General features: G+C 37.6%; 58 protein-coding genes and 3 tRNA genes (1 of these 61 running past the window's edge). 33 read left to right on the forward strand and 28 right to left on the reverse strand.

The features are described from left to right. Positions 1-377: 377 nt before the first annotated feature. The 7 genes from IW22_RS20640 to IW22_RS20670 are packed head-to-tail and all read right to left on the reverse strand — an operon-like array spanning position 378 to position 8,667. The gene (locus IW22_RS20640) at positions 378-1,397 is read right to left on the reverse strand and encodes a tetratricopeptide repeat protein (protein WP_034730582.1); all 1,020 of its coding nucleotides are present in this window, start codon (positions 1,395-1,397) and stop codon (positions 378-380) included. After that, positions 1,390-3,096, reverse strand: a complete 1,707-nt coding sequence (locus tag IW22_RS20645) for a hypothetical protein (RefSeq protein ID WP_034730584.1) — start codon at positions 3,094-3,096, stop codon at positions 1,390-1,392. Before IW22_RS20645 ends, IW22_RS20640 begins: the two co-directional genes overlap by 8 nt. After that, positions 3,086-5,467, reverse strand: a complete 2,382-nt coding sequence (locus IW22_RS20650; RefSeq protein WP_034730587.1) for a hypothetical protein — start codon at positions 5,465-5,467, stop codon at positions 3,086-3,088. The genes IW22_RS20645 and IW22_RS20650 overlap by 11 nt, the downstream gene beginning before the upstream one ends. Beyond that, positions 5,458-6,201, reverse strand: a complete 744-nt coding sequence (locus tag IW22_RS20655) for a hypothetical protein (RefSeq protein WP_034730589.1) — start codon at positions 6,199-6,201, stop codon at positions 5,458-5,460. Before IW22_RS20655 ends, IW22_RS20650 begins: the two co-directional genes overlap by 10 nt. Beyond that, a complete protein-coding gene (locus tag IW22_RS20660; protein ID WP_034730592.1) occupies positions 6,174-7,307 on the reverse strand; it encodes an AAA family ATPase in 1,134 nt (377 codons plus the stop codon). Before IW22_RS20660 ends, IW22_RS20655 begins: the two co-directional genes overlap by 28 nt. Before the next feature lie 6 nt (positions 7,308-7,313). After that, positions 7,314-8,030 carry a hypothetical protein gene (locus IW22_RS20665; protein ID WP_034730595.1) on the reverse strand — a complete coding sequence of 239 codons (717 nt, stop codon included), beginning with the start codon at positions 8,028-8,030 and terminating at the stop codon, positions 7,314-7,316. Further along, on the reverse strand, positions 8,020-8,667 hold the full coding sequence (locus IW22_RS20670) for a hypothetical protein (RefSeq protein ID WP_228384082.1): 648 nt from the start codon (positions 8,665-8,667) through the stop codon (positions 8,020-8,022). Before IW22_RS20670 ends, IW22_RS20665 begins: the two co-directional genes overlap by 11 nt. A 359-nt stretch (positions 8,668-9,026) precedes the next feature. Here IW22_RS20670 and deoD point away from each other — a divergent pair, with 359 nt between their 5' ends. After that, positions 9,027-9,737 carry a purine-nucleoside phosphorylase gene (deoD, locus tag IW22_RS20675; protein WP_034730597.1) on the forward strand — a complete coding sequence of 237 codons (711 nt, stop codon included), beginning with the start codon at positions 9,027-9,029 and terminating at the stop codon, positions 9,735-9,737. Between the two features lie 76 nt (positions 9,738-9,813). Here deoD and IW22_RS20680 read toward each other — a convergent pair whose 3' ends face one another. The 9 genes from IW22_RS20680 to IW22_RS20725 all read right to left on the reverse strand — a co-directional run bounded on the left by IW22_RS20680 (position 9,814) and on the right by IW22_RS20725 (position 16,456). After that, positions 9,814-10,599 carry a TatD family hydrolase gene (locus IW22_RS20680; RefSeq protein WP_034730601.1) on the reverse strand — a complete coding sequence of 262 codons (786 nt, stop codon included), beginning with the start codon at positions 10,597-10,599 and terminating at the stop codon, positions 9,814-9,816. After that, positions 10,583-10,915 (reverse strand): hypothetical protein, encoded by a 333-nt coding sequence (locus IW22_RS20685; protein WP_034730604.1) that lies wholly within the window; start codon positions 10,913-10,915, stop codon positions 10,583-10,585. The genes IW22_RS20680 and IW22_RS20685 overlap by 17 nt, the downstream gene beginning before the upstream one ends. Positions 10,916-10,934: 19 nt before the next feature. Then, a tRNA-Ser gene (locus tag IW22_RS20690) sits at positions 10,935-11,005 on the reverse strand. Between the two features lie 131 nt (positions 11,006-11,136). Next, complete coding sequence (locus tag IW22_RS20700; protein ID WP_034730607.1) at positions 11,137-13,053, reverse strand: hypothetical protein; 1,917 nt, start codon at positions 13,051-13,053, stop codon at positions 11,137-11,139. Then, on the reverse strand, positions 13,040-13,465 hold the full coding sequence (locus IW22_RS23860; RefSeq protein WP_051891337.1) for a hypothetical protein: 426 nt from the start codon (positions 13,463-13,465) through the stop codon (positions 13,040-13,042). The genes IW22_RS20700 and IW22_RS23860 overlap by 14 nt, the downstream gene beginning before the upstream one ends. A 115-nt stretch (positions 13,466-13,580) precedes the next feature. Next, a tRNA-Ala gene (locus tag IW22_RS20710) sits at positions 13,581-13,650 on the reverse strand. A gap of 5 nt (positions 13,651-13,655) precedes the next feature. Beyond that, the gene (locus IW22_RS20715) at positions 13,656-15,020 is read right to left on the reverse strand and encodes an SDR family NAD(P)-dependent oxidoreductase (protein ID WP_034730610.1); all 1,365 of its coding nucleotides are present in this window, start codon (positions 15,018-15,020) and stop codon (positions 13,656-13,658) included. A 69-nt stretch (positions 15,021-15,089) separates the two neighbouring features. Then, on the reverse strand, positions 15,090-15,740 hold the full coding sequence (locus IW22_RS20720; RefSeq protein ID WP_034730612.1) for a hypothetical protein: 651 nt from the start codon (positions 15,738-15,740) through the stop codon (positions 15,090-15,092). Between the two features lie 2 nt (positions 15,741-15,742). Further along, the gene (locus IW22_RS20725; protein ID WP_034730622.1) at positions 15,743-16,456 is read right to left on the reverse strand and encodes a DUF434 domain-containing protein; all 714 of its coding nucleotides are present in this window, start codon (positions 16,454-16,456) and stop codon (positions 15,743-15,745) included. 389 nt (positions 16,457-16,845) lie between these two features. Between IW22_RS20725 and IW22_RS24665 the strand changes: the two genes are divergently transcribed. Then, positions 16,846-17,697, forward strand: coding sequence for a DUF4822 domain-containing protein (locus IW22_RS24665; RefSeq protein ID WP_228384083.1), 852 nt, complete (start codon positions 16,846-16,848; stop codon positions 17,695-17,697). A gap of 127 nt (positions 17,698-17,824) precedes the next feature. Here the strand turns inward: IW22_RS24665 and IW22_RS20735 are convergent, their stop codons facing one another. Then, positions 17,825-18,871 carry an MBL fold metallo-hydrolase gene (locus IW22_RS20735; protein ID WP_034730777.1) on the reverse strand — a complete coding sequence of 349 codons (1,047 nt, stop codon included), beginning with the start codon at positions 18,869-18,871 and terminating at the stop codon, positions 17,825-17,827. A gap of 265 nt (positions 18,872-19,136) precedes the next feature. On the opposite strand from IW22_RS20735, the gene IW22_RS20740 reads away from it, so the two are divergent. The 6 genes from IW22_RS20740 to IW22_RS20760 all read left to right on the forward strand — a co-directional run bounded on the left by IW22_RS20740 (position 19,137) and on the right by IW22_RS20760 (position 27,576). After that, positions 19,137-21,278, forward strand: coding sequence for an outer membrane beta-barrel protein (locus IW22_RS20740; RefSeq protein ID WP_034730624.1), 2,142 nt, complete (start codon positions 19,137-19,139; stop codon positions 21,276-21,278). 246 nt (positions 21,279-21,524) lie between these two features. Continuing rightward, complete coding sequence (locus tag IW22_RS20745) at positions 21,525-23,018, forward strand: catalase (RefSeq protein WP_034730627.1); 1,494 nt, start codon at positions 21,525-21,527, stop codon at positions 23,016-23,018. 85 nt (positions 23,019-23,103) lie between these two features. Then, complete coding sequence (gene ccoN / locus IW22_RS20750) at positions 23,104-25,371, forward strand: cytochrome-c oxidase, cbb3-type subunit I (RefSeq protein ID WP_034730630.1); 2,268 nt, start codon at positions 23,104-23,106, stop codon at positions 25,369-25,371. A gap of 81 nt (positions 25,372-25,452) precedes the next feature. Continuing rightward, complete coding sequence (locus IW22_RS24505; protein WP_165571916.1) at positions 25,453-25,599, forward strand: bacteriocin-like protein; 147 nt, start codon at positions 25,453-25,455, stop codon at positions 25,597-25,599. 128 nt (positions 25,600-25,727) lie between these two features. Next, positions 25,728-27,194, forward strand: a complete 1,467-nt coding sequence (locus tag IW22_RS20755) for a T9SS type A sorting domain-containing protein (protein WP_034730636.1) — start codon at positions 25,728-25,730, stop codon at positions 27,192-27,194. A 187-nt stretch (positions 27,195-27,381) separates the two neighbouring features. Next, positions 27,382-27,576: a hypothetical protein gene (locus IW22_RS20760; RefSeq protein WP_034730637.1), complete on the forward strand. Its 195-nt coding sequence runs from the start codon at positions 27,382-27,384 to the stop codon at positions 27,574-27,576. Between the two features lie 115 nt (positions 27,577-27,691). Here the strand turns inward: IW22_RS20760 and IW22_RS20765 are convergent, their stop codons facing one another. The 10 genes from IW22_RS20765 to mce all read right to left on the reverse strand — a co-directional run bounded on the left by IW22_RS20765 (position 27,692) and on the right by mce (position 35,359). Further along, positions 27,692-28,279 (reverse strand): hypothetical protein, encoded by a 588-nt coding sequence (locus IW22_RS20765; RefSeq protein ID WP_034730638.1) that lies wholly within the window; start codon positions 28,277-28,279, stop codon positions 27,692-27,694. 228 nt (positions 28,280-28,507) lie between these two features. After that, positions 28,508-28,723: a hypothetical protein gene (locus IW22_RS20770; protein ID WP_034730639.1), complete on the reverse strand. Its 216-nt coding sequence runs from the start codon at positions 28,721-28,723 to the stop codon at positions 28,508-28,510. Between the two features lie 57 nt (positions 28,724-28,780). Further along, positions 28,781-29,389 carry a hypothetical protein gene (locus IW22_RS20775; RefSeq protein WP_034730641.1) on the reverse strand — a complete coding sequence of 203 codons (609 nt, stop codon included), beginning with the start codon at positions 29,387-29,389 and terminating at the stop codon, positions 28,781-28,783. Then, positions 29,386-30,009: a hypothetical protein gene (locus tag IW22_RS20780; protein WP_034730644.1), complete on the reverse strand. Its 624-nt coding sequence runs from the start codon at positions 30,007-30,009 to the stop codon at positions 29,386-29,388. The genes IW22_RS20775 and IW22_RS20780 overlap by 4 nt, the downstream gene beginning before the upstream one ends. Before the next feature lie 2 nt (positions 30,010-30,011). Continuing rightward, the gene (locus IW22_RS20785; RefSeq protein ID WP_034730647.1) at positions 30,012-32,153 is read right to left on the reverse strand and encodes a sensor histidine kinase; all 2,142 of its coding nucleotides are present in this window, start codon (positions 32,151-32,153) and stop codon (positions 30,012-30,014) included. 3 nt (positions 32,154-32,156) lie between these two features. After that, positions 32,157-33,257: a DNA cytosine methyltransferase gene (locus IW22_RS20790; protein WP_051891338.1), complete on the reverse strand. Its 1,101-nt coding sequence runs from the start codon at positions 33,255-33,257 to the stop codon at positions 32,157-32,159. 107 nt (positions 33,258-33,364) lie between these two features. Further along, a complete protein-coding gene (locus tag IW22_RS20795; protein ID WP_034730663.1) occupies positions 33,365-33,691 on the reverse strand; it encodes a hypothetical protein in 327 nt (108 codons plus the stop codon). Between the two features lie 226 nt (positions 33,692-33,917). Further along, the gene (locus IW22_RS20800; protein ID WP_034730666.1) at positions 33,918-34,169 is read right to left on the reverse strand and encodes a hypothetical protein; all 252 of its coding nucleotides are present in this window, start codon (positions 34,167-34,169) and stop codon (positions 33,918-33,920) included. Positions 34,170-34,824: 655 nt separating this feature from the next. Further along, a tRNA-Ile gene (locus IW22_RS20805) sits at positions 34,825-34,898 on the reverse strand. A gap of 62 nt (positions 34,899-34,960) precedes the next feature. Continuing rightward, on the reverse strand, positions 34,961-35,359 hold the full coding sequence (gene mce, locus IW22_RS20810; RefSeq protein WP_034730671.1) for a methylmalonyl-CoA epimerase: 399 nt from the start codon (positions 35,357-35,359) through the stop codon (positions 34,961-34,963). 95 nt (positions 35,360-35,454) lie between these two features. On the opposite strand from mce, the gene rbfA reads away from it, so the two are divergent. From rbfA to IW22_RS20845, 8 genes are all read left to right on the forward strand, one after another. Further along, a complete protein-coding gene (gene rbfA / locus IW22_RS20815; RefSeq protein WP_034730673.1) occupies positions 35,455-35,814 on the forward strand; it encodes a 30S ribosome-binding factor RbfA in 360 nt (119 codons plus the stop codon). A 4-nt stretch (positions 35,815-35,818) separates the two neighbouring features. Further along, a complete protein-coding gene (locus IW22_RS20820; RefSeq protein WP_034730675.1) occupies positions 35,819-37,024 on the forward strand; it encodes an ABC transporter permease in 1,206 nt (401 codons plus the stop codon). A gap of 70 nt (positions 37,025-37,094) precedes the next feature. Next, positions 37,095-38,915, forward strand: coding sequence for an endonuclease (locus IW22_RS20825; RefSeq protein ID WP_034730679.1), 1,821 nt, complete (start codon positions 37,095-37,097; stop codon positions 38,913-38,915). Positions 38,916-38,975: 60 nt separating this feature from the next. Next, entirely contained in the window at positions 38,976-39,713 is a 738-nt protein-coding gene (locus IW22_RS20830) for a shikimate dehydrogenase family protein (RefSeq protein ID WP_034730681.1), read from the forward strand. Between the two features lie 76 nt (positions 39,714-39,789). Continuing rightward, a complete protein-coding gene (locus tag IW22_RS20835; protein ID WP_034730685.1) occupies positions 39,790-41,595 on the forward strand; it encodes a DUF349 domain-containing protein in 1,806 nt (601 codons plus the stop codon). A 63-nt stretch (positions 41,596-41,658) separates the two neighbouring features. Continuing rightward, a complete protein-coding gene (gene ribD, locus IW22_RS20840) occupies positions 41,659-42,693 on the forward strand; it encodes a bifunctional diaminohydroxyphosphoribosylaminopyrimidine deaminase/5-amino-6-(5-phosphoribosylamino)uracil reductase RibD (protein ID WP_034730687.1) in 1,035 nt (344 codons plus the stop codon). 167 nt (positions 42,694-42,860) lie between these two features. Next, on the forward strand, positions 42,861-43,043 hold the full coding sequence (locus IW22_RS24830; protein WP_410492869.1) for a bacteriocin-like protein: 183 nt from the start codon (positions 42,861-42,863) through the stop codon (positions 43,041-43,043). A gap of 121 nt (positions 43,044-43,164) precedes the next feature. Then, complete coding sequence (locus IW22_RS20845) at positions 43,165-43,770, forward strand: IMPACT family protein (RefSeq protein WP_034730690.1); 606 nt, start codon at positions 43,165-43,167, stop codon at positions 43,768-43,770. Here IW22_RS20845 and IW22_RS20850 read toward each other — a convergent pair. Further along, the gene (locus IW22_RS20850) at positions 43,767-44,477 is read right to left on the reverse strand and encodes a zinc metallopeptidase (RefSeq protein WP_034730692.1); all 711 of its coding nucleotides are present in this window, start codon (positions 44,475-44,477) and stop codon (positions 43,767-43,769) included. The genes IW22_RS20845 and IW22_RS20850 overlap by 4 nt on opposite strands. 104 nt (positions 44,478-44,581) lie before the next feature. Between IW22_RS20850 and IW22_RS20855 the strand changes: the two genes are divergently transcribed. From IW22_RS20855 to nuoL, 17 genes are all read left to right on the forward strand, one after another. After that, positions 44,582-45,715 carry a GNAT family N-acetyltransferase gene (locus IW22_RS20855; protein WP_034730694.1) on the forward strand — a complete coding sequence of 378 codons (1,134 nt, stop codon included), beginning with the start codon at positions 44,582-44,584 and terminating at the stop codon, positions 45,713-45,715. A gap of 119 nt (positions 45,716-45,834) precedes the next feature. After that, complete coding sequence (locus IW22_RS24510; protein WP_165571917.1) at positions 45,835-46,011, forward strand: hypothetical protein; 177 nt, start codon at positions 45,835-45,837, stop codon at positions 46,009-46,011. 121 nt (positions 46,012-46,132) lie between these two features. Next, on the forward strand, positions 46,133-46,504 hold the full coding sequence (locus tag IW22_RS20860; RefSeq protein WP_034730696.1) for an NADH-quinone oxidoreductase subunit A: 372 nt from the start codon (positions 46,133-46,135) through the stop codon (positions 46,502-46,504). A 95-nt stretch (positions 46,505-46,599) separates the two neighbouring features. Further along, a complete protein-coding gene (locus tag IW22_RS20865; protein WP_034730699.1) occupies positions 46,600-47,160 on the forward strand; it encodes an NADH-quinone oxidoreductase subunit B in 561 nt (186 codons plus the stop codon). Between the two features lie 5 nt (positions 47,161-47,165). Then, a complete protein-coding gene (locus IW22_RS20870; RefSeq protein ID WP_034730701.1) occupies positions 47,166-47,660 on the forward strand; it encodes an NADH-quinone oxidoreductase subunit C in 495 nt (164 codons plus the stop codon). Between the two features lie 60 nt (positions 47,661-47,720). Beyond that, on the forward strand, positions 47,721-48,944 hold the full coding sequence (gene nuoD, locus IW22_RS20875; RefSeq protein WP_034730704.1) for an NADH dehydrogenase (quinone) subunit D: 1,224 nt from the start codon (positions 47,721-47,723) through the stop codon (positions 48,942-48,944). A 103-nt stretch (positions 48,945-49,047) separates the two neighbouring features. After that, the gene (gene nuoE / locus IW22_RS20880) at positions 49,048-49,557 is read left to right on the forward strand and encodes a complex I 24 kDa subunit family protein (RefSeq protein ID WP_034703555.1); all 510 of its coding nucleotides are present in this window, start codon (positions 49,048-49,050) and stop codon (positions 49,555-49,557) included. 100 nt (positions 49,558-49,657) lie between these two features. After that, positions 49,658-51,016, forward strand: a complete 1,359-nt coding sequence (nuoF, locus tag IW22_RS20885; protein ID WP_034730706.1) for an NADH-quinone oxidoreductase subunit NuoF — start codon at positions 49,658-49,660, stop codon at positions 51,014-51,016. A 5-nt stretch (positions 51,017-51,021) separates the two neighbouring features. Further along, positions 51,022-51,903 (forward strand): hypothetical protein, encoded by an 882-nt coding sequence (locus IW22_RS20890; protein ID WP_034730709.1) that lies wholly within the window; start codon positions 51,022-51,024, stop codon positions 51,901-51,903. A gap of 2 nt (positions 51,904-51,905) precedes the next feature. Next, positions 51,906-52,931, forward strand: a complete 1,026-nt coding sequence (locus IW22_RS20895) for an AAA family ATPase (protein WP_034730712.1) — start codon at positions 51,906-51,908, stop codon at positions 52,929-52,931. A 2-nt stretch (positions 52,932-52,933) separates the two neighbouring features. Next, entirely contained in the window at positions 52,934-53,464 is a 531-nt protein-coding gene (locus IW22_RS20900) for a hypothetical protein (protein ID WP_034730716.1), read from the forward strand. Between the two features lie 29 nt (positions 53,465-53,493). Beyond that, a complete protein-coding gene (locus IW22_RS20905) occupies positions 53,494-54,492 on the forward strand; it encodes a 2Fe-2S iron-sulfur cluster-binding protein (protein ID WP_034730719.1) in 999 nt (332 codons plus the stop codon). Between the two features lie 84 nt (positions 54,493-54,576). After that, positions 54,577-55,641, forward strand: coding sequence for an NADH-quinone oxidoreductase subunit NuoH (gene nuoH, locus IW22_RS20910; RefSeq protein ID WP_034730721.1), 1,065 nt, complete (start codon positions 54,577-54,579; stop codon positions 55,639-55,641). A 112-nt stretch (positions 55,642-55,753) separates the two neighbouring features. Continuing rightward, entirely contained in the window at positions 55,754-56,311 is a 558-nt protein-coding gene (locus IW22_RS20915) for a NuoI/complex I 23 kDa subunit family protein (protein ID WP_034703566.1), read from the forward strand. Beyond that, a complete protein-coding gene (locus IW22_RS20920) occupies positions 56,311-56,808 on the forward strand; it encodes an NADH-quinone oxidoreductase subunit J (protein WP_034703568.1) in 498 nt (165 codons plus the stop codon). Before IW22_RS20915 ends, IW22_RS20920 begins: the two co-directional genes overlap by 1 nt. Positions 56,809-56,812: 4 nt before the next feature. Further along, positions 56,813-57,142, forward strand: a complete 330-nt coding sequence (gene nuoK, locus IW22_RS20925; protein ID WP_034730724.1) for an NADH-quinone oxidoreductase subunit NuoK — start codon at positions 56,813-56,815, stop codon at positions 57,140-57,142. A 3-nt stretch (positions 57,143-57,145) separates the two neighbouring features. Further along, on the forward strand, positions 57,146-57,671 hold the beginning of the coding sequence (gene nuoL, locus IW22_RS20930; RefSeq protein ID WP_034730729.1) for an NADH-quinone oxidoreductase subunit L. It continues 1,388 nt past the right edge of the window; the window shows 526 of its 1,914 coding nt (coding positions 1-526); its start codon is at positions 57,146-57,148; the stop codon falls past the right edge of the window.

A 57,671-nucleotide genomic window follows, 5' to 3' on the forward strand; every position in this document is an offset into this window, starting at 1 on the left:
ATCTTAGAGAATATTATTTAAGAAAGGTAGCTGAGGGAAAAAATAAAATGCTGGTACTGAATAATGTGAGAAATAAAATTATCCATAGGGCTTTTGCCGTTATCAATAAACAAAAGCCCTATGAAAAAAATTATATAAATAATTTGGTAACGTCATAGAAATCAGCCACCTTGTATTTACCGGTATATGAAATTTCTTCTAATCGTTTTAATGCCTGAATTTTTAAATCTTTTAATTTTAAAATAACTATCTCCTTCATTCATACAGAAAATATGTCATTAAAACTAAGGCTACAGTTCTGGGTGGCTGAGGGCCTCGAAGCCACCTTCCATTTTTTAAATTTTTAAATGCTTGAATCTTTAAATTCTTTAAATTCTTTAATTCCTCAACATCTTATTCCTCCCCGTCTTAAACCTCGAAATATCCTTCAGGATAACATTGTCATCAGGGTTAAAATATTTCAGTTCATTGATGATCTCAGAACGGGTACCTACTTTTTCTGCAATAATTTCATAGGCGATACTCCGTATTACAGGCTGTAGTTTCGGATCCTTTTTAAGCTCATGCTTCATTGCTTCAAGGTAGATTGTCTTTTTATAGGACGGTGTTTTATGATAAAGCTTCTGAATTTCCGTTTCCAGTTTTCTGACATCAAAAACATTGGCGAAATAATTATTCAGACAGTTGAAGGCATCTTTATCTTCCTCCCAACCTTTCAGCAAAATTTTCTGGGCTTCCTCAGGCTGCTCCATTTTTTTACTGTACACCAAAGAAGCTTTTACCATTTGATTATTGCCTGTATAGTCATCTGCAACCATCTGATAATAGATGTGGGCATTTTTTATATCACTAATTTCCCGGTAAAGATCCCCTACTTTTTCTTTCTGCTGCAGTTCTTTGTACAGGTCGATTGCCTTTTTGTACTGTTTTGCTTTTTCATAACAGGAGGCAGCTTCTGATTTATTGTTTAATTTTTTAAGATACACGGCCGCCGCTTCATTGTAGAAACCACCGTCCTCCAGTGTTTTTGCTCCGCGGAAATTATCCTGAAGGAGGCTCATATATACTTTTGCTGCTTTTTTGTAGTCTTTTTCAGCGATATATTTTTCGGCAAGTTCTTCATACCTGCTTCGGATTCTGTCGAATAAAGAGGCTTCGAGATAGAAACTTCCGCCTCCGGAACCCCGTCTTCCTGAGTTTTTTCTGTTCTGTTCTTTATCTTTTAAAGCCGTGATAACAATCATGATAATAAAGGCTACCACAAGGAAAATAGCCAACGTTCCTACAACACTCCAAAAGCTTTCGTGGAACAGCTGTGCTCCTATCCCAATGATTTTAAACACCGCCAGGATCATAAATGCGATCAGGAATTTGTCTATAAATTTCTGTTTATTCATCGTTGTCAGGGTTTAAAATGGTTTTGTCTTCGCTGAACAGTCGGTAAAGGAGAAGAATGACGCAGATCACCAGAATCCATACAAACCAGTTGTAACCAAACATTTTTATCAGTGGATAAAACAGATACACCAGCATGGACACAAGGAACACCGACAAAATAATCTTCACCCAAAGCGGAACACTGTCTCCGCCAAGGTTTAAAGATTTTCTTTTGAAGATAAAAGAATAGATTCCCACCGCTCCAAACATAAAAATCACAAGATAGAGGATATCTGAAACTTTTGTATTTTCAGGTGAACTGCTTTTGCCGGACTCGAGCTTTCCTATTTTTGAATCTTTAATCGGAGACGGAGGAAGTTCCATCATGTCAAGGGTCCCGTACAGTTTTCCAAGAGAATCTGCCATGAGCACCTGCTTTTTCTTTAAAACAAATTTCACAACTTCACCATTGACAGGTTTTCCCTTACTGTATTGTTTCAGGGAATCCGAAATACGGCGTTTCATCGTAGCTTCCTGCTGAACCAGATGTTTTGTTATCTTTTTTGAGTAAATAATTTTCAGAGAATCCCGGCTGTTATGTTCTCTGCTGTTGAGTTTTTCGATGTCGTTACCCACCTCGCCAAGATTTCTCCCTCCTGCTTTTTTATACTGTTCCCTTTCGTTTTGATCTTTTGACATGGCGGCACCGGCTGCAGAATATTCACGGGACAGTTTTTTTCTTTCTTTTCCGTAAATGGAATCAATTTTCATATCAATATCCGTCACACCGGATTGGTACGCAATCATATCGGCGCGGGTTTTATCAGCACCGTTCATGATTTTACCGGATGAAACCAGAAAATCTTCTTTCAGCGTCTTGTCTTTATCTGAAGGCATAAAAATCCTGAACAGTATCGCAATGACGACAACAGCCCAGAATATTCTTCTGAAATTACGGGTTCCAGCCGTTTCTTTTTTATCTCCGGAACCTCCGAACAGGGTGCTCAGCCAACTGTTTCCAAAAGTAAAGTTTCCAAAGCCATCACCACGGGAAGTTCCCATAATATCCAATGGTACGCCCAGCTCTACCGCTCTGTCAGGATATTTTTCTATATATTGTAAATATTTTTCAATCTCTTTTTTATTTCCGGCCATTACTTTTTTAAGATCAAAAGGCAGGTTCTTCATCCATTCTTCCTCATTCTTCGGCTGCTGAAGGGCGGCCAGAATTTTCTCATCATCCATCTCAACCGTAAAACTCTTAATATGCAGAGGGGTTTTCACGCCATTCGAAGGTTTCCTTACTTTACCCTGTGCTATTTCAGGTTCCTGTAACACAGAAAGCCAATCTATTTCTTCTGACAGTTTAACAAACCCAAAATCAGGATGCATCATCATCAATCTTGTTCCTGCAGACTGCCAGTCTTCCGGATTAATTTTAGGATAAAATATAGTATTTTCAGGGATAAAAAGTTGATCGTCTACACATTGAAAATAGGCATTCTTCCCAATTTCCTGAGGAGCTTCATGATAAAATACCAGCAGACATCCGTACAGAACATTAGGCTGATCTGCCGGAATCGCATAGGATTTTACTTTATTGAGATCGAGTCCCAATACTTCCATTTCGTGAAGCCATACCTCCGGTGACGGGTCTTTGATTAAAACCCCTTTCTTAGGATAGCTGTTTTTCGGAAAAGGTTTTATTCTAAGCTCCATAATCCAGGATTTGATCAATAAACGCTGTTAAATACTGTGAATACATTTCTTCCAGGGTTTTCACTTTCAAAAGCGTCTGTTTCGGAAGGTAATATTCTGAACCGCCATATTCTGTATTCGTAGACAATGCCAGGAAACCATACTCCGTGGAGGGAATATAAAATGTAGGAATTCCTGTGTTGCTGCTCTTAAAAGTAAGCATTCCACGGGGATCTGTAATGATCTCACTGCCGTCCTGAAAGGTAAATTTATTTTTGTTCTGCTCTGCAAGAATCTTAACGGTAAACCTGTTTTTGTAAAGGTTCAGTGAATTGTCATACAATCTGCACAGTTCATTTCCTGAGATCACCAGATTATTATTTTCGTTGATTCCCATCCGGTTGAAATTGCTGATAATTTTCATTCCGCTTCGGTTCAGCTTGGCCACTTCGGTTTCAGCTTTTGCAATATTTCTGTCTATTTCACGGTCATCATTAAAAACGGATTCTACGGATATACTTCCTTCCAAACTGATTTTGTAAAGGGAAGAATTCGTAGGCTGATGCAGATAAAAATTTCTGCTGAAATAGGTCAGATGATACGAGCTCGGGATATTCAGTCCTGTAACGTTGAATTCAGAATATTCTTTCGTATTCAGATTCAGTTTGGAAATGAGTTTTTTATCCGGCTGATACTGGCAGAGGATAAACTGTTGCTGCTTATTTTTCGCCAGGGCAAACTGTCCTCTCGGTTTTACGGAAATATCTTCGATCAGGACTTCGCATCCATGATATGTTTTGTAGTAATCGTAGGAGCTGCGGTCATAATAATTATCAGAAAGATACGTTTTCAGCAGCTGTTTCTTTGAACTTAAAATGTAAAATTCCCCTTCGTATAAAAACTGGGCAATTTTATTGGACGGAGTAGGAAACAGGATCGGATAATTTTGTGGAAGATCCGTTTTCTTGCCATTAATAGTCGTCGCTTTCAGTTTACGCTGTGGCGGATTGGCCCATAATTCCTGTAGTGGAAGTTTTATCTTTTGAATATGCTTTCGGGCTCCTTTATGGTGCTTATAAAAATTCAGTTCGCCATCCGAAGAGGTCGTGATCAGGAATTTCAGGCGGTCCCTGTTTTCATGAATCACTTTCCGCACTTTTTCATCGGCAAGGTTTTCCTGATGGGTAATGTAGAACACTTCAAGGTCTTTTTCCCGATGATCTTCATTAAAAAATTTCGCCAGCGCTTCCGAAACTTCCAGAATCGGACTCACCTGATTCAGGTTTTCAATAACGTCTTCCATTTTATCAAGAGACACCGGTAATCCGGCCTGTCCCAAGGCAAAAACCTTACACTCCGAATGGGCTTTCGGATGTCTGATCACAGCAATAGCCGATGCAAACGCTAAGACTTTAGGCGTTCCCCAGTTTCTCAGGGAGGTATCAATTAAAATGGCTCTTTCAAATATATTTTCTTCCGGTGGAATCTCTCTCTGGATGTACAGGGCTTCATTATTGGCAATACGGTTCATGAACACTTCATCTTCATTGGCAAATTCGGAAAGCAGCATTCTGTGGAGGTCGCCTTTATTCGCCATATCAGAAATTCCCCCAATGGGTTGTTCCCCGGGAGATAAATGACGCATCGGAATTCTCAGTCCGCTCCATATCCTTTTGATCAGACTTCCTACCTGAAAAGTTTTCGGTTCTTCGATCAGTTGCTGGATAAAATCTTTATCGGTTTCTACGGTAGTTTCCTCTTCCACCACTTCATCATCCAGCTCAGGCTCATCAATGTGATCGCGCATGGCATCAATGATGGACTGTACGGTAGGAAATTTTTCATTTAGCAGATCAAGGGCACTTAAATCCCTGTTGATGGCAGATGGTCCTGCATATTTTTTCTCCGCACTTGCCGCCAGCATGTAGGGTCTTTTGTAGTAGATGGTCAGGATCATTTCTGCTTTGCCGGGAGCGATCCTGTTGTGGGCATCCTGAAAAAGAGTCTGAAACAGAACAATTCTGTTCTGCCCGTGTTTATAAACTCTGTTTAATGATTTCAGCTTTTCAAGGAACTCAATACTCTTCTCGGCGGTGAAGTCGAAATTTCCAATGCTGTGAAAATTAGCCGTATGTTTCAAAGGACCTGCAAAATCTGTATAACCGTCCTGCATGGCATACAAAACCATCAGCAATGCCCCGAAAGGAGGCCATCCCTGCGGCTGCAGCTCTTTCAGGATCTCCATCACATAAGGTCTGTAGGCTATCGCACCAACGCCCGGAATAGAGATGAGATTATGATCATGGTACCCGGAATCTCCGGCGATATCCTCGTCGGTCTCCCACTCCCAAAAGTAGTTTTCGTATGACTGGAAATATTCGTTTAAATCCATTCTTTTGTTTTTTCAGTAAGACGAAATGAGCTTACGGACAGTTTCCGGAAATCCTCTTTTTTCACAGGAAGATAAGTTCCGTCTTCGTTCCATAACAGCCATTTGTCCGACGCTTTGTTATATTGCTGCTGCAGGAGTGAGCTCAAATTTTTAAATTCGAAATCAAAACCTGAAGGCAAAAGATGACCGTCTCTGGTCCAGTAGGTTTTTCCGGGCAGGCTCAAAAGCGGTGTTCCGAGAAATAAGGCTTTATCGTCAATCACTGCCCATTCTATTTTATCCAGTTTGAAATTCGGCTGTGTGGGAATACTGTCTTTAATTTCTGCTATTGAACTTAACAATGCAATGGCAGGGTGTTCTTCATTTCCGGGTTTTAATCTTACTTCCACTTTTTCGCTGATCCCAAAATAATTATTGTTGGAAGCGGGAAAAGTAAGTCGTAATGCTTTATCTATAGCTGACCAAAGCAAAGCTGTTCTCATTTTTTTGCTTGGGACCAGTGCTTCTTTTTTGAATAAAAGTCCGTCGCGCAGTTCGTACAGCATAAAATTAGGAAGCTGCTGGATATCCGCAGACATAGACTGTTCTTCGGTAAAGCCCTTTAGCCAAACCGTCTCGTCGTCTACTACAATCTGTACATTTTTCCAGTCCCGGATAGCACCCAGAAAATCTTCATCGGCGCGGGGAAGTTCTGCCCAGAATTCTTTTACACCGTTTGAAGGATCTTCTGCCATAAGCTTTCAATTTCTTGCTGAATATACTGCTTCTGCTCCGGATTTCTGATCCAGTCGCAACGGGTCTGCAGGTATCTCAATTTATCTTTGATCACATTCTGTTCTTCAAAACTCAACGTTCCGCTGTTCCATTTTTCTATGAGAATCTTCACGTCCTTCATCACTTCCTCCGGATTTGGAGTTTTATTCTGCATCGCCTGTGGATGGGATTTCGGGTTATCATCTTTTTCAATGGTTCTGTTGATGATGCCTTCAAGGATTTCAATCTGTTCTTCCGTATCCCAGATATGTTTCAGCACCCAAAGGTCTGAAAGTACAGCTTCATTTCTTCCGCAGATCAGGGCGCTGGCCGCAATCAGATTCTGAAGTTTTACCGCTCTACGGTCGGAAATGGCAATTCCTGTATTTCTTAAGCTGATGATTGTATTTAAATAGACTTCATAAATAGGTTTTAAATCCACTGCTTTACACAGATTCTGAAGTTCTCTTATTTCGTCTGCGAGAATTTCGGGAATATCAGTTTCCGTTTCGTTTTCCAGTTTTCTTCCGGCAAGAAGTACCTGCTGAAGAAGCTCAGGATTTACATAATCGACATTAATTCTCACCAGGAAACGGTCAAATAATGCGTTCAAAGATTCATCTTCGGGAAGAACGTTACTCGCCCCAACGAACATAAGCGCAGGCAGATGTTTTGTTTCTTTTCCTCTTTTGAAAATTTTCTCGTTCAGAGCCATCAGCAGTGAATTCAGGATGGCAGAATTCGCATTGAAGATCTCATCCAGGAAAACCAGTGAAGCTTCCGGCATCATGCCTTCGGTATTGGTAAGAAGTTCGCCTTCTTTTAATTTTCTGATGTCAAACGGTCCGAAAATTTCATTTGGTTCTGTGAAACGGGTCAGCAGATATTCAAAGTTTTTGCCGTCTTTCACTGTTTTGGACAGCGTTCTTACAATTGCAGATTTTGCGGTTCCCGGAGGCCCGTACAGAAATGCATTTTCTTTAGCCAGAAGACATATTCCCAGCAGATCTACCACATCATTTTTTCCTACGAAGGTATCTTTTACGTAGTTGAGAACGGTATTGAGTTTTGTAATATTTTGAGTCATTAGTATTTATTTAATGAAAAATCTTAACAGTAAAAAGTATATAAATCCAATTACAATCAGTGAAAGAATAAGATCAATATAAAAAGTAAATGGAAGTTCTAGAAATTTAAAGCCTACAACAAAGTATCCAACTATTATCACAATGCCCATAAGCGCCGATAGGAAGGAATACAGTGAGGAAATCATCAGGACCAATGAGATAAAAATAAAATATATTCCCACACTTAAAAAAATAAAAAAATGCTTACCGTATGCGGTGTATTGGCTGTGAATAAAATTTACAAACCCAGAAAAGTCATTCTTTCCTGAAAACAGCAGCCAGATATGGTTTCCGAAATCTTTAAAAATCACAAGGGGATCATACCCTGAAATCCAACTGACAGCAACAATTAAAACGGTGAGCATAGTTCCCATCATTCCATGAAAAATAAAGGCATTTTTCATGGTCCGCCTATCATATTTCTTCAGTTCATCGTCATTAAGCCCCACATCCCCTCCTGAATCTGTTTTCACAAGGCTGGAAAGGGGAATATAGCCAAACTTAATTCTGAGATCATTTTTTATGGTGTAGGCATATAAGGGTTTTGAAAAGGACATGAACATCCAAATCTCATTCACTTTTGTTTTAAACATCAAAATATTGGCATAATATGCCAAAATACAGAACACAAAAAAGTAGGAAGCAACTATTCCTCCCAATGCAACTGCAGTATTAATCTCCATGAGCAACTATTTTTAAATCCCGCCAGTAAACATCCTTATGAAGTCCAAAATCTGCCATAAGCAATTTATTAATATAGGGAATTTCTGCCAGCGAATAGGCTTTCTTTTCCACAATTCTTTCAAGATACAATTTCCTGTACACCTTATCCTGAAGCTCTTTTTCCCAGTTAATTTTATCTAGATTCAGCGGATATCCTATTCCGGAATAATGAAACTGTGTGAGAATATCTTCCAGAATCTTCACCAATGGATCATATGGATCAGCGGTCTGCAATACGGAAGCTATTTGTGGTAAAAATCTCAGGGATAAATCCGCAGACAAAACGGAGGAAATATCAGAGGATGCTTTCATTTTAGGGATCAGTTTATCCAGATCTTTTGATGTATTTTCGCGGATAAGGTAGAGCTGAGCACTATGATACAGAACTTTTGCTCCCCAAACTGCGGCTTCTTTATCACAGTGTATAGCTGTCGATAAAAATTCCAGTCTCTCTTTTTCGAACTCTGTTTCAAAATAATCTCCGGCTTCCTGTTCTTCTTTTTTTGAGATTTCATGCAGATTTGAAAATACAGTAATCGATCCGCTGTTTCGCAGCAGAAAAATAGTGTCTAGAAATGGGGACCTGGTTTCCATCATCTAACAAAAATAAAACTATTTCGCAGAGAATCGTTGATCGTTAGATAATATTTGAGGTGAATCATTCATAAATCTGGTGATTTAATTACTGTGGAAAGTCTTTTTCTTTTTTTTTGCTCTCGCGGATTGGGCAGATGGTGCAGATTATTGCGTTTGCTTAATATAACCTCATAGGTTTTGGAAACCTATGAGGTTGGTTTTGGGGAATTTTTTCCTTTTTTGACCACCCCGTCAGATCTTTGATCTGCCACCCCTCCGGCGGAGGGGAATCTGTGCTTAGAAAACTTAGGATATTGAACTACAAATCTTTAGATATTTCAATCTAAAAGTTGCTATCTTTGTCCCTTCAAAATAACATTATGAGTATTCACATCAGTGCAAAAAAAGGAGAAATTGCTAAAGTAGTATTGCAGCCGGGGGATCCGCTTCGTGCACAATATATTGCTGAAAATTATTTGGAAAATGCTAAACTGGTAAGCAAAACAAGAGGAATCTTTTATTATACAGGTCTTTATAAAGGAAAAGAGATCACTGTAGGTGCCAGCGGAATGGGCTTTCCGAGCATCGGGATCTATTCTTTTGAATTATTTACGGAGTATGAAGTAGATACCATCATCAGAATCGGGACGTGCGGAGCTTATACAACAGACCTTAAACTTTTTGATATTTTAAATATTGAAAATGCAGCCAGCGAAAGTACATATGCAAAATATGCATGGGAAATTGAAAATGATATTCTTCCTCACCAGGGAAATATTTTCGGAACGATCAATGAAACGGCTCAGGAGCTTTCTTTAGCGACCAAAGCGATCAATGTACACAGCAGCGATATTTTCTACAGAAAAGATCCTAATGTTCCTGCGATTGCTACCAAATACAACTGTCCGGCTGTAGAAATGGAAGCTTTCGGATTATTTGCGAATGCCCAGCATTTAGGAAAAAATGCAGCGACGATTCTTACGGTAACTGATATTATTCCTACGCACGAAAAAATTTCTGCTGACGAAAGAGAAAAAGCCCTTAAACCAATGATGGAACTGGCTTTGGAATCTGCAATAAAAAGTCTTTAACAGAAAAGAAAGTTAAGCTGCAGTTTTGCAGTTTCGCCATAAAAAAAGAGCTTTACTTCATCAGTAGAGCTCTTTTTTATAGTTTGAAAAAATTCCTGGCGGTTTCGGTGGTTTCCTCCGCGACTTCAGAAATACTCATCTTCTTCCAGTGGGCGATCGTCTGTGCTACATAAGGCAGAAAAGACGGTTCGTTCCGGCGGTTCTGCATTCGCGGCATATTCTTCGGAAGCATGAACGGGGCATCGGTTTCTATCATCATGCGGTCCAGCGGAGTATATTTGATCACGTCTTCCAGCTGTTTAAATCTTTTGTCATCACTTATCGCGCCGGTAAATCCTAAATAAAATCCTTTGTCAAGATATATTTTAGCTTCTCCAAGCGTTCCTGTGAAGCAATGAACAACCGCTTCCGGTAACCGGGAAAAATATTCATCTGTAATTTCGTTAAATCTTTTAAAAGCTGATCGTTCATGCAGGAAAAGGGGTTTATTAACCTCAACGGCTAATTCCAGCTGGGCTCTGTAGCACTTTTCCTGAATAGGTCTGGGAGAGAAATCCCGGTCGAAATCCAGCCCGCACTCGCCTACCGATACGACCTGATCTAATATCAAAAGGTTTCTAAGTTCCCGGATACTTTCCTGGTTAAAAGACTTGGCATCGTGGGGATGAATTCCCGCTGTAGAAAATAAAATATCAGGATATTCTTCTGCAATTTCAGCAGATTCTTTACTTCCGCGTACGCTTGTTCCGGTGAGGATCATTTGCTCTACCCCATTATCCAGGGCGCGGTTGATAATTTCTTCGTGTTCGTTATAGAACTGTTTATTGGTCAGGTTAATGCCAATATCAATGTATGTATTCATTTGTTTTTGTTTTGTCTTTGTATATAAAAAATCTTACAATCTTGGGGTCTTTCAAAACGTTTTTGAATTCTTTTTCAGCATAAAATCCTCTGAAATCCGAACGTTTTACTCCGTTGAATTCTTTCGTTATTTTCACCCAGATGATTTTGTGTCTGGCTTTTCTGGCTTTTTTAAATGTAAAGGTTTCGCTTAGCTGATCTTTGATGACTGCTTTTGCTGTTCTTCGCCATTTTTTATTGCCATATTTTCTAAGTTCCTGAGAGATTTTTCCATCTTCTCCGGCTCTGAAATTGCCTTTATTATAAGTGTTTCTCATCTTTTATTCACATTAAAAAGGGAGGCAAGCGGGAGTCGAACCCGCATATCACATTAGCAGTGTGCGTTTTTCCGTTAAACTATTGCTTCCGTTTATTTGAAAATTTAAGAGTTTAGTATTTTCTTCATTGTTTTAGTTTTTAAAATAGAAACAGACAGGGCCCGAACCTGCAACCTTCCGGTGAAGGGAATGTTTTTCCAGTTAAACTACTGTTTCTTTAGTTATGCTTCCACTTCCAGCAGGCTGAAATATTCTGAAGCGGTGAGCGCTCTGGGAAAGCCACGTGGCGTAATTTCCCTTTCCAGTTCACAGATCAGAAGATCGCCCTGTCTTTTCAGACACTTGATGTGTGGAATAATGTTTTCATGTATCCTGAAAGTAGATGCGATGGCGGTAAGTGCATTTCCTTTATATTCCTGTTCTATCCAAAGCCAGTGTTCCTTTTCTGTGGAAGGGCACCAGCATTTTACGGCGTAGGAATACTGATCTGTTTCACGCCATGTATAAATTCCTAATTTTTTATTTTCAATTTTATACACCTCATAACGGTTGATTCTTCGGATCTGGGTTTTATTTCCGTTTTGATCGTATTCGTTGTAATTCAGTTCCACTTCTTCTTCATTGATCTTTTCTGCTTCCAGACGATTCATCAGATTTCCTACTCCTATGTAATTAAAACAGAAGAGACGTAGGTTTCTGTCCGTAGATTCGAAGAATTCTTCAAACTGTATGGTTTCCACTATATTCCAGAGTTTTTCTATTTTTTCCAGAATTTTGGTAAAAAACGGGGTTTCAAACCTCGTCCACTGGCGTTCATATTCTCTTGTCATAAAGTTCTGAAAACTACTGTGACGCAGCTTCAGGATGGAAATCAGTTTCCGGATGGTGTAATTCTGCTGATGCACCACATAGTTGAAAGACGATCCGGAGAGGATCAGTTTATCTTTGGAAAGATACATTCTGTCATTGATCTTAAAATAAATATTTTTAGCCAGATGTTCAAAATGATCGTCTTTCTGGTACAGATAGAAATTAATTTGCTTCAATGCCGGAAGACGGGAACCGTTCTGCCTTTCATCACCGAAAAAATTAATATACTCCAGAGATTTAAAATTAACTTTAAATGCATTGATCAGCCTTCCATTGATTCTCTTAAGATGCTCAAATTCCAAAGAAGTATGCATCTCCAGATCCCCGACTTCCTGAATCTTAGGGGCAATCGTCTGGTGGGTTTTATACGTTCCTTTTACTTTTTCCAAAGATATAAAATGACAGGTTTCCCCCTGAATCTGAATATTTCCGTTCACATTCTTCAACAATGGAAATCTTACCCCTGAATTACGGTTAACAGAAATGCTGCCTGAAGTCTCCAGCAATGGAAAATCTGCATAGCAACCCTGTTCCAATAGAATATTTCCCGTGATTTCCTGAAGTACCGGAAAAGAAGCTTTTGTCTTTTCAAATCTGAGGTGTCCGACTATTTTTTTCAGTTCCGGAAAATCGTGGGTAAAATAATGGCCGGTTTTGTCACGGCATTCCATATTGATCTGTCCCTGAAGAAATTCAAGGTAGGGAAAAGATACATTTTTACCATAAACATTGATTCTTCCACGGATTTCATAGTGCGGAATAATAATATCGTTACCGAAAATATCAACATTAAAAATACCTTCTTTCGGAAGAAATTCCACTTCATACTGATGATTGACCGGGATGACAATTCTGGACTGCACCAGTTTTTTACCTCTTGCGATGACATTGGCTTTTTTAAGGGAAATATTTCCTCCTATCGTTGCCAGGTTTTTAAAATCAAAATCGATGATGCATTTGAAATGACCTTTTACTGTTTCCAGCTTCTGGATTTGGGCGAAACAATGAAGCGTGAAGTTTTCTTCCACCGTTTTAAGATTGGGAAGAGAGCAGTCTGCCGCATCTACAGACAAAGATCCTTTGACTGTTTTCAGGTTTGGAAACTGACATCCTTCTCCACGCAGAAGCAGGGTTCCGTTCAGTTCTTCAATGTCCCATGTGATGTTTCTGCCATATATTTCTACGGTCACGTGGTCATCAAAAGCCGTCTCCGGAAGGTCTTCCGCGGAGAATACTTTATATCTTGTGATGGGATCAGTCGTATGCATTTTCTGTCAGTTGGGTTATGGGATTGTATTCCTGCTGGATGTACTTCACAAAATAGTCACTTTCTATGCGAAGGATTTTATGTTCACCGTGAAAAATAAAGCCATCACCATAGATTCTAAAAGTTTCCATACTACCATCTTTTTCAACGATCTTATATCCGGGTGCTTTCAGGGTATGCTGGTTGCTTGTCTTTTCCAGACAGTATTCTTTATAGGTTTTGGTGTGTTCTTCCAGGTTGTTGATTTTTTCTCTTGCCTCTGAACTTTTTCTTAGGTAAGGCTTAATGTCAGATAATTCGGGAACATTCGTGTTTTCTACAAAATGAAGTGTACTTTCCTGTGGTACAGGAACAACTGTTATTTCTTCAACAGGACCGTTTTCTCTAAAAAAATCAAATATCTTTTTCAACATGGCTTTTATTTTTTGATGATAAAAAACAGAAAGAAAATCGGATTCGAACCGATAATTCGCCTCTTAGAAGCTGGTTTTCTCCGGGTTAAACTATTTCTTTCCTTGTTATTTTCTGTGAAACGGCAGGATTCGAACCTGCGCCTCTGGCTTGCCGAACCAGCGCTCTTCCATTGAGCTAACGTTTCTCCTTTTACCAGGCATTTATTTTATAATTTTTCAGCAGTACTCCGCTGTAATAATTTCCTTTTATTCCCTCAACAACCGGATGCAAAATTCGCGCAGCTCCGTCTACAGAATCCAGTGGCGGAATATATCCCTGCTCAAACTGTTTCTTTCGAAGACTTTCTTTTGCACCTGTAGAAATCCATCCTACATCCACGGCACTCATATAAATCTGATCATTTTCAAATTCTTTTGCAGAGGTAAGCGTCATCATATTCAGGGCCGCCTTTGTCATATTCGTGTGCGGATGAAATACCGTTTTATTATCATAACTGAAAATACCTTCAGAAGATGTCACATTGATGATAAACTTCTCCTGAAATGCTGAGTTTTTCATCAAAGGTTTCAGTTCTTTGATCAGAAAATAAGGTGCGATATGATTGATCAGATTCACCTCTACCAGTTCGTACATGGAAACTTCTTCCAGTGTAGAATTCCAGCTGGTTTTTTCTCTGTTATCCACAGGCTGTCCGAAACGGGTAAGCGCCACCGGAGTTTCATCGTTCTGTGCATATTCAAGTTTTGCAATTTCGCTTGAAATTTCCGTCTGATTGGGGAAAAGATTCTGAATATTTTTAAACTCAACTAACTTTTCTCTTTCACGATTAATGATCGGAAGATAGTATTCATCCGGATATTTTATGGTTTGAGCGGCATTATTGATCAGGATATCCAGTGTATCAAAACGGGTTTTATAAAAATCTATAAAATCCTGTATTGCCTTTAGATTTCTCAAATCCAAACCGTATACCCAAAGTCTTTCTTTCCAGTCTTCGTAATCTGCTTCCTGCTGCATCATTTCCAGCGCCAATGCCGGAAAACGGGTTGTCAAAACCAAATTGGCCCCGTTTCTCAACAGTTTCAGTGCGGTGGCCCATCCTACTTTTACTCTTCCTCCTGTCAGGATCACATTTCTTCCTTTGAGGTCTGCCGTTTCAAAACGTTTTTCATAGTTTTCTGCGGCACATTTCGGGCAAAGTCTTGTGTAAAAAGAATGAGCATACTGATAGCTATGGTTACAGCAGTAGCAGTTTTTCGGGATCTGAAGCGGAGTGAGTTTTGTTTCCCCTTTTTCTTCATCATAGAAAGCTGAAGCACCTGCCAATGCCTTTTGCATCAGGACAGCATCAGAACTCACCGCGAGATCATGAGATTTCATTCTGGAATAATTTTCCTGACGGTTCTGCTTTTTTGCGTTCTTATGAATTTTCGTGATCAGTCCTGAAAATGTTTTATTGTCAGGATTGAGGAATGGATCGTCTTTCAAGGCATCCAGTACCTTGAGACATGTTTCCCATTCGTTTTGCGAAAATTTTTGATCTGAAAAATTCATAGCTTCAGTTTATATCTGCAAAATTATCTGCGCAGTACGCAATCTTTTTACGCACTGAAATTTTATTTATTATTCGTTGATAAATTTTTCAAGAAAACCGATCAACTGTTTCCCACCGTGGCTCCACCGGATTCCGTGACCTTCTTTTTCCCTGACTTCAAAAACAAGTTCATGCTTGTAATGATAGAAAACATTCCACCAGGTTCTGTTATCCAGAATATAACTGATCTTTTCCATCACTTTTTCCTGTTTCTGCACATTATTTCCTTTTATCTCGCCCCAGAACTGATCATCCATTCTTCCGATATGCTTTTCACAGGCTCTCTGTGCAATGGTAATTTCACTGTTAAAAGGTTTCATGCAGGCTTCGATTAACATTTCTTTTAAAGGCGGAACAGCATTTTCATCGCGGATGCTGGCGGATGTCAGTCGCTGCCCCAGAATATCCAGCCAATGCTCAAATGGGATATTTTCCAGTCGCGATGCTTTGACCTCATCAGAGTCGTTGCTTTGGAATATATCGATGAACAGCTCAAAACTTTTCGTTCGGTCCGGTTTTATTTCTTCATTAAAATATGGAAGCTCCCATTCCAGCGTATTCTCCTGAAATTTACGGATATTGTTTTCCATCGCTTGCAGATGCTCTTCAGCGAGAATGGCCTGGTACTTTTCTGTCCAGGAATCTGAAATTAACCGAATATAAGGTGTTAACAAATTCATTCTCAAACCATTTTGATGAGATTAACCTCCAGTTTTTCTTCTGTGATGAGATGTGCAATGAGATTGAACCATTGTTGACAATGATCCAGAATCCATGCATCTGAAGACACGGCAATTTCTGAATTTTCTGCTAAGAATTTATCCGGATTGAACTCCAGTTCTGCTTCCCAGTTCAGTTTGTTTTCTTCTGCAAAATCAAGGACGATTTGTTTTATCCGTCCGCTGTTGGAAACCGGTTTGTCAAAAATCCAGACGAGCTTCTGTACCTCAGCTTTTTGAAAAAATCCAGCCACCAATTCCACCACTCTTTGAGTTTGGTTGACTCTTTTATACGTTCCGTGAACGCCTGAAAGATCACGAAAACATCCGTCTGCTCCTTCAAAAATGTAAGCACCGGACAGTAAACTTTCCATTAAAATCAATACATTGAAACCATCAAGATAAAGGATTTTATTTTTCAGATCCGAAACATCCAACTGTTTATCTTTTCTATGCTGTATCTGCTGTTCAGATGCGGAAGTCCCGCGCAATGCCTGAATCTGACGTGTTTTCAGCTTATACCTGTTTCCTACGAGTTCAGAGGAGGCTTTTTCAGGATAGTCTCTACTTAATAGATACAACATGTCCTGAACCGCCATTTTCAGCTTATCAACCTGTTTTTGCGAACCGAAAATCACATCATCACCGGTGTTTTTTCCGCGGTTTCTGTTATTCATACTCAAAAATAGTTTTTTAAGCGGATATAATTACAGGAATCTGTTTCTGACTGGCTATGATTTTAAATTTAACTCGAAGAGCCGGAAGATGGAAGATGGAGGCTGGAAGTACTGTTAGACGCTAATTTCAACAATTCCTGTAAAATTTGATGAAATTATAAAAAATGAATAGCGCCAAGTTACAGTTTTGCTTTGGTCTTCAAAAACTTCCATCTTCCATCTTCAAACTTCCTTACCTCATTATGACAAGATCTCAACTTTATCCCGAATTGGTATTAATTTATCAACATCTGAAAGGTGGAGTTATACATTTTACAACAAAAGAGATATTTCGTACAACGTTTTGATTTTCATAAGGAATATGTTTGCAGAGAATAAAAATATCGATTATGAATACTTTGAAAAAATTATGTTACCTGCTGACCACAATGCTTTTGTCTGTTGCTTTTGTATCATGTTCTGATAACGACGACATGGTCATGGAACAGATCACTCCCTCACAGATGCTTTCTTCCACTCCCTGGGAAACTACGGCTGCAAGAGACAAGAATGGTCAGCCTGTGAATCTCAGCGATGCCAGTGTAAACGGTTTTGTAGGTTTTGCTTACTTTAAAGCCGATGGAAATTTTGTGATTTACGGGCTGAATGACGTTTTAAGATCCAGAGGAACATGGTCTGTAGATCCACTGGGGAAAACCAGAATCATCACCGCACTGAATCCAGACGGGACGACCATCTTTACCCGTTCTGTGGATATTCTGGTGCTGAATAACAATGAATTCACGTATAGAATTCATACCAATCCAAGTGATCCTTCTGTTTATTACGATATTATCCATACCAAAACGGCCCACGCTGAACCAGCGAATGGCCAGCTTACTTTGGCTTCTACCCCGTGGGAAACTACAGGCGCTAAAAACAGCAGCGGAAATCCTGTAGCCTTAACGGATCCAAGTGTTTCCGGTTTTGTTGGATATTCTTATTTTAAAGCGAATGGTACTTTTACCATTTACGGGCTGAATAATTTGCTGAGATCCCAGGGAACATGGTCTATTTCTCCGGACGGCAAGAAGAGAACAATCACCGCTCTGGACGCGAACGGTAATGTACTTTTCACCAGAACCGTTGATATTCTTACGCTAAACAGCTCTGAATTTACCTATAGAATCGCTCCTGATGCAGGAAACCCTTCTGTCTACTACGATATCATCCATACCAAAGTAGATCATAAGGAACCATAGATATTTTTTAAGTTAGTTGATCATGGATGGACTTCGGCGGCCCAAAGGGCCGCCGAAGTCTTTTTTTAAATAAGCTTATGATCGTATCATCATGTTCAATAAAATCATTGAAGCAGCATTGTCTTTCTTACATCAGGTCCTGCCACCATTTCTTCCAGGTGACTTCTCCCAGCTGATCCAGATTTACTTTTTCACCAATCATCGGATGAGTAACCGGAATACTGTTTTCTTCCGCATATTTTGAAACAAGTTCCAAAGGTTCAAACCAGGGATGCTGGGCCAGTTTGAATTTTGAATTATGAACGGGAATGAAATTCTGGGCTTTCAGTTCCTGTACTTCCTGAATAATCTGTTCGGGCAGGCTGTGAATGTAGGGCCATTTTTCGTTGTATTGCCCACATTCCATTATCGCAAGATCAAAAGGTCCGAATTTCTCGCCGATCTCTGTAAAATGATTTCCGTAACCGCTGTCGCCACCCAGAAACAGTTTTTTGGATGGAGTTTGCAACACAAATGAAGTCCACAGGGAAATATTCCTGTTTAGAAGTCTTCCCGAGAAATGTCTTGCCGGAGTCAGTATAATGCTGAAACCATCTGCCAGGTCAATGCTTTCCCACCAGTTTTTTTCAATTATTTTTTCTGCTTCCCAGCCCCAGTATTCAAAATGCTGTCCCGTTCCCAGTCCGCAAATGACCTGGCCTACTTTATCTTTCAGCGCCTGAACTGTCGAATAATCCAGATGATCCCAATGGTCATGGGAAATAAGAAGAACATCAATTTCCGGCATATCTTCCGGTTTGTAATGGTCTGATCCCGAAAATGCCTTTATAGAACCGGGCATTGGAGAAGCATTCCCGCTGAATACAGGATCTACCAGAAACTTTTTACCATCAACCTGAATAAAATAAGAGCTGTGCCCGAACCATACGAGAACATTGTTTTCGGGTTTCAGGTTCTTCAGGTCTGTGGTGACAAACGGAATCGGGGATTTTGGCGTTACATTTTCTATTTTACATAGGGTCTGCAGGAGTAATTTGGTCATACTTTCCCCTTCCAGCAATGCTGGCGTAGGAAGAATATTCTGAAATTTTCCGTTGGTATAATTAGGAAGTGTATTAAAATAGGTTTTTCTTTTTTCATTGGGAAACTGTCCCATTTGTTTCTTTAAATTCATTCCGTTGTTGTTTTTGTTCTGAACCTTTGCGATCAGGATTAAATCAGAATAATAAATATAAGGATTAGATTCTTTATTTAAAAAGATCAACGAATAAAGGAGGTCGTTTACTTTATTTCTCCGTGTGAAACATAGATTTATGAATAGGTTTACAGTACAGAAACATTAACTTATTGTCTTCCCTTATTAATTTTTTATTTATTTTCTCTGATTGATGTAACAAACATCCTACAATAAGTGTCTTATTGGTGAAATATCACTTTGAATGAAGATAATTATATGTTCGGCAGCTTTACTGATGGGATCTCTGGTCTTTTCACAGGCTAAAAACGATACCATCAAGCAGAAGGAAAATCAAATTGAAGGCGTTACATTAACAGCTAGAAAACCCACCGTGGAATCTAAGGCAGACAGAACGGTGTTTAATGTATCCAACAGTTCTATCCTGGCAGGAAATACCACCTGGGACGTTTTGAGAATGACGCCTTTGGTAAGTATTGACAATAATGATGCGGTGAAGGCAGAAGGTGAATCCGTTACGGTTTATATCAACGATCGAAAATCTGTGTTTACCGGCAAAGAATTAAAGGAATATCTGAAAACCATTCCTGCTGATAACCTGATGAAAATTGAAGTGATCACCAGTCCGTCATCACGCTACGAAACGGCAGGATCAGTCATTAATATCGTTCTTAAAAGAAGGGATGATGAAGGAATGAAAGGCAGTGTGACTTTTAATAACAGACAAAACGCCAAAAATTCTCAGTATACGAACCTTAATCTTAATTATCACAAGAAAAATTTCACGCAGACCCTTATCGGAAGTTATAGCGATAATACCTATTTCCAGAGAAATACCAGTCTTAATATGCTGTATAAGGATAATGATATTACCCAGAGCAGCAACGAAACTTTGGGACGCGGCAAAAGCCCATCCATGTCCTCTACTTCCGAATATGAATTGAATGACAAAAACAATATAGGTCTTATTCTGGAATATTATCAAAGTAAAAACACTTCAACTTCTGACGCAGATTTCCTCAGAACCAGGAACAGTCACGATCCCGAATCTTATCATCAGGATCAGGATGTAACAGGTAGATACCGCACATTGGGGACGAATGTTTTTTATAAATACTATGACAAGGAGAAAAACAGAATTCTGGATGTCAACTTAGGTTCCAATTACAATTCTCAGGAGAATCTCAATGAATTTTTAAAAACATACAGCAATAACTCAAAAGTAAGTCAGCTGGGAATCAATTCTCATGAGCAGACCCGAAACTATTATATCAAAGTAGATTATACCCAGCCTCTGGGAAAAGGCGGAAGCTTTGAAGTGGGTGGAAAAATGGATTTCAATAATAATGTGATCCCTAATACGCTTTCAGGAAATAATGTGGATAATCTCCGTACCAATGATGTTTTTCATTACGAAGACAATATCAATTCCCTGTATGCGAACTACAGCAAAACCTTCTTCGAAAAGCTGGAAACAAGAGTCGGAGTCCGTTACGAGCATATCGACTATAAAATGAGAGAAGATGTATCCGGAAAAAACAGAAAGGATTCCTACAGTACTTTGCTTCCGAATTTATTGTTGAAATATTCTTTTTCAGATAAATATGACCTGACCCTGACCTACAACCGTAATCTCTGGCGTCCATGGTATTCGGAGTTCAATCCTTTTCTTGTTCCTACAAATGACGGAACATTCTCCCGCGGAAACATGGATCTGGAACCCAACCCGAGTCACAGGGTGTATATGAAGCTGGGAATTCTTAAAAAATACTTCCTTTCCGCAAGATATATGTATACCGACAAGGATTACTGGACATCTTTAGCTGAGGAAGATGGCAGGCTGGTAACCCTTCCTGATAATTTCAACGGAAAAGTGCAGAAGTATTACCTTTTTGCGAATACCAACCAGACTTTCCTGAAAAACAAGCTGAATGTGAATGTCGGAGTCGGATGGTACTACATTGACAATCATGACTTTAATGAGATCAACGATTTGAAAGGTCAAAAATACATCAATTATTTAGGAGCCTCAGCCAATTTATCCTACACGAATCTGTTTAACAAAAACATCAATCTGAGTGTCTGGGCAGAGCTTTCTAATCAGAATAACGGAAATTCATACGCGAATAAAACGAATATTTTCCATAACATTTCAGCCACCAAAATATTCCCTAAAACACAGATGGAAGTGAGTCTTCAGCTGATGAATATTTTCAGCAGGCCCAATTTTGACTCCACAAGCTACAGCCAGGAAGGAACCTCCAGAACTGCTACAAGATCCGACTGGTATGGCTTTTCACTTTCGTTCGTGAAACGTTTCGGAAACCAGAAAGTAAAAGGAAACACGAAAACGGATGTTGAAAAAAACAGCGGCGGCGGAAAATAAAGTAGCGATTTAACCTTGATAAGTCCTGAAAAAACATTTCAGAATTCATCAGACAAAAAATAAATTAAACAGCAGAAATCCCAGGGTTTTTGCTGTTTTTGTTTTTGGGCTCTACATAAATCATGTCCATCTGTTCAAGCAAAAACCCTTGATCTGAACTATTGGACCACATTTTTTTAATCATTCTGGATGAGAGTAAAAAAAACGGAAGTGGGTAGCTTTACACCAAATTAAAAAGCTTTTCAGATGAAAAAAAACAATCTAACAAACAGAACAGGTGCTCCAGTCTCAGATAATCAGAATATTTTAACAGCCGGAAAACGTGGTCCTGCCTTACTTCAGGATGTATGGTTTCTGGAAAAAATGGCTCACTTTGACCGGGAAGTGATTCCGGAACGCAGAATGCATGCTAAGGGCTCTGGCGCTTACGGAGTTTTTAAAGTTACCCACGACATTACGCCATATACAAAGGCCAATTTATTTGGTGAAATAGGTAAAGAAACACCACTATTCATCCGTTTTTCAACGGTAGCAGGAGAAAGAGGTGCAGCTGATGCAGAAAGGGATATCAGAGGTTTTGCCCTGAAATTCTATACCGAAGAAGGAAACTGGGACCTGGTAGGAAACAATACACCTGTTTTCTTCCTGCGTGATCCTTTAAAGTTTCCGGATTTAAATCATGCTGTGAAAAGAGACCCGCGTACCAATATGAGAAGTGCCGACAATAACTGGGATTTCTGGACCCTTCTTCCCGAATCTCTTCACCAGGTGACCATTACCATGAGCGACCGTGGGCTTCCCAAATCTTATCGTCATATGGATGGTTTCGGAAGCCATACGTACAGTTTTATTAATCATGAAAACAGACGTTTCTGGGTTAAATTTCATTTCAAAACCCAGCAGGGAATAGAAAATCTCACCAATGCTGAAGCGAAACAGATCATTGCTGAAGACCGTGAAAGTCATCAGAAAGATTTATATGAAAATATAGAAAATGGAAACTTCCCTACCTGGAAAATGTACATTCAGGTGATGGAAGAAGCGGATGCAGACATGTATCACATCAATCCGTTTGATTTAACGAAAGTATGGCCACACGGAGATTACCCGATGATTCCTGTTGGAGAATTCACCCTAAACAGAAATCCTTCCAATTATTTTGCTGAGGTGGAACAGGCGGCTTTCAATCCGGCTACCATCATTCCCGGAATTGGTTTTTCTCCCGATAAAATGCTGCAAGGACGGTTGTTCTCGTATGGCGATACTCAGCGTTACCGTTTAGGTGTCAATCATCACCAGATTCCTGTAAATTCTCCGAAATGCCCATATATGGCTTATCACCGTGACGGAGCAATGCGAACTGATGGAAACTACGGAAGCAAGATTGCTTATGAACCCAACAGTTTCAGCCAGTGGCAGGAGCAACCGGCTTATGAGGAACCACCTTTGGCTTTGTCAGGATATGCCGGACATTGGGATCACCGTGAAGATGATGATTATTTTTCCCAACCCGGAAATCTTTTCAGACTGATGTCCGATGAGCAGAAAGAACTTTTATTTAACAATACTGCGGATGCTGTGGGAGGCGCCCAGCAATTTATCCAGATCCGTCACATCAGAAACTGCTATAAAGCCGATCCCAACTATGGAAAAGGAGTTGCAAAAGCGCTAAATCTATCCTGGGAAACCGTTTGTGATTACGAGGGGTATGACATGAAAAAACAAACGGATATGAAATAGGGAGAAATCCCTGTTTCTTTATCTTTTTCCCCTGACTCAACTGCTTTAAACTTATTAACTGTCCATCAAATACTGATATTATACAATGGAGATACAAAAATTTAGTTATGATAATAATATCGTGCGTGCTTTCCTGTATGCCACCGTCGTGTTTGGTATTGCAGGATTTATATTAGGGCTTACCACCGCTCTGATGCTTTTCTATCCTGAACTGCCGGAATTTCTCTTCGGTACGGATGATATGACGATTCAGAGTTTGAGGGAAGGAAATATTCAGGGGCTTGTGAATTCGCAGGGGATATTGGGCTTCGGGAGAATCAGAATGATGCATACCAATACGGTGATCTTTGCTTTCGTATGTAATTCTTTTTTCTGTGCCACCTATTACAGTCTTCCAAGGTTGTTAAAAGCTCCCATGTACAATGCAACCCTCTCATGGATTCATTTCTGGTCATGGCAGATCATGATTGTAGCCAGCTGGATCACGTTTGCTATGGGCTTCAATACTTCAAAAGAATATGCAGAACATGAATGGCCGCTGGATATCCTACTCACCTTTTCATGGATTGTTTTCGGAATTAATATGTTTGGAACGATTGCGAAAAGAAGGGTAAGACATTTGTACGTTGCCATATGGTTTTACATTGCCACATGGATTGGGGTGGCTTTACTATACATCGTCAATAATCTTGAAGTTCCGCTTGATTTCTGGAAATCTTATTCCTTATATTCTGGGGTTAAAGATGCTCTGATCCAATGGTGGTACGGGCACAATGCTGTTGCATTTATCCTGACCACTCCTATTTTGGGAATGATGTATTATTTCCTTCCGAAAGCAGCAAACAGGCCTGTATTTTCGTATAAGCTGTCTATTATTCACTTCTGGTCCCTTATTTTCGTATATCTCTGGGCAGGACCTCACCATTTGCATTATACTGCTATTCCTGGATGGACACAGGCATTAGCCACAGGGTTTTCCATTATGCTGATTGCACCGTCGTGGGGAGGAATGCTTAACGGATTGCTGACTCTAAGAGGTGCCTGGGAAAAAGTACGGGACAATCCGGTTCTGAAATTCTTTGTTGTTGCCGTCACCTGTTATGGGATGGCTACTTTCGAAGGACCTCTTTTAGCGACTAAAACTTTAAATAAAATCGGCCACTACACAGACTGGGTCATTGGTCACGTACACTTAGGAGCTCTCGGATGGAATGGCTTTATGGCGTTTGGTATCATGTACTATCTTGTTCCGATTATGTGGAGAACCAATTTATGGTCTGTAAAGCTGGCCAACTGGCATTTCTGGCTGGGAACGTTAGGCGTTTTATTTTACGTTGTACCGATGTATATTTCCGGTTTCACCCAGGGATTGATGTGGAAACAGTTTAATCCTGACGGTACCTTGATGTATAAAAATTGGCTGGATACGGTAACTGCTGTCATCCCTTACTACAAGATGAGGTTCCTTGGAGGGACATTCTATCTTACAGGCGGATTACTGATGGTTGTTAATATTTTTAAAACCATAAGACAGGGCTCATTTCAGAGAGAAGTTGCTGCAGAAGCTCCTGCATTGGCGAGAATACACGGCAGAAAAGCCGGAGAAGGTATTCATTTATGGATCGAAAGAAAACCGGTTATCCTTTCAATAGGCGCGTTTTTTACTTTATCGATCGGAGGTGCTGCGGAAATCATTCCCACGATGACGATTAAAAAAAATGTTCCTACGATTTCGGCGGTTAAACCTTATTCCCCATTAGAACTCGAGGGCCGTGATCTGTATATCCGTGAAGGCTGTAATGCCTGCCATTCCCAGATGATCAGACCTTTCCGGGACGAAATTGTGAGATTCGAAGGTAAAAACGGACAGTATTCGAAGGCCGGAGAATTTGTGTACGATCATCCTTTTCTCTGGGGCTCTAAAAGAACAGGACCGGATCTGCACAGAGAAGGAGCCAGAAACCCGGATTCATGGCACCTGAAGCATATGTACAATCCAAGATCAACCTCTCCGGGATCTATCATGCCGCGTTTTCCATGGCTGATCACCAATAAACTGGACCGTTCTCAGATGCTGAGCAAAATGGAACTGATGAAAAAATCATTTGATGTTCCTTACAACAAAGCTCAGATTGACTCTGCAAACGCATGGGCAGATGGCCAGGCATCAGGAATTGTGAATAGAATCTATGCGGAAGCAACAGATATCAAAGAGCAGATAGAAAAAGAAAAAGCAGCTAAAGGAAACCAATTTGTTCCTCTGGAAAAACGGGAAATTGTTGCGATGATTGCTTATCTGCAGAGATTAGGAACGGATATTAAGACTACGGATGTTAAAACCGCAGGAAACTAATAGCAGCTGAACACTTTCATAAAAATATACATCATATTTAAATTATTCATACATTAGTGATTAATTACAAACTAAAATATTATGAAAAATTTAAAGAAAGTTTCAAGAGAACATTTAAAAACGATCAAAGGCGGTCTTTCGTATTGTAATGAACAACGGTATTGCAATATAAAATTCTGCTGTGCTGACGGAGTCTGCAGACATATAGATTCCGCTTACTGCCAATAAGCAGAAAATAATCTCATGTATTGATATACAATTCAATCATTGTACCCACATACAAAGCTTCTGAATAATCAGAGGCTTTTTTGTGGCAGAGCCTTTAAAATCATATATTTGGCCCTTTAACGAAAACCATGAAAAAAATTCTCTTATTTCTAGGATTATCCTGTTTATCTACGTTTTCCGCTCAGGAAAATTTGTTAGATCCGAACTACGGGCAAAACAACGGTACTTCGATTTTTGCATTTTACACCAATGGACAGCCCAGCGGTGGTCTTCAAATCCATGACACGACCCAACTTCCGGACGGAAAGCTTCTGGCGGTTGGGGCCAGTTTTTATGCCCGCTTTACAGCAAATGGACTTTTAGATCCAACTTTTAATAATGGGTTGGGATATAAACTGATCTCTCCTGCCCATACCTATAATATGGTAGAACCTGCCGGAGACGGTAATTATATTGTGCTGGATGGCAGTACAGGCGGACAAATCTTAAAAATAGACGAAAACGGAAATTCTGTAAACGGTTTTACCACTTATAACGCATCCGGGGACTATGTGGATATGCATATTGATCCCAGTGGGAAAATTTATGTTATAAGGAGGGTCAGTAATAATCACTTCTTAGTCCGCCTGCTTCCCAATGGTCTTGTGGATACAACATTTGCGAATAACGGGGAGATCGCGTTAGGTTCAACTTACCAGTACAGACAAGTGAAGGTAAATGCCAACAACGAAATCTTTATTGGAGGAAAATATCAGATCGCACAAAACAACCGTTATATGCTGGTTTCAAAATTTGATTCCGCCGGAAATCTGGTGACTACCTTTGGAACAAACGGGCATTTCACACGCTCTGCAGGAGAGTATGTTGGTGATTATACCCGCCTGGAACTTCTGGAAGACGGAAAAATACAGGGCTTTACTTCTGGAAGTTTCTGCTTTGGAAATAACTGCTTTGGCCTGATCGCCTACCGTCTTCTTCCCAACGGAACCTTAGATCCTTCCTATAAAAACGGAGGGGCGTTCGTACTGCCGATACAGTCAAATTCCGATCCTGTAGAAGTAAGACGCATGCCGGATAACTCGTTTATGATCGGAGGAACCGGTAATCATACGATGTATGCCCTAAGAATGAAGGCTAATGGAGAACTGGACACTTCTTTCGGGGTGGACGGCAAAATCATTACCCCTATTATTGGTACCGGAAGCTCCTTTGTCTATAATAAGGGTTTTGAATTATATGGAAATTCTATCGTATTGTTTGGCATCTATTCTATTTGGTACGGAGCCCAAACGAAATATGTGGGGACTGCGCGGAAATATTTCTTCTCTTCAAACAATTTGGCAACAACAGATCCGGAAAAAAGCAGCGACAAGATAAAAATTTACCCCAACCCAGTCGGAAACAATCTGCAATTCACATCCAATGTTCCTGTCAACGGATTTGAAATCTATGATATGAATGGGAAAAGAATTATGCATTCTGCCACTCCTGTAAAAAATAATTTCATCAATGTGAATGCCCTGAATTCCGGAAATTATATTCTTAAGCTGGAAACTTCGAAGGAAGTCATTACGGCCAAGTTTATTAAGGAATAAGACATCATTTCAGTTACAAGGCTTTAAGATTGACAGGTGTGAATGGTGAATTTTGCTTCGCAAGTGAATGGTGAATTTTGAGACATATATGAGATTTTAAAGTATAAAATTAACATTTATTATATGATTCACGATATTGAGAAATAATTGTTTTATGTAACTTTACCATCACTAAATTTTTAAACACATGAAAAACAAAACATTAAAATTAGCTCTGGCTTCTTTACTATTAATGAGCGTAGTTTCTTTTGCAAAAGAAATCAATCAAAACAAAAACAACACCACTACCCATAATGATGGGCCAAAAGGAAAAGGACCAATTGGTACCACTACTCCACCGGACGACACCATCGATCCTACAAAACCAGACAGACCGAGATAGCATACAACACATACAATCTTTCCTAACAGCACGGCATTTTGCCCGAAGCTATGTAGATATAAACCAATCCAGAAATCAGTTTTCTGGATTTTCTTGTTTTCAGAAAGATGTAGCCTTATTCATTGGGATCAAAGTCTTCTGCCCACTCTATAATATCCGTATTATGAGTAGAAAAAATAATGACGGCACTATCGCCTGCTTTATCATCTTTTTGAGATAAATCTGCAGAATATTTTTCACCATCCAGATAGAAATCGAAAAATGCATAACGAGATTCTTTTCCTTTGTAGTCTATAGCTTTTATTTTCACTTTCTGAGTCACTCCGTAATTTGTCAGTTGGTATTTTTCGTGATTATTGGCGGAAATGACTAATCCAAAAACGGTGGCTCCACAAAAAATAAAAAATAGGGAGAGATAACAGATATTTACCATTTGAACTTTCTTCGGACCTATAGTGTTTTTTAGAATCTGATATTTATGCTTGTCTGAAAGGGTTGAAAAACTAATATCCGCTTGGGTCGGAATCATCATTTTGGTCAGAGCGATACTTAAAAAAAGGGAGCCAATGGGAATGAGAAAAAAGGCTACTAGTCCTAAAAATCTTGCCCCGCTACCCGTCCACCAAACATTAAACCCAATAAATGCTCCTAATACAATAGTGAAGAGGCTGAGTAAGATATTTTTTATGTTTTCTTTTGACATAGCTTGTATTGAGCGGGCAAAGATATCTCTTTTAGGTAGCGGAAAAGAGAGTCATCAGAACTAAATCCTATATTATTTTCTAGCAACAACATATAAAAAAACACCTACATTACTGTAAGTGTCAATTTATTGTGGTCCCACCTGGGCTCGAACTTTTTTTATTTTTTCCTTTATTTAATGGTAGTCTAGCAATTCATGAAATTAGAGGGGAGAAAAATAGGGAATATTCTAATCTATTTCACTAATTTTAGGGGTATGTCTTACCACTTCGTCTATAGTAATAATCGTTGCCTGAAAATCTCCTTCTCTTTCTAATTTTACAGTAAGCCATTTTCCACTTATTGAAGTTACTTCCCAGTCAAGATCAAAATTACTTTGAAACTCCTTCGAGCGAAAATAAACTTCATCACCAACATTTATATCTTCAATTTTATATATACTCATAATAATTATTTTACTACAAATATAAAATTATCTTTAAAATTTGACCTATAAGTAATACTACGTCATTTTCGCTATCGAATGTGTAGAATCTCCTTTAAGAGTTAAAGCATTTTTATTAGAAAGAAGATGAGCTGCTCCAAAGAAATCATTTTCATAATTATCTATAGCTTCATCATATTTTTCCTTCATCATATTAATAACCTCTCCTCCTTCATTTCCTTCTAAAAAAAGTTTAAAACCAAAATTAGCACATTCAACAAAAGGTTTTCTGTTAAAGTCCCAAACGGTAAATTCTTCATTATATCCAATATAACAATAGCATTCATTATCTACCAAAGTTTGCCCTAAACTTTTCCCAGTCTTACATGAGCATGTATAGAAAAACGTTTTTTTAAATTTTTCAATATTTAATTTTTCAGATATATATGGAATCGTTCCTTTTTTAAGCAGTTCAGTTTCAGAACCGTGGGAATATGCTAAAAAAATAAAAGCTTTATCTGCAGGTACCGTAAAGGATATAGCGGCTTCATTTAATTGATTACTTTTAATATACTTTGCTCCACAATTAGCATCTTTTTCGATTATTTCAAGCTCCTGTAAACACTCACTAAAAAAATCGCCTAGGCAATCATCTAATTCATCAACGGCAATAATAACTTCTGTCATGAGATTTTTTCCTTATTTCTCATTATAAGTTCAATTGTAAGGGCATTTACCTTACGAACAAAATCTTTACCTACATTTGAATCTAATCGAATCTCTTTTAGTATATCTTTAAGGGTATATTGCGCAGTCTCGGTTATTAAAATCGGTTTTGTATCTTCTAATTTATTAATCATCAACCAATCTTCAATAGCAGCGTCCACTCTCATATCAATACTATTAACAGCCTCATCAATTAATTCAATTATTGATTTATAATCCGTAGTAAATTTTTCGAGCTTAAATAAATCTTTATTAATTAATATTTTAAGTTCTTCTTCAGAAAAGTCAGTAATACTATTTGCTGAAATTAAAACAATATATACTAAAGCCGTTTTTTCTCTGATTTTTTCAAAAACTTTTAGCCCTGAAATATCATCTTTATCTTTGAAATTCTTATCTAGCAAAACGACCATTTTTTTTCCGAGATTTTCAAGAACATAATTTAAACCTTCCTGAGAATGTTTAAAAAAGATTACATTTTCATCCGAATATTTATCTTTTAACATTACAATTAAAGGATAATCTTCATCCATATCATCATGGACAACAACTATTTTCGTAGAAATTAATTCCGATGTCATTTTTATTTATTAAATGGTATAGTTATTTTAAAAGTTGCTCCCGTCGGCTTAAATTCGTTCTCAACAACCTCTATATTTCCTTTTAAAGATTTAAGTATTGAACTTACTATATATAAACCAATTCCTGCTCCTCCAAACTCAGCAGTTCTAGTATTAAATAGTCCAAAAATCCATTCTTTATCATTTTCATTAATCCCCTCTCCATTATCAGAAAAATAAATAATAAAATTATCTGTATCAAGATAGCCTGTACATTTAATTTTTTTATCGTCAGTATTTTTCAAAGCTTTAAGAGAATTAGAAACTAAATTCTGGAATATGTCTTGAAAAGCCTTTTTATTAGTTTCTATAATAAAATTATCTTTTATATCTATTTCTAAAGAAACTCCTGTAGTATTAAACAGACTTTCATATTGTTTTTTAAGAAGGTCAGTAATTAATTCAGAAATATTAAACTCTTCGGTATTTCCATCAATATTTGCAAAGCTTAACATAAAATCTGTTACAGAAATTAAATTATCCATTTCTTTATAAATTGATATAGCATATAAACTATAATATTTATCAAATTTAGGATTAGGATAATTTTCTTTTATAAATTCAGCTAAGTGTTTCACTTTAGCAATAGAAGTTCTTACAGCATGGGCTATCATGGAAGCGTATTCCTGCATAGAAACTAAGCTATACAAAACCTTTTCCTTGCGCTCAACTTCCTTCTGATACCTTTTTTGCTCAGATACACTTTTATTTATTAAATTATGAGCTTCTTTAGTTCTGAATTTTAAATCAATTAATAATTTATTTATTCTATCATTTTGAACTACTTCTGCTTCGTTTGCTAAAGAATCTAATTCTTTCTCAAAGAGTTTAATATCTTTCCCTGCAACAATTAATTCATTTTCTACGGTAGACCTTTTTTGCGTTCTTTCAAAAATCTTTAAGTCTTCAAAAGCTTTTAATTGTTTTAAAATAAATTCTTTTAGTTCACTATATTCTTCATTTGCAGTAAAATCTTGGCGATTAGTAGCATCAATTATTTTTGGATTTTTTTCCTTAGTTATATCAACTACACCAATTACTTCTCTAGTACCTATTAAATCAAAAGTTCCTCTCCATCTCCTTTTATCAATCCCAAGAATATCTCTTTTTTTATCCGTATCAGCCTCGTATTCTGCAAAGGGAGTGGTTATAACACCATCTCTATAAATTTTAATACCGTCAATTCGTGTATCATCATTTCTATAAGCAGCATTATATTTTCTTTTTGCCGATTCATTAAAATAAAAAATTTTAATTTTTACGGGACCAAATTTTTGAATTGGAGTTTCTCTTTTTTCAACCTTCCCTAATTGATAATTAAAATAAAGGGTTTCCTGCGTATTTTTTAATTCATCAAATCCTATTTCGGCATGATGTGAATAGTATTTTATAGGTTCAGCTTTTACTGGCTTATTTTTATAGTCAATAAATTCATTAGAATTAATCCAAATATCAAAAGGTGGAGATACAGGATAGAATGGAGATATTAACTTTGAAAGCTCTTTATTTAATCTTTCAATATCATTTTCAGACCATTGCTCAGCAACACTTGTAATAGTTATTATAGTTCCTTGTTCATTTAAATTCCCAAGCTCATAGAAATACTCATTTTCAACTTCTGTAAATAATGACAATTGAATAGCACCATCTTTATCCGATTTTTTTGCTAAATTTTCGTATTCATCCCAATTAATCCTAACAATTAACCACTTATCCGAACCTAATTTTTTTGTTTTAATTTCAATCCTTTCGCCAAGTTTATCTACGGCAAAACGACCAATGCCCTTTTCTCCAACAAATTTTCTATTAAAGGGAGGGTCAGAATACTGCTGAGTTCTTTTACTATTTGTGCCTACAACCATCCACTTATTTTCAATATCAGAAAAAGACATTCCAATACCGTTATCTGCTATTACTATTTTGCCGTTATTATTCCTTATTGAAACATTTTCAAAAGCAACATTTACAGTAGTAGAATTAGCATCATAGCAATTCTTTACTAATTCATAAACAGCAGTAATTCTATCAGTAATAAGGTCTCTACCTAATAACCTAAAGGTATTAACATCAAATCGCCACTTTAATATTTGGTCATTCGTAGGCATAACCTAGTTTGTATAATTAATTTCGCTTAAATGCTGTTTAATACTTTTAGCTATAGCAACACCCAATTCAACAGGAACAGCATTTCCAATTTGCCTTGCAATAGCAGGAGAAGACATTGGCTTTGCAGGATCTATAAAATCATAATCCTCAGGAAAACTCTGAAACAATGCAGCTTCTCTTAAAGAAATAGCTCTATCCTGTTCAGGATGCCCAAATCTTCCATTTCCCAAGCCAATACAATATGTTGTCATTGTTGGGGCAACATCATTCCATTTCATCCTACCATAAACACTTCTAAAAGATTTACCAGATTCTTTTTTATGACATTCTAACCAAAGGCTTTCGTCCCAATCTTTCCAAGAGCCCCCCTCCTTTGTTGCTTGAATTCTTTTTTTATTCAAATCAGTTAGCTTTCTTGCTCTATGAAGCATATCATCAGGATGACAAACTCCGTCTTCTATAGCAGGTAAATGACCAATAGCATCTTTTACAGTAACATATTTACCGTTTTGAATAGTTTTATCTATCAACTTAATTTCACCTAGTCTTGACGCTAAAAGAAGAAGCCTTTTTCTTCTTTGGGCTACTCCAAAATCTTGAGCATTAACAATCGACCAAGAAACATGATAATTATTTATTTTTAAGTTTTCGACAAAATCATTGAATACTTTTCCTTTATCAAATGTAACTAATAAAGGGACATTTTCCATCGAAACTATATCAGGAAGGGTTTCTTCAATTAATTTTGCAAAAGAATATAGAAGCTTCCATTTTTCATCATTAGTTTTCAGTTTAGTTTGATTAGAGCTTCTACTATTATAGATAGAGAAAGGTTGACAAGGAGCGCAGCCAATTAAAATTTTACGTTTTGTTTTATCAAATATTTTATCTAATTGCTCACCTGTAACCTTCGTAATATCTTCATGATAAAATTTCGCATTATTATTCTTTTCAAAAGCATAACTGCAGGTATTATCAAAATCTATACCCGCATCCACCTGAAAATTCTCTTTAACAAAGCCGTGAGTTAATCCCCCAACTCCACAAAAAAGATCAACGACAGAAAAATCCTCTATATTAAGATTTTTATCCTTTAATACCATATTGATTATTACAAATTAATTTTACAAGATAACGCTTTTTTTAAACCTGCAAAAGTAAAAAATAAAACTTAACATTCTAGGTCAAAAAAAACATTCTTTTTATGGTTTTACTCACCTTCTAAGTTAAATATGTACTTCTTTAAATCAGCTAAAATTTTACTCATATCATTAGAAAAGTATCTCAAAGTAAATGTTTCTTCAAGAGAAATGACCCTTTCATAATCAGTTCTATCATCTCCACCTGTAATAATATTATAAAAAATATCATTTTCAGTAATCAAATTTTCAGCTCTCCTTATTAGAAAATTCAGTCTCGATTCAATACTTCTTTTATTTTTTGTATTAGCATTTTTATAGTCATAATAAACATCATCAAAATCATTTAATATCTTAATCAATGTTTCATAATTATTTTCTAATTCAGATTTTTCCATAATATTAGTTTTTAATTATTAAATATTTTCAAACAATAAAAATCAATTAAAATTTTTTAAAGGTCAATTTATATTAAAGTAAGTTTTAAATTGATTTTCGAGACACATCCAAGAGATTAGAAAACATATTTGACATTTACGTCAAAAAATTCGCAAAGAGGTCTACTATCTTAGTCTTATACTAATTTACGTCTAATATATATCTTATATATAAACCTCAGGAAAGTTAGTTTTTATATAAAGTAAGTCGTATCTGGTCAAAACCACCTTTTCCTTTAAAACGAAAAGACTTTACATCAAAAGAAGGCTTTTCCGTTGACAGAACAGCGGAATTAACAATTACAGAACTCGGAGATTTGGGAGCAGGATTTTTATTTAAAGGGGGAGTAAGGTTCGGTATACCCAGAAAATCAGGTATCTGCGAAAATCCTTTTATTCCTAAGAGAATAAAAATCAAAACAGTAAAATTAATTTTCATTATTTTAAATCATCATTTTGTTTATAGCATCAGCAATAAATTATTTTCTTTACAAATCTATTTCGCAAAAGCGACAAAAGTCGTCGTAACATTTATTTTTTTGCCTAATCATATCGGCAGAGGTAATTTTATACTCATATTATCTTTAACGTGAGTTTTCGGTACTTTCCAACTCTTCTACTTGCATTCCCGAATCTTCTTCAAGTCAAAAAGATGAAATCTCCTCTAAATATTCCTATTTTTCAATTCTTAGTATCATATAATCTTAGTAGGTAACATTTACTTGCTTTCCTTGCATTCGGTCTTATATCTTTTCTTTTATTATTTAAGTTAAGTATATCTTGCTTTTACTTACATTCTACTTGTGCTATTTTTCACCTTTTACGTTTAATATATATGTTATATATAAATTGAAAAACTGAAAATCAATTATTTAAATATTAAAACCAACTATATTTAAAAATAAGCCATTTTACGGAGATAATTTTACGGATTACCTCATTTTTTATCAAATAATTTTCGGGGAGAAAAAGGGGGAACTTTTTTATGACTAATTACAACGAATAATGACGAATACATTTTCATTATAGATAACAAAAAGCCCCGTAAATAGGGGCTTTATAATTTCAGAAGAAAATTTCATTCTTCACTTTCGTGGTCCCACCTGGGCTCGAACCAGGGACCACCTGATTATGAGTCAGGTGCTCTAACCAACTGAGCTATAGGACCTCAAAACTTGGTTAAATTTTGTGATTGCAAAAATAGCAAAAATTCTTTCACTACAAAACTTTTTATTGCTTTTCTTGACAAAGTTCTACCAGCACTCCATTCGTGGATTTCGGGTGCAGGAAGACAACTAATTTGTTATCAGCACCTTCTTTCGGTTCTTCGGAGATAAACTGGAATCCTTCTTTTTTTAATCTTTCTACTTCTTCCAGAATATTTTCTACACCAAAGGCCAGATGATGGATGCCTTCGCCCTTTTTATCGATAAATTTAGAGATCGGACTTTCAGGATTACTGGCTTCCAGCAGCTCAATTTTGCTTTCTCCCGTTCCGTAAAAAGAAGTAACCACTCCTTCTCTTTCCACACTTTCTTTTTTGTAGGATTCTTTTCCTAATAATTTGGCGAAAAGCTCATCAGAGACTCCTAAAGATTTTACGGCAATACCGATATGTTCTAGCTTCATAAAATACTAATAAATATAATTAAATCGTAAATTTGATACCGGAGCTGAATTTCAAAGGTATCAATTCAAACAAAAGTACTAAATTTGCATAACTTATGGAAAGTAACAGACAAAGAAAAGTAGCACAGATTATCCAGGAAGACTTCGCAGAGCTTTTCCGCAAACAGGCTTCAGAAAGCAAGCAAAGTATATTGGTATCCGTTTCAGACGTAAAAGTATCGGCAGATCTGGGTATTGCTAAAATTTATTTAAGCATTTTCCCGCAGGAATTCCGTTCCGCGGTGATGAAGGAAATTGAGGAAAACAAAGCTCAATACAGAAATTTTATCGGCCAGAAAATGGCAAAACAGGTACGTATCATTCCACAACTTAATTTTTATTTAGATACGGCTCTTGATGACGTTGAAAAATTGGAAAGAGAATTAAGAGGCGAAGGCGACAATCCTGTTTTATAAGATCTTGAAGAATATTGCATTTTACATAGCATCCAGATACCTTTTGGCAAAAAAAGGCAGTACCGCCGTGACGTTCATTACGTGGCTTTCGGTAGGTGCCATGACGGTTGCTGTGACTGCAATGTTCGTGATCATTTCAGTATTCTCAGGACTTGAAACCCTGAACAAAGACCTGATCTCCAATCTCCATGCAGACCTGACTCTGAAAAGTGCCTCAGGAAAAACGGTGAAGAATCTGGATAAAGTCACTTCTGTTTTAAACAACAACAAAGCCATCAGCAGTTTTTCCCGTGTCATTGAGGAAAAAGTTTACGTCAATTATAAAGGTAAAGGTGATATCGCTTATTTAAGAGGAGTAGATTCCGCTTATACAAGGGTCAACCCTATCGATAAAGATGTATTCTACGGAACGTATCCAAGTTTCAAATATTCCAATGAAGTATTGATGGAAACCAATCTGCACAACAGGTTATCCATTCCCATTGATTCCACCAGCAATTATGCCACGATATTCATGCCTAAGCCTGGAACCGGTATCATTAATAAAGAAGAGGACATCTATAATAAGAGAGATTTTCTTGTTACGGGCGTTTTTCCGGGGAAAGACCAGTTGGACAGTTATATCATTGCTCCTATTGAACTGACCGAGGAACTGCTTAGCTTACCAAAAAAATCAGCATACCAGATCGTTATTAAATTAAAGAATCCGGAAAATGCAGATGCAGTAAAGCAGAGTCTTCTTAATTCATTAGGGAAAAATATCGAGATAAAAACCAAGGAAGAGGAAAATGCAGCTTTCTGGAAGATGATCAATACAGAAAAAATGTTCATCTATCTGATTTTTGCACTGGTGATCTTCATTACAACCTTTAATCTTGCCGGAGCCATTATTATTCTCCAGCTTGACAAAAAAGAACAGTCAAGATCTCTTATTTCATTAGGTTTCCCGATAAGCCATTTAAGAATGACCTATTTCTACACCGGACTCCTCATTGTGATCTCAGGGGTGATTTCAGGGTTGATCATGGGAACTCTACTTTGCTATTTCCAGCTTTATACGGAATTCTTCAGAGCTAATGAATTACTTCCTTTCCCTGTCAAAATTGTCGGGAAAAATTATCTTATTGTAGCCCTCACGGCTTCTCTTTTCGGAATCATTATTTCATGGTTCTTTTCTAAGATCAGCAAAGACTATATTACTAAAAGTTAATACAGTAGATTTGAAATAAAATATACTTCATTTTCAATTTTTTGTACCTTTACGGCCCAATTTTTTTTAAATGAAACGAATTTTATCCTTTTTTCTGCTGAGCTTCGCAATTATTTTTGCATCAGCGCAAGCACCTGCCACCTACTATGATGGAACTGCAGGTTTGACCGGTGTAGCTTTAAAAAATAAGCTAAACCAAATTATCACGGATGGTCACCAGGCTAAAACCTATAACGGACTATGGACAGCTTACCAAACCACCGATCGCGACTACTTTTATGAAAACGACGGAAGTGTTTTAGATATTTATTCTGAAAACCCAACCGGCGCAGATCCATACAACTATACCATCGGTACTAACCAATGTGGGCAATACTCTGTTGAAGGCAACTGCTATAACAGAGAACATATTGTTCCTCAAAGTCTTTTTGATGAAGCTTCACCAATGGTAGCTGACGTCAACTTTATCAGAGCAACAGACGGAAAAGTAAACGGAATGAGGTCTAATTATCCTTTCGGGAAAGTAGGTCTTAACCCATCATTCACATCTCAAAACGGATCAAAATTAGGATCATCTGTATCTCCTGGATATTCAGGAATTGTATTTGAACCTATTGATGCTTTCAAAGGGGATGTGGCAAGAATGATCTTTTATTTTGTAACGAGATATCAGTCTCAGCTTGGAGGTTTTACTTCTGCAAACGGAACAGGAGGTATGCTTGGAACAACAGCATTTCCTGGACTGCAATCCTGGGAGCTTGAGCAGCTAAGAGCCTGGCATGCAGCAGATCCTGTATCACCTGCTGAAATTTCAAGAAACAATGCTACTTACGAATATCAGAGAAACAAGAATCCTTTCATTGATCATCCTGAATTTGTTGAACTCATCTGGGGATCACAGGTTCCGGATACAGAGGCTCCAACAGCAGCCACCAACCTTGTTACTCTAAACCCAACTTCAAGTACGGTATCTTTAAGCTGGACAGCTGCTACGGATAATATTGGTGTTGTAGGTTATGATGTATATGCTAACAACGTATTAAAAACAACAGTTACAGGAACTACAGCCACAGTTCAGGGGCTGACACCTTCTACTACCTATACATTCTATGTAGTTGCTAAAGATGCAGCAGGAAATCCTTCTCCTCAAAGTAATACCGCTACAGAAACTACTCTTGCAGGTCAACCTGGAGGAAATACAAGCTGTGGAATTGAGGATTTTGAAACCATCCCTGCATCGGCTTCAAATTATGCTGTAAGAACATGGACTAAAAATAGCATCACCTGGACTGCTACGGACGCAAGAACAGACCAGGCTATTACAGGGGCTACGATTCCAAATGTAGGAGGAAAAGCAATTACTATTCAGAACGGAAGTCTTAAAAGTACATCTATATCCGGAGGTATCCAAAGCCTTACTATCACTCCGCAACTTAGATTTAGCGGAGATCCTGCTGTTTTAAATCTTAAAATCAACGGAACTTTAGTGGGAACAATTCCTTACTCTGCTACTGCATCAGCAGTGACCATTAACAACATTAATGTAAGCGGAAATGTAATCATTGAAATAACCAATACTTTAGGTTCAAACAGAGTTGTCCTGGACGGACTAAGCTGGACATGTTTCAGTTCTCTGGGTACTTCAGATGTGAAAAAAGATCAATCTGAATTCACCATCTATCCTAACCCGGTAAAAAACAATGAATTATTTGTAAAAGGTGAAAACTTAAGCAAAATTTCAAAAGCTCAGATCTATGACCTTTCCGGAAAACTTATTGAAGTGATTGAAAACCCTTTCAAAAACTCTAATAAAATAAACCTTAAAGGCCTTACCAAAGGAAATTACATCCTGAAAACAGACCGTTTCTCTACAAAATTCATTGTAGAATAAACTTGAAAAATATTTGATAACAAAGACCGATTTATTCGGTCTTTTTTTTATTTTTGATGTATGGAATCCAATAAAAAATTAGGGCTGATAGGAAGAAATATTTCCTATTCCTTTTCCAAAAAATTCTTTGAAGACAAGTTTCAGAAGCTGATGCTGAAAGACTTTACCTACGATATTTTTGACCTGAATGAAATTGATGAAGTAGAGAATCTCCTTACCGATCCGGAACTTTTAGGATTCAATGTCACCATCCCATACAAGGAAAAGATTGTTGATTACCTTGACGGACTCAGCGATGAGGCTGAAAAAATTGGTGCCGTGAACTGTGTTTTGATCAGAGACGGTAAAAAAACAGGTTACAATACGGATGCTTTCGGTTTCGAAAAAACACTTCTGCTCCATAAGAAAACCTATCAGGACAAAGCTTTGATCCTTGGAAACGGAGGCGCTGCAAAAGCTGTAAAATATGTAATGGATAAACACGGAATTCCATCCATCACGGTTTCAAGAAATTCTGAGATCAATTTTGAAAACCTCGACAGCCAGACGGTTATCGACCATAAAATTATTATCCAGTGTACTCCAGTCGGTACATTCCCGAATGTGGAAGACTGCCTGGAATTCCCTTTTGACGGGATCACATCGGAACACCTGATCATTGACCTGATCTACAACCCAAACTACACTCAATTCATCATTAAAGCATCCGAAAAAGGAGCCAAAACTGTGAACGGGTATTACATGCTTGAACAGCAAGCAGAAAAAGCTTGGGAAATTTGGAATTTTCAAAAAAAATAACCTAAATTAGTACCTTAATTGGCTTTACAGCTATATATCAAAAGGATATTAACGCCACTCACATAAAAGATTTGCTATGACTACAGAAAACAATCTTTCTGAAAACGAAGAAAATAAAATTCCTAACGAAGTACCTCAGGAGGAAACGTCAGAAACGCCCGTACCTCATGGTGAAACTGCTCATGATGATGAGGCTGAACACCTTGAAGAGGATCACACTGATGATATCTCTCTGGCTGATGCTTTGAAAGAAATGGAAAAAATCATCAACACGGCCAATGCTGGTGAAAATTTCAAAAGATTCAATCAGTTAAAAGAAAAAGCAAGTCACTACATCCATGATGAAGTGGAAGACAAAAAGCATGAATATGCAGAAGGCGGAAATGCTCCTGAAAATTTCAGCTATGAGCATCCCTTACAGTCTAAACTGTCTGCCCTGATCAATATTTTCAGAGAAAAGCACGACACTTATCAGAAATCTCAGGATGAAGAGCAAAAGAAAAACCTTGATCACCGTCAGAACATCATAGAAAGACTTAAAAATCTGTACACGAATTCTGAGGCGGGAACCAACCTTTTCAAATCCATCCGTGAGATCAAAGAAGAATGGTCAAAAGCCGGACAGGTAGCAAAATCTGAATTCAAGATCCTTAACAATAATTATTTCCACCACCTGAATCAGTTTTATCAGATGCTGGATCTTAATAAAGAATTCTTAGAGCAGGAATTCAGCCACAACCTTGAGAAAAGACAGCACATCATTGCCCGCGCCAAAGAACTGGAAAGCGAGCCTGTGATTCAAAAGGCACTGAACGAACTTCAATACCTTCACAAACTTTGGAAAGAAGAAGCTGAACCGGTAGCAGAAGAATTCCGTGAAAAAACATGGGAAGAGTTTAAAGAAATTTCCAACAAGATTCACGAAAGAAAATCTGAACTTTCTGCAGCTATTGAAGGAGAGCAGAATGACAATCTGGAAAAGAAAAACCAGATCATCGCGGAAATCAAAAAACTGTCTGAGCCTGCTGAAACGCCTAATCACGGTTACTGGCAGAACTCCATCAAAAGAGTGGAAGATCTTCGTACCGAATTCCTGAAAACAGGAAGTGTTCCAAGAAAACTGTCCAACCAGAACTGGAATGATTTCAAAACAACGCTTAGAGGTTTCAACACGACAAAGAACAATTACTATAAATCTCTGAAAGGTTCTCAGCAAGCCAATCTGGAAGACAAATTAAAACTGATACAGACTGCTCAGGACAATATGAACAACGAAGAATGGGACATTGCCGTTCCGTTATTCAAAAAGCTTCAGGAAGACTGGAAAAAGATCGGGCACGTTCCAAAGAGCATGACCAATAAGATCTGGGATGAATTCCGTGATGCCTGTAATACGTTCTTCAACAATTACAGAGAGAAAAACAATGCGTCTAACGATAACTGGAAAGAGAATTACAAGCAGAAAAAAGAAATTCTCGAAGACCTGAAAACGGTTTCCAACGACGAAGGCAGCATTGAAAAAATTGAAGCCATAAAAACGGCCTGGAACAACATCGGGAAAGTACCGAGAGACAAAATCGCCATCAATACCGAATTCAACAGAACGTTGAGAGAAAAGCTGAAGTTGAATAAAATCAATGAGCTTGAACTGAAGGAAGAAGGATTAACGGAAAACCAGCTTACCGATAAAGCAAGAAAGATCAAGAGCCAAATCTCTGACCTTGAAGGCGAAATTGTAAAACTGGAAAACAACCTGGCATTCTTCAAAAACCCGTCAAAAGAAAATCCACTTCTAAGAGATACCTTCAATACCATCGACGAGAAGAAAGTACATCTTGAAACTTTAAGACAAAATCTTCACAATATTATTGCAGGAGAATAATCTGTTAAACAATATAATAAAGGCGGAGCAAAGAAATTTGTCTTCGCTTTTTCTTTTCACCCTATGAACAACGACGAATTATATATCAAAAGATGCATTGAGCTCGCCCAAAAAGCACTGGGCAAAACCTATCCCAATCCTCTTGTAGGCAGCGTGATCGTCCATGACGGAAAGATCATCGGGGAAGGTTATCACCATAAAGCCGGTGAAAATCATGCGGAGATCAATGCCATCAATTCTGTAGAAGATAAAAACCTGATTCCGGAATCTACCATCTATGTTTCCCTGGAACCCTGTGCGCATTACGGGAAAACACCTCCATGTGCTTTAAAAATTAAAGAATTAGGATTCAAAAAGGTGGTCATCGGTGCTATGGATTCTCATGATAAAGTAAACGGGAAGGGAAAGAAAATTATCCTGGATGCAGGAATAGAAGCTGTTTCCGGAGTACTGGAAAAAGAATGCATTGAATTAAACAAAAGATTTTTCACCTATCACGAAAAGAAAAGGCCGTATATCATTCTGAAATGGGCAGAATCAGGAGACGGATTTTTAGATAAGGATTTTAAACCTACTGCTATTTCAAATGCTTTGGTCAATCAGTTTGTACACCAGTTAAGAGCTGATGAACACGCCATTTTAGTCGGAACACAGACGGCTTTAAATGATAATCCAGGTTTGACCGTAAGAAATGCCGAAGGAGTGAATCCTGTACGAATTCTCATAGATTTTGACTTAAAAGTTCCCCAAGACTTTAAAATATATAATGATGAAGCACAAACGCTGGTCATCAATTCTGAAAAAGAAGGAACGGAAAACAACATAAAATTCATCAAAGTCGGAAAAGAGAATTTCCTGCCGGACCTCATGACGGCACTTTATAAGGAACAGATACAATCCGTCATTATAGAAGGCGGAAGCTATACCCTACTACAGTTTATTCATGCAGGGCTTTGGGATGAAACCATCGTCATTAAAAACGAAGGTCTGAAACTTGAAAACGGAACGAAGGCTCCTGCACTTGGTGTAAAACCTCATGATATCAAAGCTTTCAGGGACAATACCGTTTCATTCTATTTGCTTGATTTTAACGATTAAGATTATATAAATTAAAATGATTCAAACCCATTTCGACCATCAGCAATCATGAAATCGATCACAAAATCAATTTAACATAATAAAATTTTCATGAAATCATATTTCAGTTGAAATTAATTAAGTAACTTAATGGTGAATTAATTAATATGAATCCAAATCATCATTACATGAAAAATCTAAAGAAAATTTCAAGAACCGGCTTAAAAAGTATTAGCGGTGGCGCATTTGTAACCTGTACGCTACCTAACGGACAATCTACAAGATGCAGAGATAGGTGCCCGCAGGATTTTTGCGGCCCTACAAGTTATATGTGCTTAATTCCAATGGATCTTTGCGGTGATGGAATCTAGTCATTAAGTTTAATATTCAAAAAAAAAACAAGGAGCTGTCAAATAATTTGGCGGCTTCTTTCGTGATCATTGTGTAACTTATCCTACATTTTATACTTTTGCAGGTATAAAGCCGGCTGTAATGACGTTCGAATACAAAACGATAGAAAAACCCATAGAAAATACTTTATTAAAAGAAAAAGGAAGCAAGTTCATCGGATTTGCATTTCCTGTCAATAATGAAAAAGAACTGAAAAACGCACTGGAGAAAGTAAGGGAAGAACACCCAAAAGCTACCCATCATTGTTATGCTTTCAGAATGGGTCTGGAAGGGGAAAACTACCGCGCCAACGATGACGGAGAACCTTCAGGAAGTGCGGGACTCCCTATTTACAACCAGCTTTTAGCTCATGAAATCACCAATGTTCTCGTTATTTCCGTGCGTTATTATGGCGGAACAAAACTCGGCGTTTCCGGCTTGGTAAAGGCCTATAAAGAATGTGCAAAAATTACCCTGGAAGAAGCGAATATCATTACCAGAGAACTTGAAGCAGAAATCGAAATCCAGTTCAACTTCAATCAACAGAATACCATATTTACCCTGCTTTCTAAATTTGATGCGAAGGTTTTGAATTTTGACGCTAATGAAAACTGCATATTGACTGCCTCTTTAAAATTGGCCCAAAAAGAAAGCATCTCAGATAAATTATCCGAGATGCAGTATGTTACATTTGAATTTAAAGATTAATTTCTTCTTCCGCCAAGCAGTAAAGATCCCCAGTAAAGGAGCTGTGCAAGTGATCCGATGGCTGCCACCAAATAGGTTCTTGCCGCCCATTTCAGACTGTCCTGTACCCCTACAAATTCTTCCTGAGTCACCGTGCCTGTATCTTTAAGCCATTTCATCGCTCTGTTACTCGCATCGTATTCAACGGGAAGCGTTACAAAAGCGAAAAGTGTCGTCATAGCAAACATCGCTACTCCAATCGCGAGAACGGCTGTATTTCCATTCGGATCTTCAATAGATCTTGTAGCAACCATGATTCCTATACCTGCGATAAGAACAAACTGCATAAGATTAGACGTTATATTGACAACAGGAACCAGTTTTGAGCGCAGATTCAGCATTGAATACCCTACAGCATGTTGTACCGCATGACCGCATTCGTGAGCTGCTACTGCAGCCGCAGCCGCATTTCTCTGCATATAGACTCCTTCAGAAAGATTAACTGTTTTATCTGCCGGATTATAGTGATCCGTCAGCTGACCGGGAACTGAAATTACCTGTACATCATTGATCCCGTTATCTCTAAGCATCTTTTCTGCCACTTCTTTCCCCGATAGACCATTTCTGAGATGTACATTGGAGTAGTATTCAAATTTCGATTTCAATCTTGATGAAACCCACCAGCTCACCAGCATTGAAATACCGATAATGATATAATAACCCGTCATTTTATATAGATTTTTGTGTTTAAATTTTAACCATAATGATGTAAAAACTGTGCCAAAGTATTACATTTTATTATTTATATTTGTCCTCTAATTACCCTCTAATTATGTCAGAAGTTTCAGTTATTGAAGTAAAAAACCAAAGCGAATTAAAACAATTCGTAAGGTTTCCAATGGATCTTTATAAAAACAACCCCTATTACGTTCCATCTTTTATCAAAGACGAATTTAAAATCTGGGATGCCAAAGAAAATCCGGCTTTACATTATTCAAAATCCAAACAGTATCTGGCTTTAAAAGACAATAAAGTAGTTGGAAGAATCGCTGTGATCATCAATCATAAGGAGGAAAAAGAACTGGGCATTAAAAAAGTCCGTTTCGGATGGATCGATTTCATTGACGATAAAGAAGTTTCTAAAGCTCTGATTCAAAAAGCGATAGATTACGCTAAAGAACATCATATAGATAAGATAGAAGGACCCATGGGCTTCACGAATCTTGATAAGGCAGGAATGCTGACCATGGGATTTGAAAAGCTGGCCACCATGATCGGAATCTATAATCATGCATACTATCCTAAACATCTGGAGGATCTTGGACTGACCAAAGAAAAAGAATGGGTAGAATATGAGATGAATTTCCCGAAAGTTCTCCCTGAAAAAGTAGAAAAATTCAGCGGTCTGATCGCACAGAAATACAAGCTTAAGGTTCTCAACTTCAAGTCAAAACAGGAGATTTTACCATTTGTAGAACCGATGTTTAAGCTTCTGGATGAAACCTATAAACATCTTTCTACCTACACGCCTATTTCGGATGAGCAGATTCAAACGTATAGAGAAAAATATTTCCCGTTTATAGACAAAAACTACGTCATCTGCGTCGTAGATGAAAATAATGAACTTGTTTCATTTGCCATCACCATGCCTTCTTATTCAAAGGCTTTACAGAAATCTAAAGGAAAACTGTTTCCTTTCGGATGGTGGCACTTTTTACAGGCCGGAAAGAAAAACGACCGCGCCAATTTCTATCTGATCGGAATTCACCCGGAATACCAGAGACGTGGCGTTACAGCCATTATATTCAAAGAAATTTTCGTGCGTTTTACCAGTATGGGAATTGATTTTGCCGAAACTAATCCGGAACTGGAAGAAAATAAAAGCGTTCAGGTTCTGTGGCAGGATTACAATCCGGTAAACCATAAGAGAAGAAGAACCTACTCATTAATGATAAGTAATGAGTAATGAATAATCGTTGATGAGTTATTAGTGACTTATTTCAAATCTAAAACTAATAACTCATATTTTTCATCTTACAACTCGAACCCCGTATCTCTCAATCCGTAACACACATCCCCTATCCCATGAAACCACATCTCATTGTTTTCGCCGTTCTGATCGCAGCATTTATTGCCTACAACTTCTTTTTCCGGATCGAGGATGACAGATTGAACACGATAGTTAACATAATCTTAGCCAGTATTCTTTTCGGATACATATCTTTTATGGCCTATTCTCTGCTCAGAAAAATGAAGAAATAAGCACTATTTTTATTGATTCTAAATTACCGGTTTTCCCTATTTTCAACCCACTTTTAGGCTTATTAATTTCATGCTTTCTTGTTTATTCGCTAAATTTGCAAATTGAGATAATAATGCAAAAATGAATTTACCTGAAAGTTATATTCCAATCCTTCTTCAAGCAGGTGTAGCAGTGGCATTTGTAGCCGTTTCTTTGCTTGGAGCCCATTTTCTGGGACCGAAACAGAAGAAAGGAAATTCTGTGAAAAACCAAAGCTGGGAATGTGGAGTTCCTGTTGAAGGAAATGCAAGAACACCGTTTTCCATTAAATACTTCCTGACTGCGGTATTGTTCGTACTATTCGATATTGAAATCGTATTTTTTTACCCGTATGCGGTTAACTTCAGAGAATTCGGCGTTGAAGGATTCCTAGCCGTACTTACCTTCGTCGCGATCTTCTTCATGGCGTTTTTCTATGTTTGGAAACGCGGTGCATTAGATTGGGATAAATAAATTTTAACATTAAAAGATTTAATGTATTTAACGAATTTAAAGATGGATAAGTTTTTAAGTTTTTAAATGTTTGAATCTTTAAATATTTAATAAAAATGTCAGATAAAAAACCAGTAATAAGAACAGATGCACCTGCTCCCGAAGGATTTGAAGGAGAAGGGTTTTTCGCAACGAAACTGAGCAGTGTGATCGGGATGGCCAGGAAGTTTTCTCTTTGGCCTTTACCATTTGCAACCTCTTGTTGTGGTATCGAGTTTATGGCTACCCTGAACCCTACGTATGATGCTTCGAGATTTGGTATGGAAAGAAACTCTTTCTCTCCAAGACAGGCAGATATGCTGATGGTTTGCGGAACGATATCTAAAAAATTAGGACCCGTCCTAAAAGAAGTTTACACTCAGATGGCTGAGCCAAAATGGGTGGTGGCTGTTGGTGCTTGTGCATCCAGCGGTGGTATTTTTGACACGTACTCTGTATTACAGGGAATCGATAAAATTATTCCGGTAGACGTATACGTTCCGGGATGTCCTCCAAGACCGGAGCAGATCATTGAAGGTGTAATGCAGGTTCAGGCTCTTTCCGAAAGCGAAAGCATCAGAAGAAGAGATATGCCTGAATACCAGAAATTACTAGATTCTTACAACATAAGCAACTAAGGGAAATGACAAACGAATTTGTATTAGAAGCTATTACAAGAGAATTTCCGGATTCTGTGATTTCGAGTTCAGAACCTTATGGAATGCTGACGATTGAAGTGAAGAAGGAAGATATCAAAAAGATCATTCATTATTTAAGAGACTCATCACTGGAATTTAATTTCCTTACTGATATCTGCGGTATTCATTACCCTGAGTTTCCTGAAAAAGAGATCGGTGTTATCTATCATCTGCACAATATGATGGCTAATTTCAGATTACGTCTGAAGATTTTTATGTCCAGAGAAAATGTGGAAGTGGATTCTCTTGTAGAATTATTTGCCGGAGCGAACTGGATGGAAAGAGAAACTTTTGATTTCTACGGAATTAAATTCAAAGGACATCCTGATCTGAGAGCGATCCTTAATATGGAAGATCTTGGATACCATCCGATGTTGAAGGAATACCGTCTGGAAGATGGAACAAGAACAGATAAGGACGATAATATGTTCGGAAGATAAAAAGCGAATGGCCAATGGCAGCCAGCCAATAGCCGGAAGCAAATAGCTAAAGCAATCATTATGAAAGATAACTCATTATCTAATATACTTAACCAGTACGAAAGTAAGGAGCAGATTGACGGGCAGCTTTATACCCTCAATTTAGGACCTACCCACCCTGCTACCCACGGGATCTTCCAGAATATCTTAACGATGGACGGAGAAAGAATCCTTCACGCAGAGCAAACGGTAGGATACATCCACAGAGCATTTGAGAAAATTTCCGAAAGAAGAAATTATGCTCAGATCACTACCCTTACCGACCGTATGAATTACTGTTCAGCGCCTATCAATAACCTGGGTTGGCACATGACAGTAGAAAAACTGATCGGCATAGAAGTTCCAAAGCGTGTAGATTATATGCGTGTTATTTTAATGGAGCTGGCCAGAATCGGTGATCACCTGATCTGTAACGGGGTAACCGGGATGGATGCAGGAGCTATTACAGGTCTTACCTATATGTTCATCGAAAGAGAACGTATTTACGATATGTACGAGCAGATCTGCGGAGCCAGAATGACGACGAATATGGGAAGAATCGGAGGATTTGAAAGAGATTTCACCCCGAAATTCCATGAGCTATTACAGGATTTCTTAAAAACTTTCCCGGCAAGATTCAAAGAATTCGGAACTTTACTGGAAAGAAACAGAATCTTTATGGACAGAACCATTGGTGCAGGAGCAATCTCTGCAGAAAGAGCATTAAGCTATGGTTTTACAGGTCCTAACTTACGTGCAGCCGGAGTAGATTATGACGTAAGAGTTGCACAACCTTACTCTTCTTATGAGGATTTCGACTTTATCATTCCTGTAGGAACTGCAGGTGATACGTACGACCGTTTCATGGTTCGTCAGCAGGAAATCTGGGAATCACTGAAAATCATCAAACAAGCATACGAAAATCTTCCTGAAGGACCATTCCACGCGGATGTTCCTGATTTCTATCTTCCTGAAAAGGCAGATGTTTACAAGAAAATGGAAGCGTTGATCTACCATTTCAAAATCGTTATGGGAGAAACTGAAGTGCCTAAAGGAGAAGTTTACCATGCTGTAGAAGGTGGAAACGGAGAATTAGGATTCTATTTGGTGAGCGACGGAGGAAGAAGCCCTTACAGACTTCACTTCAGAAGACCATGTTTCATCTACTATCAGGCATATCCTGAAATGATCACAGGTTCTGTAATTTCAGACGCGATCGTTACCATGTGTAGTATGAACATTATTGCGGGAGAATTAGACGCATAAAAAATGTAAAAAGTACAATGTAGGATGTACAATGTACTTGAAAATATAAATAGATAATAAATACTTTGTACTTTGTACAATGTACATTTTACAACAAAATAAAATGAGCGAAACAATAGCTTTTAAACCGGAAAGTTTAGAACAGGTACACAAAATTATCGCAAGATACCCTGAGGGAAGACAAAAGTCTGCTCTTCTTCCTGTACTTCACTTAGCACAGAAAGAATTCGGAGGATGGTTAGACGTTCCTGTGATGGATTATGTTGCTGAATTATTAAGTATTAAGCCAATTGAAGTATATGAAGTAGCTACTTTTTATACCATGTTCAATATGAAGCCGGTTGGTAAATATGTTTTGGAAGTATGCAGAACCGGACCCTGTATGGTGTGCGGAAGCGAGAAAATCCTTGATCATATCAGAACCAAGCTGAACATTAAGGACGGAGAAACTACCGAAGACGGAATGTTTACCCTGAAACCTGCTGAATGTCTTGGAGCTTGCGGATACGCACCAATGCTTCAGCTGGGGAAATTCTTTCATGAAAATTTAACGATAGAAAAAGTAGACGAAATCCTTGATCTTTGCAGACAGGGACAAGTTGCTTTGGACTAAATAAATATTTTAAATTCTAAATTTTAGATTTTAAATTATTCACTAAGTTTTAATAATTAAATGCAAAAAGCCAAAAGCCAATTGCAACAAGCAAATAACAATGAGTAAAAAACTTTTACTTAAAGACGCACATATAGAAGGCATTCGCTACTTTGAAACTTACCGTAAACAGGGAGGTTACACCGCAGCTGAAAAAGCCTTGAAAATGACACCTGACGAAATTCTTGAAGAAGTTAAAACTTCAGGACTTCGTGGACGTGGTGGAGCTGGATTCCCGACAGGGATGAAATGGAGCTTTCTGGCAAAACCTGAAGGCGTTCCAAGACACCTGGTTGTGAATGCCGATGAATCTGAGCCTGGAACTTTCAAGGACAGATATCTGATGGAATTCCTTCCTCATTTATTGATTGAGGGAATGTTGATCTCATCTTTTGTTTTAGGTTCAAATGTTTCTTATATCTACATCCGTGGAGAATATTCATGGATCCCGGATATTTTGGAAGAAGCTATTGAAGAAGCTAAAGCAGCAGGATTTTTAGGTAAAAACATCTTAGGAACAGGTTACGATCTGGAAATTTATGTTCAAAGAGGTGGTGGAGCTTATATCTGTGGTGAAGAAACGGCATTGCTTGAATCCCTTGAAGGAAAAAGAGGAAATCCAAGATTAAAACCACCATTCCCGGCTGTAAAAGGACTTTGGGAAAGACCAACAGTAGTAAACAACGTGGAATCTATCGCAGCTATCGTTCCGATCATTGATATGGGAGGAGCTGAATATGCTAAAATCGGGGTAGGAAGATCTACAGGAACGAAATTGATTTCGGCTTGTGGAAACATCAACAAACCCGGAGTTTACGAAATCGATATGACCATTACGGTTGAGGAATTCATTTATTCTGATGAATACTGCGGTGGAATTAAAGACGGGAAAAAATTAAAAGCTTGTATCCCTGGAGGAAGTTCTGTTCCGATTGTTCCTGCTAATTTATTATTAAGAACGGTAAACGGAGAGCCAAGATATATGAACTATGAATCATTGGCAGACGGTGGTTTTGCTACCGGAACCATGATGGGTTCAGGTGGTTTCATTGTTTTGGATGAAGACCAGTGTATCGTAGAACATACCATGACTTTAGCGAGATTTTATCATCACGAGAGCTGTGGACAATGTACCCCTTGCCGTGAAGGAACGGGATGGATGCATAAGATCTTAAAAAAGATAGAAAAAGGAGAAGGAAAAATGGAAGACATCGACCTTCTTTGGGATATACAGAGAAAAATTGAAGGAAATACCATCTGTCCATTAGGAGATGCAGCGGCCTGGCCTGTTGCAGCAGCAATCCGTCACTTCAGAGACGAGTTCGAATGGCACGTGAAAAACCCTGAATTATCTCAGACACAAAATTATGGATTGGCACATTATGCTGATCCTATTCCTGCTGTTGAAAAAAATGCATAACTGAAATGAAGAAGTTATTAGTTGTTGGTATAATGATGTCGGGGTTTGCTTTCGGGCAAGTTAAAAAAGATACATTAGACAAGGAATATAAACTGGAGGTAACTCCATACAAAGCTGAAAAGAAAGAAAAACCCTTACCATTGAGTAAAAAAGGTCAGGTATTTGTTTTCTACGGATGGAACAGAGGCGCTTTCAGCAATTCTGATATCCATTTCACAGGAAACGGCTACGATTTTCAGTTGAATAATGTACAGGCAAGGGATAAACCTACCAAGTTCGGAATCGTTTATATCGATCCAAGCTGGTTTACTGTAACGCAGTATAACTTCAGAATCGGATATTTTATAAAGGATAATCTGGCGCTTGTTTTAGGGATAGATCATATGAAATATGTGATGAAACAAGACCAGACGGCTAATTTTTCAGGAACAATTTCAGATCCGAAATATGCAGCAATGGTACAGAACGGACAGGTTAATTTAGCCGACAGCCAGTTCCTTACTTTCGAGCATACAGACGGATTGAATTATGAAAATTTAGGTCTTGAGAAATACAAAAATCTTATTCATAAGAAAAATATAGATTTAGTATGGTCTTATGGAGCAGGAATCGGGGTGATGTTTCCAAAAAGTAATATCAAGCTTTTCGGAAATGAAAGAAGTGACCGTTTTCACGTTGCAGGTATGGGAACCGACCTTAGAACCAGCCTTAACATGGTTTTCTGGAAAAACTGGATGATCAGAGCAGAGGCTAAAGCCGGTTATATCAATATGTGGGACATCAAGACTACATTGAATAACAAGCCGGATAAAGCACGTCAGGATTTTGTTTTCGGGCAGGTTCTGGCAGGAGTCGGGTATACATTTAACACGAAGAAGTATAATTAAAAGTGAATCAACATATTCAAAATATTGAAATTTCCAATTTTAAGTCTATAAAAGATTTGAAAATTGATGGTTGCAAAAAAATAAACATTTTTGCGGGTAAACCGAATGCTGGAAAGAGTAATATTTTAGAGGCAATCTCAATGTTAAGACTTGATATTATTGAAGATGATTTCAGAGAATATCTAAGGTTTAAAAACTATGATGATTTAACCTATTTTGGTAATATAGAAAATAATATAAATATAACTTCCAATTTAGGTTTTATAGATTTTGAAGCGTTTGAATTATTTGGAATCTCATATTTGATTGGTAACAAAGAAAATATGTTTAAAATTAATATTGATGACGAGAATTACATAAATATTTTTCATGGTGAAGAAAGAGGATTTCCTAAAAACTATAAACCTTTTGATTACAATATTCTTTTATATAAGCATAAAGAATACATCAATAAAAAATTCTTTTATAATAAAAGGTTAAATGTTTTTGGGAGAAATTTAGGAGAAATAATTTATAAAGAATCGACCTTAAATCAAAAAAAATTATTTGATACTATTGCTAAATTAGTGCCGGAAAATTTTAAGATAAAAATAGATTCTAATAATTATGAATTAACTGTCTCAAAAGAAATTACACCATTTGTAGAATATTCACTCCCCTATTCTATGATTGCTGAAACTTTACAAAGATTAATTTTTTACAAAGCTGCAATTATCACTAATAATGATTCCGTTTTACTCTTTGAAGAACCTGAAGCACATTGTTTTGAACCGTATATTTTAGAATTTACTAATGAAGTAAAGTACAATGAAAACAACAATCAATTTTTCATGGTTACTCACAGCGATTTTATAATACAGGAATTCTTAAGAGACGAGGAAAGTAAAGATAATTTACAGATTTATTTAGTTAATAATGTTGATGGAAAAACAGAAGTCAAAAAATTAGATAAACTAAATAATGATGAAGTTTATGAATATGGAATGAACGTGTTTTTTAATTTTGATAATCTTTGGGAAAATAATTAAAGATGAGTATCATTGGTGTAGAATGCAATGCTGATAGATATTTTTTTGGAAGACTTTTAAATAATAAAGGCCTTATCCGAAAAGAGAGGAATGATACCGAAGTTATAAAAAGTGTTGCAGTCAAAAGTAAAGGGAACTTTAGTGTTGGTATTATTGACATTGATAAAAACAAAAAAATTCCTAAAAATTTTAATTTGATCTATGAAAATAATCATACCAAAATTTTTAAACATACAGAAAATTGTCAATTTTTAATAGCCATTGGTCCTAGACAATTTGAACATTGGATTAATGAATTTTTAAAAAATAAAAACATTAATGTAGAAGATTTTGATTTTGAAAGTTTTGATAAATTTATGCAAACATCAAAATCATTAAAACCAGAAATGGATATCAGATTCAAAAATATAATAGATGTTGTAATTCAAAATTATGATACAGATGATAATCACATCTTAACTTTGAAAAAGCATTTGGAATATATCATTGAAACAAAATATCATTTCTCAATAACAGAATTTAATAAAATTTAAATGCTTACCGCAGTATAAAGCGAAAGAATATGAGCGAAGAGGTTAAAAAATTCAAAATAACTATAGACGGACAGACTACTGAAGTTTTGCCTGGGACTTCTATTTTGGAAGCTGCCAGACAAATTGGTGGAAAATCTGTACCTCCTGCAATGTGCTATTACAGCAAATTGGAAACCAGTGGAGGGAGATGTAGAACTTGCTTAGTCGAAGTTTCGAAAGGATCTGAAGCAGATCCGCGCCCTATGCCTAAATTAGTTGCTAGTTGCAGAACTAACGTAATGGACGGTATGGAAGTGAAAAATCTTTCTTCTGAAAAAGCTCAGGAAGGTAGAAAAGCCGTTACCGAATTCTTATTGGTGAACCACCCTCTGGACTGCCCTGTGTGCGACCAGGCTGGTGAATGCCACCTTCAGGATCTTGGGTACGAGCACGGAAACCTTGAGACAAGAACTGAATTTGAAAGAAATACTTACGAAGCAGACGATCTTGGTCCGAATATCAAGTTGAATATGAACCGTTGTATTCTTTGTGCAAGATGTGTATTGGCAGCCAATCAGTTAACAGGTGAAAGAGAGCATGGTATTCTTTTCAGAGGAGATCACGCTGAAATTTCTACTTATTTAAATAAAGCTTTAGATAATGACTTTATCGGAAATGTTATCGATGTTTGCCCTGTAGGTGCATTAACAGACAGAACTTCCCGTTTTGCAAGCAGAGTTTGGTTTACAAAGCCAATGAATGCGACCTGCAAATGTGATAAATGTTCAGGAAAAGCCGTAGTTTGGATGAAAGGTGACGAAATTGTAAGAGTTACTGCCAGAAAAGATCAGTGGGGTGAAGTGGAAGAATTCATCTGCGATACCTGTCGTTTTGAAAGAAAAGAACTTTCTGACTGGAATATTGAAGGTCCTAGACATATCGACAGACACTCGGTAATTTCATTGAACCACTACGAAAAACCTAAGGATGAGCTAAGAGTATTAGACAATCCTATGGCCAAAGAAATCAGTGAAAAAGACGAAAAATAATTGATAATGAGTTGATGTGATGATACGATGACTAATCTTTATCTTCTAACATCTAACTTCTAATATCTAACATCTAAATAAAAAATGGATTTACTAACATTTAAACTTATACTTGTACTAGCACTTTTCCTGCTGTCTCTTACGATAGCCGCCTACTCTACCTGGGCTGAAAGAAAAGTTGCCTCTATCATGCAGGATAGAATTGGTCCCAACAGAGCAGGACCTTTCGGACTACTGCAGCCACTGGCCGACGGTGGAAAGTTTTTCTTTAAAGAAGACTTTACCCCTGCCAATGCTGAAAAGTTTCTTTTCGTATTGGGACCGGCATTGGTTATGTTTATTTCATTGATCACAGGAGCGGTTATTCCTTGGGGTAAAAGTTTAAATATTGCAGGTACTTCTTTTGATTTACAGGTTGCCAACATCGACGTTGGGGTACTTTTCATCATCGGAATGGCTTCAATCGGTGTATACGGAATCATGATCGGAGGTTGGGCTTCGAATAACAAATATTCATTATTAGGTGCTATCCGTGCTTCTTCACAGATGATCTCTTACGAACTGGCGATGGGATTAGCATTGCTTTCTATCATCATGATGTCAGGAAGTTTAGATTTAAAAGAAATTACGGAAAGTCAGACCACTGGAAAATTATGGGGAGTTATTCCCTGGATTTCCGGTATGAACTGGAATATTTTCTACCAGCCGATTGCATTCCTTGTATTCTTCGTAGCTGCTTTGGCAGAAACCAACAGACACCCTTTCGATTTACCGGAATGTGAATCTGAATTGGTAACAGGGTATTCTACGGAATATTCTTCCATGAAGTTAGGATTGTATATGTTCGGTGAATATGTGAACATGTTTATCTCCAATGCTTTCATGGTCGTTCTTTTCTTCGGTGGTTACAACTATCCAGGAATTGAATGGGTTACTCAGAACTGGGGTGAAAACGCTGCAGGAATTTTGAGTATCGTAGCATTTTTAACGAAAACGGTAATCGGAATTCTGATCTTTATGTGGATCAGATGGACGCTTCCAAGATTTAGATATGACCAACTGATGCACTTAGGATGGAAAACACTTATCCCAATGGCATTAGTAAACCTATTGATTACAGGTGCTGTAATTTTAGCATTTGCCAACTAGAATAATTTGAAAATGAGATGATGTGATGATGTGATAATATGGTGATGCGGGAAATAAAAACCCACTTCCATCTTCTAACATCTAACGTCTAACATCTAACATCTATAATTAAATGAAACTTACAAACAGATCAAAAGTTGTTTCCAACAAAGAAATGACCCTTGCTGAAAAAATCTACCTTCCTGCTATTTTTACCGGGATGGGGATTACATTTAAGCATGCTGTAAGAACCGTGATAAAAGGTGCTCCGGCAGTATATTCATATCCGGAAGTACAGAAACCCAGAACCACTATCTGGAGAGGTCAGCACGTTCTGAAAAGAGACGAAGAAGGCAGAGAAAGATGTACAGCCTGTGGACTTTGTGCCGTAGCCTGTCCTGCAGAAGCCATCACCATGACGGCTTCAGAGAGAACGAAGGAGGAAAAAGGTCTTTACAGAGAAGAAAAATATGCATCAGTTTATGAAATCAATATGCTGAGATGTATTTTCTGCGGGATGTGTGAAGAAGCCTGTCCTAAATCTGCGATCTATCTTACAGACAGATTGGTGGATGTAGAAACCAACAGAGGATCTTTCATCTATGGAAAAGACAAATTGGTTGAAAAAATAAATGAAAGGATTGACATTACGACAAGACAATCCGAGAAACAAAAAAATGCGGTAAAATAATGGATCAGTTTTTATTTTTCTTGGTGGCGTTTTTAGCAGTAGCTAGTGCAGTGTATTTTGTGTTTGCAAGAAATCCGCTCTATGCTATTTTGTCATTAATTGTTACGATGTTTTCAATTGCGGGAATGTACATTCTTCTGAATGCCCAGTTCCTTGCAATCATTCAGATCATAGTGTACGCAGGAGCCATCATGGTATTATTCCTTTATATCCTGATGATGCTTAACCTTAATAAACAAGACGAAAGTAAGAAGAACAATACTTTAAAATTTGTTGGAGTTTTTACAGCCGGTCTTTTATTAATTGGAGTTTTAGGCGTATTCAGAGGCGTTCAGGACAATCACATTGTTGTTGAAAATGTAGACAAGGGTGTAGGTCTTACGAAAAATCTGGGCAGACTTTTGTTTAATCAATATGTTTTACCGTTTGAGCTTGCATCCATCCTTATTTTGGCAGGTATTGTAGGTGCGGTATTAATCGGTAAAAAAGATTTATAAAATTATGGGAGAAGTAAATACATTTATACAAAGCGTCCCTCTTAACTATTTCATCATGCTTTCTTCAGTATTGTTCTGTCTGGGAGTATTGGGAGTATTGTTGAGAAAAAACGCTATTGTTATTTTGGGCTGTGTAGAGCTTATGCTGAATTCTGTAAACCTTTTATTGGCTGCTTTTTCAGCGTATAAAGGAAACGGAGACGGACAGCTTTTAGTTTTCTTCATTATGGTGGTAGCCGCCGCTGAAGTTGCGGTAGGTCTGGCAATTATTGCTATGCTATATAGAAATACCCGTTCTGTGGATGTAAGTATATTTAATAAATTAAGAGGATAAGGAATGGAAAATTTAGTGTATGCAATAGTACTTTTACCACTATTAGGGTTTCTTATTAACGGTTTATTCGGGAAAAATCTTCCAAAAATATTTGTAGGCTCTCTGGCTACAGCTATGGTTTTCGGATCATTCTGTATCGCAGTAAGTCTTTTCTTGAAATTTGATTCTGAAAGTCAGCCTGTCATTGTTAAAGCTTTTGAGTGGTTTACAGTAAACGGCGTTCAGATCAATTTCGGATTCCAGATTGATCAGCTTTCATTAATGATGGTAATGATCATCACAGGTATCGGATCCCTGATCCATTTATATTCTATCGGATATATGAGCCATGACAAAGGTTTCTATAAGTTCTTTACTTATCTGAATCTTTTCATCTTCTCGATGTTACTTTTAGTAATGGGAAGCAACTACCTGATCCTGTTCATCGGATGGGAAGGTGTAGGTCTTTGTTCTTACCTGTTGATCGGATTCTGGTATACCAATGAAGAATATGGTAAAGCAGCAAGAAAAGCGTTCATCATGAACAGAA

This window comes from Chryseobacterium sp. JM1 (genome assembly GCF_000737715.1).
Classification (GTDB): domain Bacteria; phylum Bacteroidota; class Bacteroidia; order Flavobacteriales; family Weeksellaceae; genus Chryseobacterium.

Excerpts from the sequence above, each read along its gene's own strand:
- IW22_RS20640 (WP_034730582.1), bottom strand. The coding sequence starts at position 1,397 with ATGAATAAACAGAAATTTATAGACAAATTCCTGATCGCATTTATGATC.
- IW22_RS20645 (WP_034730584.1), bottom strand. The coding sequence starts at position 3,096 with ATGGAGCTTAGAATAAAACCTTTTCCGAAAAACAGCTATCCTAAGAAA.
- IW22_RS20650 (WP_034730587.1), bottom strand. The coding sequence starts at position 5,467 with ATGGATTTAAACGAATATTTCCAGTCATACGAAAACTACTTTTGGGAG.
- IW22_RS20655 (WP_034730589.1), bottom strand. The coding sequence starts at position 6,201 with ATGGCAGAAGATCCTTCAAACGGTGTAAAAGAATTCTGGGCAGAACTT.
- IW22_RS20660 (WP_034730592.1), bottom strand. The coding sequence starts at position 7,307 with ATGACTCAAAATATTACAAAACTCAATACCGTTCTCAACTACGTAAAA.
- IW22_RS20665 (WP_034730595.1), bottom strand. The coding sequence starts at position 8,030 with ATGGAGATTAATACTGCAGTTGCATTGGGAGGAATAGTTGCTTCCTAC.
- IW22_RS20670 (WP_228384082.1), bottom strand. The coding sequence starts at position 8,667 with ATGATGGAAACCAGGTCCCCATTTCTAGACACTATTTTTCTGCTGCGA.
- deoD (WP_034730597.1), top strand. The coding sequence starts at position 9,027 with ATGAGTATTCACATCAGTGCAAAAAAAGGAGAAATTGCTAAAGTAGTA.
- IW22_RS20680 (WP_034730601.1), bottom strand. The coding sequence starts at position 10,599 with ATGAATACATACATTGATATTGGCATTAACCTGACCAATAAACAGTTC.
- IW22_RS20685 (WP_034730604.1), bottom strand. The coding sequence starts at position 10,915 with ATGAGAAACACTTATAATAAAGGCAATTTCAGAGCCGGAGAAGATGGA.
- IW22_RS20700 (WP_034730607.1), bottom strand. The coding sequence starts at position 13,053 with ATGCATACGACTGATCCCATCACAAGATATAAAGTATTCTCCGCGGAA.
- IW22_RS23860 (WP_051891337.1), bottom strand. The coding sequence starts at position 13,465 with ATGTTGAAAAAGATATTTGATTTTTTTAGAGAAAACGGTCCTGTTGAA.
- IW22_RS20715 (WP_034730610.1), bottom strand. The coding sequence starts at position 15,020 with ATGAATTTTTCAGATCAAAAATTTTCGCAAAACGAATGGGAAACATGT.
- IW22_RS20720 (WP_034730612.1), bottom strand. The coding sequence starts at position 15,740 with ATGAATTTGTTAACACCTTATATTCGGTTAATTTCAGATTCCTGGACA.
- IW22_RS20725 (WP_034730622.1), bottom strand. The coding sequence starts at position 16,456 with ATGAATAACAGAAACCGCGGAAAAAACACCGGTGATGATGTGATTTTC.
- IW22_RS24665 (WP_228384083.1), top strand. The coding sequence starts at position 16,846 with ATGAATACTTTGAAAAAATTATGTTACCTGCTGACCACAATGCTTTTG.
- IW22_RS20735 (WP_034730777.1), bottom strand. The coding sequence starts at position 18,871 with ATGAATTTAAAGAAACAAATGGGACAGTTTCCCAATGAAAAAAGAAAA.
- IW22_RS20740 (WP_034730624.1), top strand. The coding sequence starts at position 19,137 with ATGAAGATAATTATATGTTCGGCAGCTTTACTGATGGGATCTCTGGTC.
- IW22_RS20745 (WP_034730627.1), top strand. The coding sequence starts at position 21,525 with ATGAAAAAAAACAATCTAACAAACAGAACAGGTGCTCCAGTCTCAGAT.
- ccoN (WP_034730630.1), top strand. The coding sequence starts at position 23,104 with ATGGAGATACAAAAATTTAGTTATGATAATAATATCGTGCGTGCTTTC.
- IW22_RS24505 (WP_165571916.1), top strand. The coding sequence starts at position 25,453 with ATGAAAAATTTAAAGAAAGTTTCAAGAGAACATTTAAAAACGATCAAA.
- IW22_RS20755 (WP_034730636.1), top strand. The coding sequence starts at position 25,728 with ATGAAAAAAATTCTCTTATTTCTAGGATTATCCTGTTTATCTACGTTT.
- IW22_RS20760 (WP_034730637.1), top strand. The coding sequence starts at position 27,382 with ATGAAAAACAAAACATTAAAATTAGCTCTGGCTTCTTTACTATTAATG.
- IW22_RS20765 (WP_034730638.1), bottom strand. The coding sequence starts at position 28,279 with ATGTCAAAAGAAAACATAAAAAATATCTTACTCAGCCTCTTCACTATT.
- IW22_RS20770 (WP_034730639.1), bottom strand. The coding sequence starts at position 28,723 with ATGAGTATATATAAAATTGAAGATATAAATGTTGGTGATGAAGTTTAT.
- IW22_RS20775 (WP_034730641.1), bottom strand. The coding sequence starts at position 29,389 with ATGACAGAAGTTATTATTGCCGTTGATGAATTAGATGATTGCCTAGGC.
- IW22_RS20780 (WP_034730644.1), bottom strand. The coding sequence starts at position 30,009 with ATGACATCGGAATTAATTTCTACGAAAATAGTTGTTGTCCATGATGAT.
- IW22_RS20785 (WP_034730647.1), bottom strand. The coding sequence starts at position 32,153 with ATGCCTACGAATGACCAAATATTAAAGTGGCGATTTGATGTTAATACC.
- IW22_RS20790 (WP_051891338.1), bottom strand. The coding sequence starts at position 33,257 with ATGGTATTAAAGGATAAAAATCTTAATATAGAGGATTTTTCTGTCGTT.
- IW22_RS20795 (WP_034730663.1), bottom strand. The coding sequence starts at position 33,691 with ATGGAAAAATCTGAATTAGAAAATAATTATGAAACATTGATTAAGATA.
- IW22_RS20800 (WP_034730666.1), bottom strand. The coding sequence starts at position 34,169 with ATGAAAATTAATTTTACTGTTTTGATTTTTATTCTCTTAGGAATAAAA.
- mce (WP_034730671.1), bottom strand. The coding sequence starts at position 35,359 with ATGAAGCTAGAACATATCGGTATTGCCGTAAAATCTTTAGGAGTCTCT.
- rbfA (WP_034730673.1), top strand. The coding sequence starts at position 35,455 with ATGGAAAGTAACAGACAAAGAAAAGTAGCACAGATTATCCAGGAAGAC.
- IW22_RS20825 (WP_034730679.1), top strand. The coding sequence starts at position 37,095 with ATGAAACGAATTTTATCCTTTTTTCTGCTGAGCTTCGCAATTATTTTT.
- IW22_RS20830 (WP_034730681.1), top strand. The coding sequence starts at position 38,976 with ATGGAATCCAATAAAAAATTAGGGCTGATAGGAAGAAATATTTCCTAT.
- IW22_RS20835 (WP_034730685.1), top strand. The coding sequence starts at position 39,790 with ATGACTACAGAAAACAATCTTTCTGAAAACGAAGAAAATAAAATTCCT.
- ribD (WP_034730687.1), top strand. The coding sequence starts at position 41,659 with ATGAACAACGACGAATTATATATCAAAAGATGCATTGAGCTCGCCCAA.
- IW22_RS24830 (WP_410492869.1), top strand. The coding sequence starts at position 42,861 with ATGAAAAATCTAAAGAAAATTTCAAGAACCGGCTTAAAAAGTATTAGC.
- IW22_RS20845 (WP_034730690.1), top strand. The coding sequence starts at position 43,165 with ATGACGTTCGAATACAAAACGATAGAAAAACCCATAGAAAATACTTTA.
- IW22_RS20850 (WP_034730692.1), bottom strand. The coding sequence starts at position 44,477 with ATGACGGGTTATTATATCATTATCGGTATTTCAATGCTGGTGAGCTGG.
- IW22_RS20855 (WP_034730694.1), top strand. The coding sequence starts at position 44,582 with ATGTCAGAAGTTTCAGTTATTGAAGTAAAAAACCAAAGCGAATTAAAA.
- IW22_RS24510 (WP_165571917.1), top strand. The coding sequence starts at position 45,835 with ATGAAACCACATCTCATTGTTTTCGCCGTTCTGATCGCAGCATTTATT.
- IW22_RS20860 (WP_034730696.1), top strand. The coding sequence starts at position 46,133 with ATGAATTTACCTGAAAGTTATATTCCAATCCTTCTTCAAGCAGGTGTA.
- IW22_RS20865 (WP_034730699.1), top strand. The coding sequence starts at position 46,600 with ATGTCAGATAAAAAACCAGTAATAAGAACAGATGCACCTGCTCCCGAA.
- IW22_RS20870 (WP_034730701.1), top strand. The coding sequence starts at position 47,166 with ATGACAAACGAATTTGTATTAGAAGCTATTACAAGAGAATTTCCGGAT.
- nuoD (WP_034730704.1), top strand. The coding sequence starts at position 47,721 with ATGAAAGATAACTCATTATCTAATATACTTAACCAGTACGAAAGTAAG.
- nuoE (WP_034703555.1), top strand. The coding sequence starts at position 49,048 with ATGAGCGAAACAATAGCTTTTAAACCGGAAAGTTTAGAACAGGTACAC.
- nuoF (WP_034730706.1), top strand. The coding sequence starts at position 49,658 with ATGAGTAAAAAACTTTTACTTAAAGACGCACATATAGAAGGCATTCGC.
- IW22_RS20890 (WP_034730709.1), top strand. The coding sequence starts at position 51,022 with ATGAAGAAGTTATTAGTTGTTGGTATAATGATGTCGGGGTTTGCTTTC.
- IW22_RS20900 (WP_034730716.1), top strand. The coding sequence starts at position 52,934 with ATGAGTATCATTGGTGTAGAATGCAATGCTGATAGATATTTTTTTGGA.
- IW22_RS20905 (WP_034730719.1), top strand. The coding sequence starts at position 53,494 with ATGAGCGAAGAGGTTAAAAAATTCAAAATAACTATAGACGGACAGACT.
- nuoH (WP_034730721.1), top strand. The coding sequence starts at position 54,577 with ATGGATTTACTAACATTTAAACTTATACTTGTACTAGCACTTTTCCTG.
- IW22_RS20915 (WP_034703566.1), top strand. The coding sequence starts at position 55,754 with ATGAAACTTACAAACAGATCAAAAGTTGTTTCCAACAAAGAAATGACC.
- IW22_RS20920 (WP_034703568.1), top strand. The coding sequence starts at position 56,311 with ATGGATCAGTTTTTATTTTTCTTGGTGGCGTTTTTAGCAGTAGCTAGT.
- nuoK (WP_034730724.1), top strand. The coding sequence starts at position 56,813 with ATGGGAGAAGTAAATACATTTATACAAAGCGTCCCTCTTAACTATTTC.